This window comes from Rhizobium sp. SG570 (assembly GCF_012275345.1).
Lineage (GTDB): Bacteria > Pseudomonadota > Alphaproteobacteria > Rhizobiales > Rhizobiaceae > Rhizobium > Rhizobium lusitanum.
Map to the genome: position 1 here is coordinate 57,128 of NZ_JAAZQI010000021.1, position 42,024 is coordinate 99,151.

The window sequence follows — 42,024 nt, forward strand, 5'->3', positions numbered from 1 at the left end:
AAAACATCGACCAGATCGGTTGCCATGGCGAAATAGTTTTCGCTCAGAGTCTTGAGGCCTTGTACCCGATCCCGGTCGGCGTGCGACTTCAGCCCGTTGTTTGCCTCATCCAGAAATGAGATCACCGAATGATGGCGCGCGGATAGGTAATCGACTGCTTTGGCCACCTCTTCCGGGGAGGCTGCCAGTCTCAAATCGCGAACGCCAATCTGCATTCCGCGCAGAGATGCTTTCGCGTCGATGATGTCGCGAGAAACAATCAACTCGTTTTTGAGCAGGTTCGAGCGGTCACCAATCACCTGACCGCCATAGAGCACGATCAAAAGCATGATTGCGACCATCAGGATGCCGATGACAGAGAGAGCTGCGAGCTTTGCGCCGATGCGGGATGAAATAGCTGAAAACATTTCTGATCGCTCAAAATGATCCGCAAGTTGCCTTCATAGGACCGCAGAAATGAAAAATGGCGCCAAGCGTCATGCAATGCGTCAAGTGAGTATTGGGCGAGTATCGATGAAAAGGATTGTCGCGCCGTAACTGTCATAAAACTGTTGCAATGGTAAATAAGTGCTTTCGATTTACGAGTCACTGCCAACAATATTCGCAAAACGGCCTTCGCCTGCGCAAGTTGGTTGCCCCAGCGGATAGCTATTCAAGAATATGGCCTCACATAGGCGGGAGGTATCAGACGAACGGTGTGTGCCCACTCTAATCTCTCGCGCCCACCGGCTTCAATGCAGACAAGGCAAGGGCGAGTTTCCCAAAGAAGTTGATAACGGCCTAGCGACGTAGGCTGCGCCGGACCAAACCGTTGCCTTTAGCTTCTGTGCAGCGGACCTGAAAAATGTTCTTCACCAGGTCGAGCCCTATCTTCGTAATCTGCATTTGCGGACACTCCCAGTTTTAAGGCCGCAACCAGCCAATAACACAGTCGCTGTCTCTGGCATGGAGGCGTCCGCATCATCACTCCATGGTTAGTTCAGTTCTGGAAACTAACAGCCAGCCAGAACTTCGTGCTTCCCGAAATGGATGGGATGCGTCGAAGTCGAGCTCGTCATCCATCATTCTGAACGATTAGCTTGAAAACAAGAAGGATCCGGTAGGGAAAACCGGATCCTTCCGGTTTGATCGGAGGTCAACCGATCAATGTAAGAAGCCTGGCGGATTGGAAAACGTCAGGCTTCCTTTACCCGACACGAGCCGGGTAACTTTCAACTAGAAACTGCGCTGGAAGCGGAGGATGCCAGCCCACTGATCTTCGTTGGTCGAATCCCAGTTGGTGTATTCAACTTCCGGCTCGATCGTCAGATCCTTCACCGGATTGAACTTGACGTTCGCGGCGGCGGCAAAAATCTTCGAGTCGGTGTAGGCGAGCTGAAGATTAGCCTTCAACTTCTCATTGATCTGGTAGGAGCCTCCACCCCAGACAGCCCAGTCGCCCCAGCCGCAAAGCTCTTCCTTGTTGGCCGGGCACGCGCCGTCGGTGACATAGCCGGAAGCATATTTGTTCAGCTTATCGCCGTCGGTGTTCCAGCCGCCCATCAGGAATAGCGCCACAGGACCGAACGTAGCATCTACGCGAGCTTTGATCGCACCTTGCTCGACGATGGAATCATAACCCCCGACCAGGCCCACCTGCCAGTTGCCTAACTTGTAAAGGGCACCAGCGACAACGTCCGGAGCATAGTGATCTGCCTCGCCAGTGCGCCAACTGCGGCCGTTACTCTGAACGAAATCTTCATCGTAATACGTGTCGTTGCCTGAGACGGAGTCTTCCAGCGAGACCATGGCCTGGAAGCCGTTGCCAGCATCATAGGTGTAGGTCAACTGGTTGAGTTCGGTGTTCGTCGGACCGGGGCCGTAGGAAACCACATCGTCCTGAATAACGTCGCCAGCATAGCCGAGGAAGGACGAAAACTGTGAGTCGGCCTTACCGACCAGGAAACCGCCAAGGCTGATGTTCGCCCAGAGGAGCTTCGCAGTGGTCGAGTTGCCATCGTTCCAGTCCCAACGAAGAACCATGTTGGTCTTCAGTGGGCCGTATTCGGTGTCCGTCGCCGTGTCGAGATGCAACTCGGAACGGGTATGCCACAGCGTGCCGGTAACATGCTTCGGATCATAGGCATCGTACCATTCACCTTCGGTACGAACCATGCCGCCGACCTTGAGGCAAGTTTCGGTGCCGGGTATGAAGAAGTAGCCGGTGCCATAGGCGTCGCAAATGCGAATGTATTCAAGCGGCTCAGGCTGAGCAGCGATGGCGTCGGCTGCATGCGCGCCCGAAACTGCCACGAGCGCGGCTGCGGAGCTGAGAAGCAGGCTTTTGATTGTCACTATATTAACCTCCAGATCGACAGGCAGCGGCGACGCCGGCTCTCGCCGGAGTGGCGCACACTGCGCGGATTGATGATCGAAGCAATGTCGCCTCGATGTATATAAGATCGCAAAGAACGATTCAGTTCACGCGCAATCTGCTTTCAATCGATATTGGGAAGATCAGTTAGAGAATTGGTGTGATACATTGATATCATTTATGAAACATGCTTTATGGGAAGCGTTTCCAAAAGGCCGAGAACCTCGGCTCAGGTAAGTCGATGGAGGAGTCAATCAGAGCGCCCCTTGCTGAATACGCCATCAAGAAAAACGTCCACACGCTGTTTGACATGCGAAACATAGGCCTCGGAGCTCATTTCAAAGACATCCTTTCGGGTTACAAACGCGAGGACCATATCCAGCAGAATTGACGCCAACTGCTCCTGATCGCACCCTTTGAATAGGCCTTGTGATTCAAACCATTCCGCAAGGGACAGCACCGCCGGCCGTCGACCGACTTCCAACATGATGTCCTGGACTTCCGGATTGTAAGCGGCTTCATTAAAGGCGAGTCGAAAGATATCCAGGCGCCGCGTGGGTTTTCCTGATGATTGATCGGCGAGGAAGATTTTGTAGAGCGTTTCGTTCAGCGGGCTTTCGTCTCTCTCAATCCGCGAAACATTGATTATTCGAATTCGATGCTCGGCGATCACCGCTCGAAACAGCTCCCGCTTGTTCGGGAAATACTTGTAGATGGTTCGCTTCGATATTCTTGCCCTCGTGGCCACCTCATCCATGCTGGTTTGAGAATAACCTTGCTCCATGAATGCCTCCTCGGCACAGAGAACGATTGCGTCACGGCGAACAGCCGCATCGATGGGAGGACGGCCACGCTTGAGACGGTTTCTGGCAGGCGAGGACTCAATGGGAGGATTTTTCACAGCGTCTCCTGTGATGGGTTGACTGTCGCACGGCGAACTCCGCAACACCATTGGACAATTGGACTGCAGATTCCCGCGTTCACGGATGCTTTCGCGATGAAAATCCCAAACCGATGATCGATAAGCCAAGGAAAAGCATGGAGGCCGCGAGAACAATGTCGGGCTTGACGTGCGGGGCCGCATAACGACCGACGATCGCCCAGGCAATGCAATTGAAATTTGTCAGGCCGCCTGCCGCAAGCCAAACGCCACCATTAATATCCATCGTCTTGCCGATCCACGTCATCAGAGTTGCTACTATCGCCAGCAGGAGACAAAACAGGTCAAACGACCAGACTGTCGTCAGCAAGGGATCGTTTACGAGCAGAAACCCCAGCCCGACCTGCAATAGGCTCATCGCGATCCAATCGTGATAGAGGCGCGGGCTGCCTAATCTGATGATGATGATCGATAACAGAAGACCACCAAGGATCGCGTTTGTTCCGGGCCAGTAACCCAAGAGCCTTGCGCCGAGCAAGACTTTCGCAATAGTGAGAACGGCCAGATCGGTCAATATGACACCAAGGGCGCAGAGGCGGCGCCAATCATACGGCCCTCGAAAACGTCCGGAAACCCTGCGGCGACGCCTCTGAACAATCGCTTGCAAGACATATAGCAGGTCCAAGACACGCGCGGAGGCATGCGCGCGTCTTGGAGGATGTCCAATAGGGCGATGGGGGCCGGACATCCTTCTCCCTCAACGGGGGTTGCTTGAGGGAGCTTGGGAAGGGTTCTTCCGCGCGAAAGCCGCCTTCAGTTTCTCCCGCGCGGTCTGGAAGGTGGCGTAGAGCATGGGGATGACGATGATCCCCAGCGTGCTGGAGGCCAGCATGCCCATGAAGACCGGCGAACTGACGTTCTGACGAGCCAGCATCGAGGCGCCATTCGCCCAGACCAGCGGTACCAGACCGAGAATGAAAGCAATCGAAGTCATCATCACGGCGCGAAAGCGGAGCTTCGCGGCATTTTCGGCCGCATCGCGAATGCTGACGCCATGTTCGCGCTGTTCCTTGGCGAACTCAACGATCAGGATGCCGTTCTTCGCCGCCAGTGCAATGAGGACGACAAGGCCGATCTGGCCATAGAGGTCGAGGGTCAGCCCCCAGCCGACGACCGCGATAAAGGCGCCGGAGACACCGACGATCACCGAGAGCAGCACGGGGATCGGAATCGTCCAGCTCTCATAGAGCGCGACCAGGAAGAGATAGGCAAAGAGCAGTGCGAGGCCGAGAATGAGGGTCGTCTGCCCGCCCGCCTGGCGCTCCTGATAGGATGTGCCGGTCCATTCGAGCGCATAACCGGCGGGCAACGCCTTGCCGGCCAAGGTCTGGAATGCGTCCATTGCCGTTCCCGAGGAGACGCCGGGCGCCGGCGAGCCGTTGATGGTAACCGCGCGATAATTGTTATAGCGCGTGATCACGGAGGGGCCGACGATAGTCTTGAGTTCCGCAATGGACTGCAGAGGCACCATGGCGCCCGACGAACTGCGGACATAGATGTCCCACAGCGCCGGAATGTCTCGGCGATTGTCGACGTCGCCCTGAACCTTCACCTGCCAGGTGCGGCCGAACAGATTGAAGTTGTTGACATAGGAGCCACCGAGCGTCGACTGCAGCGCGGAGAAGATGTCTTTGATGCTGATGCCCAGCGCCTGCGCCTTTTCCCGATCGATATCGAGATAGAGCGATGGCGCATTGGCAGCATAGGTGGTGAAAACGCGGCTCAGCGCCGGGTCCTGATTTGCGGCCCCGACAATGCCGTTGGCGACGCTGCCCATGGTTGCGGGGTCTGCGCCCTCGAGGGATTCGACCATGACCTCGAACCCGCCGCTGGTGGAGAGGCCGATGACCGGCGGCAGGTTGAAGGGCAAGATCATCGCGGAGCGGATCTCCTGCGCGCCGCCGAAGACCTTGCCGATCATGACCTGGACCTTATCGGTGGCGGCCTTGCGGTCCGCGAACGGCTTCAGCTGTACGATTATGAAGGCGTTGTTGCTCGCCGAATAGCTGTCGAGAAGAGAGTAGCCGATGACCGAGGTGACGTCGGTCACCTGCGGTAGGCCGCGCAGCAGCTTTTCGACCTCCCGCACCGTGTCGCTGGTGCGGGCGACGGAAGCGCCCTCCGGAAGCTGCACGTTGATGAAGAAAGCACCCTGATCCTCTTCCGGCAGAAAACCGCTCGGCGTGATCTTTGAGAGGCCTAACACACCGAAGGCGCAAAGCCCAATAATGGCGAGCGAAAGGATCGAAAGCCGCAAGGTCTTGTGCACGATCCAACCATATCCGTCGCGTATGCCGTCGATGCGGCGGCTGATCCAGCCCATGACGCCACGCTTTTCGCCGCCATGGCGCAGGAAGACGGCGCAGAGGGCCGGCGAGAGCGTCAAGGCGTTCAGCGCCGAGATGAGCATCGCCACGCTGATGGTAACGGCGAACTGCCGGAACAACTCGCCGGAGATGCCCGGAATGAAGCCGATCGGAACGAAGACCGACAGCAGCACGAGCGTGATGGCGATGATCGGGGCGGTCACCTGCACCATCGCCTTCTTGGTGGCGGCGGCTGGCGATAGCTCTGGCTCCTCTTCCAGTACGCGCTCGACATTCTCCACCACGACGATCGCGTCATCGACCACGATGCCGATGGCGAGCACTAGGGCGAGAAGGGAGACGGTATTGGCGGAGTAGCCTAACACGAGCAGCACGGCGAAAGTGCCGATGACGGAAACCGGGACGGCGATGATCGGTATGAGTGTCGCGCGTATGTTGCCGAGAAAGATGAAGACGACGATGGCGACGAGCACGAAGGCTTCGATCAGCGTATGGACCACTGCTTCAATCGTGTCGTAGACGAAATCGGTGGAATCATACATGACTTGGGCCTTCAAACCCTCCGGCATGCGCGATTGCAGGGTTTCCAGCTTCTGGTTAACGGCCGCCGCCGTCTTCAGCGCATTGGCGCCCGGAGACAGATAGACGCCGATGGCGACGGACGGATTGCCATTGAATCTGTTCAGCGAGTCCTCGCTCTGGGCTCCGAGTTCGACCCTGGCGACATCCTTCACCTTTAGGACCGATCCATCCGAATTGGCGCGCAGGATGATGTTTCCGAATTCCTCCGGCGTGGCCAGGCGACCCTGGGTCTGCACGTTGAACTGGAACTGCTGATCATCGGGCACGGGCCGCGCGCCGATGCGGCCTACAGGAGCCTGAACATTCTGCGCATTAATAGCGTTGATCACGTCCGAGGGCACCATGCCGAGGCTCGACAAGCGCTCGATGTCGAACCAGATGCGCATGGAATAGTTCATCTGGCCAAAGAGCGAGGCGGAGCCGACACCTGGAATGCGCGACAATTCGTCGAGGACATTGATCGTCGCGTAGTTCGTCATGAATAGAGGGTCGAAGCGACTGTCCGGACTGCTGAGAGTGACGAACTGCAGGATGGAAGACGACTTCTTCTGCACGGTAACGCCGAGGGTCTGGACTTCCGTCGGCAATTGCGAAAGCGCGGTCTGCACGCGGTTGTTGACGTTGACCGTATCGATGTCCGGGTCGCTGCCGAGCGCAAAGCTAACCGTCAGAGTGTAGCTGCCATCATTGCCGCTGGTGCTCTTCATGTAGAGCGCCTTGTCGACGCCGATGACCTTTGATTCGATCGGTTGAGCGACGGTCGTTTCGAGGACTTCGGCCGAGGCGCCCGGATAGGTCGCGGTCACCGAGACCTGCGGCGGCACGATGTCGGGAAGCTGCGACACCGGAAGGCTCGTCAGCGCCAGCGCGCCGGCGAGCGAGATGACGATGGCAATGACGATTGCCAGACGCGGCCGGTCGATGAAAAGATTGGAGATCATCGGATCAGCCCTTCGTGGCGAGTTGAGTCGTCAGAAGCTGCGGTGTCACCGGCGCGTTGGGACGAACGCGCTGGACGCCTTCGGCGACTACCTTGTCGCCGACTGCGAGACCATCGAGGACTGTCGCGGTTTCGGCGGTCGATTGCCCTAGCTTTATCCGGCGAATCTCGACCACATTGTCGGCGCCTACAGTATAGACATAGTCGCCCTGCTGATCGGTCAGGACCGCGGCGCGCGGGATCGCAAGAACCTTTTGCGGCGTTACAGCCTCCACGATGACGCGGACGAATTCGTCGTTGAACAGTTCGCGCTGGCCATTGTGAATGACCGGGTTAGCAATGGCGCCGCGCACGGTGATGGAATCGGTGTCCGAGGCAACGCTGACATCGAGGAAATCGAGTATACCGGTCTGATCGTAAATGCGGCCGTCGGGCAGGCGAAGCCGCAGCCGCAAACCTTCGCTTCCTCCGCTCGTGCGCTTCTGCTGGAATTCGATGAGTTTGCGTGTTGGCACCGGGAAGGTAACATACATCGGGTCCTGGCTGACGACGGTGACGAGCGTCCCCGACGAAGCGGAAACGACGTTGCCAACAGTCACCGCTGCGCGACCGATCCGACCATCGATCGGCGAGCGGATCTCAGTATAGTCCAAATTGATCTGCGACGACCGCAACGCCGCCTGGGCGGAACGAAGCTGCGCGGCCGAGGTCCGTTGCGTGGCAAGCGCGTTATCCAGCGTGCTTTGCGAGCCCGAGCCGGATTTGTGCATCTGGTCGGCACGATCAAAGGCGATATTGGCGTTTTCGAGTGTCGCCTGCGCTTCGGCGACCGAGGCCGCCTTGGCCTCTAGGTCAGCCTCGTAAGGCGGCCGCTCCAGCCGGAAGAGAAGGTCTCCTTTCTTCACATCGGCGCCTTCGGTGAATAGCTGCTCTTCCAGAAAGGCCGAGACGCGCGCGACGATGTTGACCTTGTCGGTCGCTTCGATTCGGCCGTTGAATTCCGTGGTTTCGTTGATCGCCGTCTCGGCGACCGTCACGACGCCGACGGGTGGAGGCCCTCCGGCGCCCGGCATCTGGGCGGATGCGGAGGTGGCGAAGGACAGGAAAGTAAAGGCCAGGAGATAGCACGAGACATTACGCATGGCAGTCCTCAGTTCGAATTTCCGTTGTTTCAGTCCAGGCGGATAGAGGGTCGCAGGCGCGCGCTCAGCCGGTCGACCAGCCAGAGGAGGCCGCCGCGGTAGAAGCCGTGAAGTGACGACTGGTGGCTGCGATAGAGCAGGCTATGGCTGAGCCGAGCGAGGCGCCCGTGAATGGTCCCGCCTTTGAAAAGCCCGAGCTGGCCGAGAGATCCGTAGGCGTTGTAGTTCCTAAGCGAGACGAGGGAGCCGAAGTCCCGACAAATGAAGTCGGGAATCGGAATACTGTCGACGATGTCCTTCTTCAGATGGCGAATCAAGTGCTGCGCTTGCTGATGTGCAACCTGAGCCGTCGGCGGCAGCGGACGAGAGGCGCCGGGCGGGGTCAAGCTCGCGCAATCGCCGACGGCATAGATATTGGGGTCGAGGGTCGTGCACAGTGAAGGCAGAATCAGCAGTTGATTGCTTCCATTGGTCTCAAGCCCGTCGAGGCGAGTGAGGAAATCCGGCGCCTTGACGCCTGCGGCCCAGACCTTTAGCGACGCAGGAATTCTCCGGCCGTCATCGAGGGTGAACCCATCCGCGTGGGCCCCGTTAACGCGTGCATTTGTAATCACGCGTATACCCATGGCGCCGAGACGTACCTGGGTAGCGGAGGAAATATCCTTCGGAAAGGCGGAAAGCAGCCGTGGACCGCTTTCGATTAGGGTGATGGCGATGGTCCCGGCTAGTTGTCGCGCTCCATAGGCGGAGGAGGCCTCGATGAGCTGCACCAATTCGGCAGCAAGCTCCACACCGGTTGCACCACCGCCAACAATGGCAATCGATAACTCTTGCCCAAGCTTAACGCATTGGAGCATACGATCCCGGACCTCGCGATTAAATGCCTCCGCCTGCCGGCGGGAATCGATCGTGAGGCAATGTTCGTTCACGCCGGGCGTTGCATAATCATTGGTGCGGCTACCAACGGCCAGGATCAGCGTATCGTATTTCACGTGGCGCGCGGGCACGAGAAGACGCCCGTCGCGCTCGTACAAGGGAGCGATTGCCACTTCGCGAACGGCCCGGTCCAGTCCGCATAGCTCGCCGGGTTCGTAGATGAAACCGGCATCGCGCGCCTGGGCCAGATAGGTGGTCTGTTGCTGCGAGACATCACACGTTCCCGCCGCGATGGTGTGAAGCATCGGCTTCCAGACATGCGCGGAGTCGGCGTCGATCAGCGTCATGGACGGTGAGAAGGAGAACATGGGCTCGCGATGCTTCCACCGGCGTCCGAGCGTGGAGGCAATCGCCAGGCCAGCAACACCGCCGCCTACGACGACCACCCGATGTCGCTGCCATTCCTTCGGCTGCCTTATTATATTTCGGCTTTTCATCTGATGATTTATCTGCGCGCCTGGAGCCATTTGAGACCGTCTAAGCGAAGGCAGAAATCCACGTTATACTTTTTAAAACTGTACTGTACGGTTTATTTAATGTTGCCGAGTTGCGTTGTCAATCGAAAACACTACAAGTCGGTCCGTAAAAGACGATCGGAAGGGGAGGTCGAAATGCGTGTCAGAACCGATGCCCGTCGCCAGGCGATTCTCGAAACCGCGACGCAGGTGTTTCGCGAGGTGGGATATGAGCGCGCGAGCATTGCCATGATCTCCGCGAGGGTCGGCGGATCGAAGACCACGCTCTACGGATACTTCAAGTCAAAGGAGGAATTGTTTGCTGCGGCGATGACGGGGGCGATGGAAGAGCAAGGCCGACAGCTGACGGCGATGCTCGACCCGTCGCAGCCCGATCTCCGCCGTGTTCTCGAAAGCTTCGGTGAAGCCTATTTGCGATTGGTGACGTCGGACCACATATTGGCGATTGTTCGCACTGCCGTTGCGGAGGCGGCTAATTCCAAACTTGGACCCGAATTATACGTACGTGGCCCCAAAATGGGTTGGGAACATCTAACCACATATATGAGCCATTTGAAGGAGCGAAATATCATCAATAGCACCGATCCCCGCATCGCCGCCGCTCATTTCAAGGGGCTGCTCGAGGCGGGTATCGTCGAGCCACTGCAATATGGAGCCGAAGCGGAATTCGCGCCGAGGGAGGCTGTGGTCGCTGCTGTCGATGCATTCCTACGTGCCTACTCCCGTTCAGGTCTCGTCATTGGATAACATCGCGCCTTTTATCAATAAGCAGCGCCTTTAACGCCTCCCGGGGGCTGCATCTCCGGAACGATGATTATGGGATGGCGGTATTCCAAGGGCGTCGAGTATGATGATTCATCGTTGAAGCAGCAGCTGATCCATAACGATTTCAATGATAGGCATCTGCAACGTTGTTGGCGTCGACAACAAAGGTGCGGTGGCTGTCCGCCGAACGATGCGGCGGCAGACGCTTATTGAGATTGTCAGCAAGATCCCAACTTGCATCATTGCTATGCAGGCGCGCTGAGGTGCTCACCACCTGAGCCAGCGTTTCGCCTCCCGCGGTGACGAGGCGCTACTGATTTCGCCGGAGTATGTCCGCTTATGTGAAGGCGCAGAAGAGGCCTGACGAGGCGGACGGCTCTCCTCGTTGTGGCTCTTAACAACCGCATCATGGCACTTCACCGCCGCGCAGGAGGCCGTCCGCCATATCAAGCCCTTCTTAAAACATGCCGTTGGAATTGGCCGCCTGCTCGGGGATCGGCTGAAGAATGTCCCAGTGTTCAACTACCTTGCCGCTTTCAATGCGAAATATATCGACGCCGGCAGTTCCGCGGTCCTCTTTATTCAAATAGGCGCAAAAATGTATTGCAACGAGATCGCCGTCGGCAATCGTACGTTTGATTTCGATTTTGAAATCCGGAAACTGCTGGTGAAAACCATTGACAAAGCCGACAAAGCCTTCGGGACCGTCGGCCACCTGTGGATTGTGTTGTGTATAGGCCGAACCGACATGTGCGCTGATGGCCGAAGCCGCATCCTTTTCAACAAAGGCGCGGCGGTGAAAATCCAAGGCGATTTCCTTGTTGGACTGTATTTTCTCACTCATTTGAACACTCCCATTTAATGAGTTCATTGTTTGGCGCGTTTCAACGCGTCGCCTCACGTCGGTCTTGGAGTAAACATGCCTGCATACATGCCGTTATCGACAACCAAAACATGCCCGTTGATCGAGCGGGCCGCGCCAGATGACAGAAACAACAATGCGTGGGCGACATCTTGCGCCGTGGCAATACGGCCGGTCGGCGAAACCGCCTGGAAATCTTCGCGCGAAAGCCCGTAGGCATCGATTGCTTCCTGCAGCATTGGCGTGTCGACGGGGCCGGGGCTTACGCAATTGCAGTTGATGCCGTCGCGACTGACCTCCATCGCCATCGCCTTGCAAAGATTGATGACGGCGGCCTTGCTGGTCGAATAGGCGAGCGCGTTGGCCATGCCGTACATACCGGCAAGCGCGGTGGTGAAGAGGATTGCGCCGCCGCCATGCTCGCGCATGATGGGGATGGCGAGGCGCGACATGCGAAAGGCACCCAGGAAGTTCACGTCCCAGACCGCACGCAGCTGCTCTTCCTTCACAGTCTCGACACCGCCGGAAGTCCCGAAACCCGCGTTGTTGATCAGAATGTCGACAGTCCCGAACCGGCTGGTCGCCTCCGCTATAATCTTTCGGCTCAGTTCGGGGTTGCCAAGATCGCCGGATAGGCCGAAAGCTTCCGCGCCCAGCGTGCGGCATTGCGAGACGATGGGGTCTAGCGATGCGCGTCCACTCAGGATGAGCCGCGCCCCCTTCTCGGCAAAGGCGAGAGCGGTGGCGAAACCAATTCCTGACGTTGCGCCGGTGACAACAACCACCTTGCCGTCGAAATCGTCAGCCATTTTGGTCCTCCATACGGTTCGACGGCACCAGAATGATCTTGCCTTCGCTGTTTCGCTCCTCCATCAGGCGATGAGCCTCTTCTGCCCTGGCGAACGGCAGCACTTTCGCCGGCACAAGGTCGAGTTCGCCGCGTTTGACCAGAGTTTCTAGGCTTTTTAATGCGGCAACCACGATGTCTGGTCTTTTCACGTGGTAGTAGCCGAGAAAGAAGCCCGTGACGCGGAGATTGCCCTCCAGCAATCTGGTGACATTGACGGGATTGGAAGTCGTCGCGGCATGGCCGTAGACCACGGCACGACCGTTCGGTACCAGGCAATCGATCCCGCCTTCCAAAACGCGTCCCGAGGTCGCGTCCATGACGAGATCGACGCCAAGGCCACCACTGGCTGCGCGCAAGGCGTCAACCCAATCCGGCTGGGAATAATCGACCACCGCTTCTGCGCCGGCGGCTAGAGCCAGACGGGTCTTGCTTTCATGGCCGACGCCGGCGATGACGCGTTTGGCGCCCAGTGCCTTTGCAATCCGTACGATCAAGGAGCCGACGCCGCCTGTCGCGCCCTGCACGAAGACCGTATCGTTTTTCGTCAACATGCCTGCATCTGTGAGAGCCAGATATGCCGTCAGGCCCTGAATGGGAAGCATTGCCGCCTGTTCGGGTGAAAGACCCTCGAACCACGGCATGAGATTCGTGGCCTCGACGGCGATGTAATCCGCATAAGCACCGCCCACGATATTGGCACCGATGACCGACTCACCGATCCGCGACCTGTCCACGCCTTCGCCGCAATCTTCGATGATTCCGGCAAATTCACAGCCCGGATTGAAGGGCAGCGGAGTAGGGACCGGGTAATGGCCGCCGCGCCGCCTGACCAGATCGGCAAAATTGACACCTGCAGCGAGAACCCGGACAATCACCTCACCCTTTTTGGGTTCGGGACGGGCTAGGGTTTCCACGCGCAGAACCTCGGGGCCTCCGGTTTGGTGAAAGCGGACCGACAGCATCGTTCTCGACAGGCTCATTTCTTCTCTCCCTGGGTACGTTTGAACGGCAGCCGCAACAAGAACCAGATCAATCTGGGCGTCAGCAGCCGCAAAGCTAGTCTCGCCTGTTCAGGCGTAATGACGGCAGACATGGGCATCGCGCCAAATATCTTGCCTTTGATCAGCAAGTCGGCGTCCTTCGCCTCAATCGAGCTGATCGTCATGAGTTCGATCTTGTCTGTAGTGAAGACTTTCATGCCGCGCTTACCTTGTCGAAATCGAGTCCCATCGCCTCGAACGCCTTCATCGCGGCGGCTCTGCCTGCGCCGAATACGCCGCCCCCCGGATGCATGAACGGACCGACGAGGAACAGGCGTTCGATGCCCGGAACCGTCAGGCTGCCAAGGTCGGGCGTCGGTCGGTGCGAGCCGAATTGGTAGGAATAAGGCGCGATACCGTGAATATCGCCCTTTTGAAAACTTTCTGAATCGCGTTCCAAATCGAGCGGACTGTAGACCGAACGGGCGATGAAATTATCCCTGCCGAGATTGGTGATGAATTTTCCCGCTTTGTCACAAAGCCAATCGGCATAGTCTTCCTTGTAGCCGTCCCACCTGGCCGCGCCGCCGTCCCTGAGGTCATAGGGCGCATAGGAGAACATCAGAAATGTCGCGTTCCCCACAGGGGCTCTCGACGGATCGACATTGGATGGGCAATTCGCGCCGAAAAGCGGCCTTTCAGGCAGCACGCCATAGCGCAATTCATCAAAAGACCGCCGCAACTGTTCAAGCCTCGTCGGCAGCAACTCCGTGATAATCGTACCGTTCACATGGTCGCCAGCGGAAAATTTCGCGGGCTCTTTGAGCGCGCCATGAACGACAAACGCGCTAAATGCCGCCGGCCGGGTTTTGCGCGCGGCCTTGTCGACGTAGGGGTCGAGGTTGTCGATATAAGAATGCAGACGATGGGGGTGGAGCGCGCCGATCAGGCAATCTTTTGCGAAAAATTCGCCCTTCGAGGTCCGTACGCCAACAGCACGGTCGCCCTTGACCAGGACCTTTTCGACCCTGGTTTCCTTGAGGATGGTGCCGCCATGATCGCGAATCTGGGCAACGAGTGCCTCTGTCAGCGCACCGCTGCCGCCTTTGGCGACACCGATTCCGTAACGCTCGAGAAAGGCAACGAACATGAACAGCCCGATTCCCGTCCCCATCTCGTCAGGGAGTTGAAGGTTTTCCGTGACCAGTTTGAGAAAATGCACCCGGACATAGTCGCTTTCGAAATACTCCGTGATGATGTCGAGGGCACTTTTCTGCATGATCATCAAAATTTCGCGGCCCTCTCGACTCTGGTCGAGCATTGCACTCATGGCGCCGTTGGGTATCGGGGGTGAATAGAGACCAGACAGAAGCATGGGCAGGATGCGGTCGCCCAATTCAGCAAGCTTCAGAAACGATTCCGCATCCGCTTTTGAGAAGTATTCGATCGCCTTATAATTCTTTGAGCGGTCGGTATAAAGCGCCAGCGTCTCACCATCCTCGAAGACTGAAATATGCGGCGGATCGGGGTAGATATATTCAAGGCCGTAACGCGATTTCAAACCGAGTTCGTCCTTCGCAAGGACCGGATTGGCCTGGATAAAGATGTGAGCGGTGCTGTGCTGATCGTGCCAGAAACCCGGCGCGGTCAATTCGCGCGTGACAACACCGCCTCCGAGCCAGGGTTGGCTCTCGATGACGAGAACGCTCTTGCCGGCTTTGGCAAGATAGCCGGCGGCGATCAGTCCATTATGTCCCGAACCGATCGCGATGACATCGTATGTCGTTGATATATTCAAGATTTCCTCCCAGAGCACGTGTGACCGGCGCGAAGAGTTTCAGCCGGTTCACGTCATGAAATTTTTACTTGTGAAGATTGTATCGGGGCGCGAACCATTTGCAAAAGTGATTTCCTTTATGTATTTCCATAACTGGCGCGATTGGTTGATGGCCCAAGCGCCTGAGGCGCCGCGGTCGCGGTTGCAAAAGGGCTATCGGCCTTTTTTTGGGGGGGCGAAATGCATTTCAATGGCTTGGATCTCAACCTGATCGTCGCACTCGACGCAATACTCAGTGAACGCAACGTCACCCGCGCGGCCGAGAAGTTGAATATCAGCCAACCCGGCATGAGCGGTGCGCTGAACAGGTTGCGGCAATACTTTAACGACGATCTTCTAACGCAAAACGGTAAGCAGATGATACCAACTCCTCTGGGCGCGACGCTTTCCGTTCCGGCCAAGGAAATACTGGCAACCGTCCGTTCGCGTTTAGCCGTACAAACGCGTTTTTTGCCAGAGGAAGCGCGGCGGAGCTTCACCGTTATGGTGTCGGACTATGCGGCTACGATCTTTTTGGCGAATGTTTTGCGTGCGCTTGCAGTTGAGGCGCCGGGGATGACTTTCGATCTGCACCAGTACGCCGATATCCCGGGTGACGCATTGGACGCGGGGCGCATTGACGTGCTGCTCGGCCCCCAGCAGGCGCTCTCGCAAAACCATCCTTTCAAGCCGCTCTTCAAGGATGATTTCGTCGGGGTCGCCTGCGCCAACAACCATGCCGTGGATGACGTGGCGGACATCGACTCTTTCCTGGCGATGCGACATGTCCTTGTTAGACTGGGCGGTTCCGGCCTGCCGACCACTGACGCGACATTTCTCGAAAGGTCTTTTGCACCTCGAAGGATAGAGGTGATCGTTCCAGCGTGGAGTCTGGTGCCACACTATTTGATGGGGACACAAAGGGTTGCAATTTTTCATCGTCGGCTTGCCGGTGATTATGCGAGGCATTTTCCGCTTAGAATATTCGAAATCCCCACAGCCCTCCCAATCTTCGAAGAATGCGTCCAATGGCGCGCTTCGAGCCGGGGCGATCCCGCAATTCAGTGGCTTGTTGAACGAATGGAGGCGCACGCGCGAACGCTCAACGAAGTGTCTGCCTGATCGCGGACTGGGAAGTCTGCTATATCCCCATCGAATAAAGCCGGCCTTGCCACCGATAAGACCGCGAGGTCGCTTAGGATGGCACGTTCGATGATGACTGATAACTATTCGCCCGGGACCACAACAGGATTGTGGATCAACCGCGCCTTGGAGAAAGATATAACCGCAAGCGTTGCGCATACGCAGGCTGCGAAGCCGATCGAGGTATAGCCCGATATCTGGATCAGAGTTCCGCCAAGGATTGGGCCAACGGCCGCGCCGGTCATGAGCATCGCCGGCGTCGCGGCAACGGCCCGCCCGCTAGCGTCCAGCCGAGACAAAAGACCGAATGCAAATGTGTGGGTGAAAACCATGGTCGCCACAAATACAGGACCTGCTATCGCGTAAGGAAGGAAAGCAGAGCTCAAGGTTATGACGAGCGCGAGAATAGCCTGTGCAACCGGTCCGGCAAGAACCACCTTCTCCGGATTCAGCATCTTTTCAAGGAGGCCGGCGACAGGGCCAGGAAACAGGTTGACGATCCCAAGAGCGATCAGCACGCCGACAATCGCATCTGTGGAGAATCCGTGTCCGACGCCTATCTCCTGAAAGAATCCGAAAACCATCGACTGGGTGACCGCCATCAGGCTGACGCCGAAAATACCGGCCCAAACGGCCCGGCTGAGCTTTTGTGTGCCAGCAGTCGCTGCGGGATCGTGATCGGCGGCTAGTTGTGGAAACGCGAGCAGCGATGTCACGCTCGCTAATATCATGAGACCGCAGAAAACGAAAAACACCATTTCCCGACCCTGCGTGGCAACAAGCTTCGGAACCGTCCCGAGGAATATCGTGCCGAATACGCCGATCGCCCCGCCAGCCATCGCGAACAGCCTGTGAGGGTTCAGGCTTCGCCCGATCGTGCCATGAGTAAAAGAAAGCGCCGTTCCGGCAGTGAATCCGGCCATTGCATGGCAAATGGCCATTGGAATGAAATGGGTTTGTTTCGTTGCTGCGGCCCAGGCTATCGCTGCCAAGGCGAGAGATAGTGTGGCGACCATCCTGCCATTGAAGTCGTTAAACCGCGGTGCAAAGATTAGGCTCGCAGCGACAGTTCCAACCAGGAAAAGCGTAACCAAAGCTCCGGCTTGTTGCGGATCAAAATGATACTCCGTGATCAAGGTACTGATCCAAACCGGCAATGCCACCAGATCAATCATCCCCGCAACATGCGCGATGAGCAGCGCCAAGCGCGGGCACCAAGTTTCTTTCGTAGCCATTGTGGCCTCCTCCACCTATGTCTGGCTTTCGCTCGGCTCCCCCCGAGCGATACGCAGTCAAACGCCACAAATGTCGCCTACCTCCTCACTCAAGCAGAAATTCTGGCAGGGCGGGCGTGTTCAAAGTGTCGATTGAAGTTAGCTGAGCCTAGGCAGGCGCCGTTTATTTGCAAAGGTGATTTTCCTGATCCGAAATCATAATTCGTAGTGATGGTACGGCGCGCTCTTGGTGCAATGTCCGTCCTAGCGCGTCACCGCGCGAGAATTACAGCGCGTGTTTGAGGACTTCAGTCGTGAGAGCGGATGCTGCACCCTTCAGCTTTTCCCGCACCCAGGTCAAAGCCGGATCGCGTGAGCGATAACTGTGCCATTGCACCGACTGTTCGAGGAGCGGCAAGTCCACGGGTGGATCAACTATCGTAAGGCCACCAGTCTTGATCATTTCTCTGGCGAGACTTCGTTGAACCAGCGCGAGCCGATCGGTTCCTCTGACCAGCACGGAAAGCGTGGAAAAGGCAAACGTCGATACCTCCACTCGAATGGCCAAGCCAACGTCGCGGCATGCGCGCTCTGCAAAGCTTTCCCCGCCATTCGGCGGACGCATCACCACATGACCTGAGGTTTCGAACTGCTCACGGGTCATCCTCGTCTCCGTCGCAAAACGGCTGGAGGAATCCGTAACGCAACAGATTTTATCGGCGAACAGCGCATCCGAGGGATGGTGGGTGGAGCAAAACACTGACGGTGCGATCAGAAGATCGGCTTCTCCCTTTTCCAACAGCAGGTGCGGAAAATTCTGTTGCGGCTTGAAATCGAATTGCAGGCCGGGAGCCTCCGCAGCGACGACCGCCATAAAACGCGGGATCAGCGTGTGCAGCGAGTAGTCAGAAACCACCATGCCGATCACGCGGCGGGAATCCGTGGGATTAAAGGATGGCGTCGAGACGACGGCGCTGTCGATACGCACGATGATGTCGCGCAAAGGTTGTTCGAGAGAAGCGGCGAGCGGCGATAGTTCCATCGTACGCCCGACCTGGATCAGCAGTGGGTCGTCGAAATACTCCCTGAGACGCCCGAGCGCATTGCTCATCGCTGATTGGGTCATGAACATTTCATCCGCCGCGCGGCTGACATTACGGAGTCGGATCAGGGTGTCGAGCGCTACCAGCAGGTTGAGATCGAGATTTTTGAAACGCATGGCTCCTCCATGTATTCAGATTATCAATATCATGGATTGAAACAACCAATTTCATAAACGTTTTTCTTTTCGTTAGATCTTGGGCCGGGAGGAGTGATCGATCGGCCGAGCGCATGCGCCGTCATCGATTTCCGCCTGAAGCGTTGACGTGGCGACGCGAGAGAATTGAGGAGGCATTGTGTTCAAATATTTCCCCACTAATTACGTCTGGAACCTGTCGGTCAATCTGTCTATCGAGATGGGCGCCCGCATCGGGGAGATCGAGGAAATGTGCGCCGCCCTCCAGGAGGCCGCGAAGGCCCCTGATGCGGCCGGCGTCATGGCCTTTCGCCAGACATGGGCAAGCATGGGCGACAAGCTCATTTCACTCGCCGAGGAAGACGAAGCCAAGGGACGAAAGATATCCGCCGGCGACAAGCTCATCCGCGCCGCCAACTATTTGCTGACGGCCGAGCGGCTGCAGGCGCATGGATCGGAAGGGCGTCTGGCGCTTTACCGCCGCTTTCTCGACACGTTCGAAAAAGGTTTGCGACTGTCGGGCTCTTCCTGTCGTCGCGTCGAGATTCCCTATGAAGGAACGCATCTTTCGGCGCTCTATGTGCCGGCCGAGGGCGTCAGCGGGCCGCAGCCTTTGCTCGTTCAGGTCAACGGGCTCGACAGCACCAAGGAAATGAAATTTCTCGTCGGCCTTCCCCAATGGCTTGCCAAGCGCGGCGTCGCCTCGCTGGTGGTCGACCAGCCTGGAACCGGCGAAGCACTCCGGCTGGAGGGCCTCACGGCCCGTTTTGATAGCGAGCATTGGGCAAGCCGTGTGGTGGACTGGCTGGAAACCCGGCCGGAGATCGATTCGAAGCGCATCGGTTTGGAAGGCGTCTCTCTCGGCGGTTATTACTGCCCCCGCGCCGTGGCCTTTGAACCCCGTTTCGCCTGTGGCGTCGTGTGGGGCGCCAACCACGATTGGCGTGACGTGCAGAAGAAGCGCCTCGCCCGGGAAGGCAATTTTCCGGTGCCGCATTACTGGGAGCATGTCCGCTGGGTCTGGGGTGCCAAGGACATGGACGACTTCATGTGTATCGCTGAACATGTCCATCTCGACGGCGTGCTCGACCGGATTCACGTTCCCTTCCTCGTCACCCATGGCGAAAAGGACAGCCAGATCCCGCTGCATTGGGCCCAGGCCACCTATGACCAACTGGTCAACAGCCCGAAGCGCGAATTGAAGATCTTCGACGCCCGCACCGGCGGTGTTCAGCATTCAAGCTTCGACAATTCCGCCAATGCAGGCGCCTATATCGCCGATTGGGTGGCGGAGGTTCTTGGCGGACGCACGGCGGTAGGAGACGCGGCATGACGATCAAGCTTATGATGTTCGGACGCCGTTCTCCCGGTCAGACCCTCGCAGAGCATCGCCATCACATGAAGGATGTCCATGGCCGGATCGTGCTCGATTACATCGCCGCCGATCCGCAAAACGCGCCGCGCAAATATGCGCAAAATCATGGGCTGGACGGGGTCTTCGCCGCTGATGACGCCGCCCCCGTTGCTCTGTGCTTGGGGTTGGATTTCGTGACCCAGCTCTGGTTCGAGGATATCGGATCGGTGAAGGCGTCTCGGGAAACACCGTTCTACAATGAGCGCCTACGCCCCGACGAACCGCGCTTCGTCGACAACGCCAATGTTGTCGGGCAGCCCTTCGCGGAAGAGCGAGTGCGGGAGCCGGCTTCCGCATTGATCGATCTGAAATTGTTTGTCGTCAGGCCCGCAGGCGCGGCGGCGGTCGATCTTGTTGATCGTATCTCTTCGAGCGATGCCGCCTATTCCGGCTACTGTCGCAACACGGCCGTCACGCCAGGACCGATTGCCGTCGTCGACGAATTCTGGGCGCGCTACGAAGTGGAGGCTGCCCGACTTCTGCATCATTGCCGCCAGGCGCTCGAAACGGGCGAGACAGATGGTGGACGTTCCGCCGCCTATCTCATCGCCCGCGAATACAGATTATTTGCCGGCCGCTGAGGCGCCGGTCCAAGGGAGGATCATCATGAACATCATCGGACCCGACTATCTCGTGTTCGGCGTCGATAACGTCGCCGCCGCCACAGACTACCTCCGTGATTTCGGCCTGCAGCCCGTCAATGTCGATGAGACTGGCGGCCTGTTTGCCGCGCTCGACGGAACCGGAATCGTCATCCGGCATAAATCCGACCCGTCGCTACCCATGTCGCTTCCGACAGCCAATCTTCTGCGCCAGCAGGTTTATGGCGTGCGTTCGGCTGATGACCTTGACGTGATCGAAGCCGAGCTCTCCAAGGACCGGCGTGTCACCCGCCTTGCCGACGGTTCCATCGAGACCCGTGACACGCATGGCTTCGAGCTCAAATTTCAGGTGACGATCCGGCGCGAGCTTAACATGCCGACCGAGAAGATCAATGCGCCAGGCGCTCCCGCCCAACGCAAGCCGAACGAGATCGGCGTTTGGGAAGAAATGCCCGCCGCGCCGCGGACGCTCAGCCATGTCGTCCTCTTCGTGCCCGACCTCGAGGTGGCAACGGACTTCTACTGTAACCGGCTCGGTTTTGTGATTACCGACACGCTGAAGGGCGCCGGCCCCTTCCTGCGGCCAAAAGCGAATGACGATCATCATACGCTCTTCTTCATCCGCACACCGGAATACATGAAGGGCTGCGAACACCTTGCCTTCCATATGGGAGGGCCAACCGAATTGATGGTTGCCGGTACCCGCTTCGTCAAAAAGGGCTATCAAAGCTTCTGGGGGCCGGGCCGCCACAAGTTCGGCTCGAACTGGTTCTGGTATTTCAACAGTCCGCTCGGCTGTCATGTCGAATATGACGCCGATATGGACAAGCACGACGACAATTGGGTGGCGCGCGAAGCACCGGTGGGCGCGGAGGCATCGCAGATCGTGCTGTTCGAAATGCGCGAGAAATGGATGCCCGGAGGCCCGCCTCCCGGCGCGAAGGCCTGATCCGATGACGGCGCTGGACTCGCATCAGGTGGGTCTCTGTCGCACCGAGGACATCGGTGAGGGTGAAGCGCGAGGCTTCGGTCCGGTGGGAGGATATCGCCGGAAGATCATTGTTCTTCGCAAAGAGGGACGACTTCACGCCTGGCTAGACGCCTGCCCGCATTATCCGCAGGGCACGCCGATGGCCTGGCGGTCCAACGCCTATCTGAATGGCGACGGCACGCATATCGCCTGCCATTCGCATGGGGCGCTGTTCGACATGGAAACGGGAGAATGCGTCTTAGGTCCCTGCCTGGGGCAGGGGCTGACGCGCGTGGAGTTGACGGTTACCGAGGAGGGCGAGGTTTTCGCCGCTCTGGCCGAGGAGGAGAAAGCACTATGAATGCGGGCATCAACAAAGCCTTGATCATCGGGGGCGGCTTCGCCGGAATGACGGCAGCGGCGCGGCTAGCGCGCCAAGGCGTCGAGGTCGATCTTCTCGAGATCGATCCCGGCTGGCGATCCTATGGCGCGGGCATCAGCCTGCATGGCTCGACATTGCGCGTGTTGAAGGAACTCGGCCTTCTTGATCGCTTCATGGAGGAAGGATTTGCCTCTGACGGCGTCCAGATGCGTGGTCCCGACGATCGCATTCTGGTGACTTTACCGACACCGCGCGTTGCCGGTCCCGACGTCCCCGGTGGAGGCGGGATCATGCGTCCGGCGCTCGCCAAAATCCTGCAGGAAGAGGTTGTCGCGGCAGGTGTCAAAGTCCGACTTGGCGCGACATTTTCGACGATCGAGGATCGGGAAGACGGCGTTTGGGTCGACATCGGCGACGGCTCTCCCGAGCACTATGATCTCGCCATTGGCGCCGATGGTCTTTATTCCCGCGTTCGCGCTACGCTGTTTCCGGAAGCGCCTAAGCCGCGCTTTATTGGCCAGTCTGTCTGGCGCGCGGTGCTGCCGCGGTCCGCGGAGATCACCACGGTCACCATGTGGCTTGGCTCGAAGCTCAAGGTCGGTATCAACGGCGTGTCAACCGACAAGGCCTACCTCTTCCTGACCGAGGACAAGGAAGTCAACGATTTTGTGGCGCCGGACACGTTTGTGGAGACGCTTCGCGCGCTTCTGAGGCAGTTTCCCTCGCCGATCATCCAAACCATCGCCGATCAACTGTCCGAGGAAAATCACGTCATTTATCGCCCGCTCGAACAAATGCTGATGCCGCGTCCATGGCGGAAAGGACGCGTCGCGCTCATTGGCGATGCCGTACACGCGACCACGCCGCATTTGGCGGCAGGAGCTTGCATCGGCATCGAGGATGCCATGGTGCTGGCGCAGGAAGTAGGAAGTGCCGCAACCGTGCATGAGGCGCTGGCGGCCTTCGAGGCCCGGCGCTGGGAGCGGTGTCGGATGGTGGTCGAGAATTCAGGGCGTCTGGCCGACATCGAGATCCACGGCGGTAGCCGCGAGGAGCACGCGGCGATCATGGGCGCCTCTATGAAAACGCTCGCCGAAGTCATCTGAGCAGGCGAAACGACACCGGGGAACCAGGGGCCGGGCGCGTGATGTCGCTCCGGCTCGGGAGGATCATATATGACGGAACAAAAATACGGCATGGGCGGAACCGCAGCGCTGGTGGTGGCTCACTGCGCGGGCATGCTCGATCTCACTGCTTTGCCGGTCTGGGTCGGCGCGCTTGTCGAGCGGTTCGGATTCAGTCCGCAACAGGCAGGCGGCATCGTGACCTTATTTCTTTTGGGCGCGGTGGCGGCGAGCCTCTTCGTTGCGCCGCGCGTCAATCGGATCAATCAAAAACTGGCCGCTACCGTCGGTTATGGCGTCGCCGCGCTCGCCTTCTTCATCGCATCGACGCAAAGCGGCTTGGTGGAGTTGGCTGCGCTCCATCTGGTCGCGGGCCTGGCGGTCGGCACGGGGCTGTCGATGGTGCACGGCGCGATCGGCAAATCTAACAATCCTCATCGTCTCTTTGCTGTGGCCGGCATCGCAATCGGTCTTCTTGGCATTGTGCTGCTCGGCGTACTGCCGCAGCTGTTGATCGCCTTTGGCCGCGAGGCTCTGTTCCAGGCTTTCGGCCTCTTCATGGCCATAGCTTGTCTGTTCTGCGCCGTCCTATTCGAGAATCCTGATCGTGGTGAGTTGCATGCATCGGCGCCGTTCGGTCGCGCGATCTGGTTCACTGTCTTCGGCATCAGTATCATGACCTTCAATCAGGCGATGGTGTTTTCTTTCGTGGAAGTGATTGGAAAGCTGCGGGGCTTTCCCGCTGACGCCGTGTTGGGTGTGCTGATCGCCCTCGGCATTGTCAATTTTCTGATTCCCTCGCCGCTGGCGGCGATCCTGCAGAGACGACTGGTCGCCGAGACCGTGGTCCAGATCGGCCCCGCGGTGCAGGCTGTCTTCGCGGTGATTGTAACGAGCGCCACGGTCTTTGCGCTATGGGCGCCGGTGGCCGCCTTCTTCGTCGCGATCCAGATTTTCACCCACACCTTCGCCTTCGGTCTGCTCGCCCGTCTCGATCGAACGGGCAGGGCCGTGGCGGCCACGCCAGCGATGCTGATGATCGGCGCGGCGCTCGGCCCGATTGTCGGCGGCGCTCTCGGCCAGAATTTCGGCTTCGGCGCACTCGGGGCAGCGGGGGTGGCCGTCGCGATCCTTTCGATCGTTTTCTTCACCAAAGCGAGGACCGCATGACCGAGTTTCCCGCGATCACCCGGGTGGTGACAGGCCATGACAACGCGGGCCGTTCATTCGTGGCCCATGTCGGCCCACTGCCGACCGTTGTGGAGCTGGACGCCATTCCCGGCACGGTGTTTCACGAGGTGTGGGCTACGTCAGGTGCGCCGGTTCTCGTTGAAAATGGCGCGGATCCCACCATCGGCCCGCTTGTGCTGCCGCCCCCAAGCCGCGGCACCCGTTTTCGCTTCGTCGATATTCCCCCCGACACTGAGGAATTTCTGGCCCATGGTGCGTCGAAAATGGGCGCGGCATTCTCGGAAATCGGCGATGAAGCCGCATCGACCGTAACTGAACAATCCCCCCATCCGCTAATGCACCGGACCCAATCGATCGACTACGGCGTGGTGATCGAAGGTGAAATGACGCTGGTGCTCGACAAGGGCGAGGCGCTTCTGAAGCCAGGTTCGGTTGTCATCCAGCGCGGCACGAACCATGCCTGGGCCAATCGCTCCGGTCGGATGTGCCGCATGTTGTTCGTTTTGATCGATGGCATCTACGAGCCTGCGATCGCCGAGACGCTTTCCGGTCCCGGTTACTGATCGGAACAAAACATCTTTCGGAGGTTGAAATGAAACTCGCGACCTATAAAGACGGCAGCCGTGACGGCCAGCTATGGGTGGTCTCGAAAGACCTGGCGGTGGCCGCGCCAGCGGTCGGAATAGCTTCGACGATGCTGGAAGCGGTCGAAAACTGGGACGCAGTTGCACCACGCCTCAAGGCGCTTGACGAGCGCTTGAATGCCCGCGAGGAAGCCTTCGCCACGCGTTTTGAACTGGAGCGTTGCATGGCGCCCTTGCCGCGTGCGCCGCAATGGCTCGACGCCTCCGCCTTTCTCAACCACGGCCGGTTGATGGACAAGGCTTTCGACAATCCGGTGAATCCGGATTTCGAGACCATTCCCTTGGTCTATCAGGGGGCGAGCGATGATCTGCGCGGCCCCGTCGATGACGTCGAGTTTGCTGACGACAGCCTGTCGATCGACATGGAGGGCGAATTCGGGGTGATCGTATCTGACGTTCCTATGGGGGCAAGTGCCGAACAGGCCGTCTCGCATATCCGGCTTCTGGTGCAGATCAATGACTGGTCGTTGCGCAAACTTGGTCCACGTGAGATGCGCGCCGGTTTCGGCTGGCTGCAGGCCAAGCCCTCCACGGCTTTCGCTCCACTCGCGATCACACTCGACGAAATCGCACCCTTCTGGGAAGACGCGCGGGTGAAAATGCCGCTCCATGTGGCGATTAACGGGCGCGAGGTCGGACGTGCGAACGGCGCGGAGATGCATTTTTCCTTCAGCGACATCATTGCCCATTGCGCCCGTACCCGAAAGCTGACTGCCGGCACTATCCTCGGATCAGGCACCGTCTCGAACGCGGATCGCGGTGCCGGCTCCTCATGCATTTCGGAAATCCGGGTGATCGAGCTCCTCGATCAGGGCGCGTCCGTCACGCCATTCCTCACCTGGGACGACCGGGTCCGGATGGAGGCGCGGCTTCCCGATGGATCGACCCCGTTCGGCATCATCGATCAGCGGGTGGTGAAGGCCTGATGCGCGTTCTCGTCACTGGCGCGGATGGCTTTCTGGGCTCCGGTCTCGCCCGGCGGCTTGCCAATACGGCTGCGGGCCTGAGCCGGTTAACGCTGACGGACCGCCGATTCGTCGGCAAGTCCGCCCAGATCGCGGGCGCCGATTTGATGCCCGGCGATCTGACGCAATCGGATTTTCTCGACACCCTGTTCGAACCCGGCTTTGATATTGTCTATCATCTCGCCAGTATGCCAGGCAGCCAGGCGGAGGCCGAGCAGGCGCGTGGTCACAAGATCAATTTGGTCGCGCCCTTGGATCTCGCATGGCGAACGGCAGCGAGCCGGCGCGGGGCGCGCTTCGTTTTCGCCTCCTCGATCGCCGTCTACGGCGATGTCGCTGCGGAGGTCATATCGGAGGCGACGCCGACCTCGCCGGGGTTGTCCTATGGTGCCCATAAGCTGATGACCGAGATCCTTCTAACCGACCTCGCCCGTCGGGGAGAGCTATCGGCAATCAGCCTACGCTTTCCGGGGCTTGTGGCGCGCCCACGGGCCGAAAGCGGACATGGCTCCGCCTTCATGAGCCAGATTTTTCACAAAATCAGTGCAGGCGAGAATTTCTCAAGCCCGGTTCCGGCGTTGGCGCGGTGCTGGTGGATGTCCCGCGCTGCCGCGGTGGAAGCGCTTCTGCAAGCCTCCCACCTTCAATCCGATGCGCCGACCGTGCTGTTGCCCCCGGCGCTCTGCGCTTCGATGGCGGAAATGGTTCAGGCCATCGAAGCTGTCGAGGGACGACCGGCGTCGATCCAATGGGGCGACGACACACGGCTGACCCGTCTGTTCGGGGCGATGCCTGATATCGACGCTTCGCTGGCGCGCAGCCTCGGCATTGCCGGAGACGCCGATCTTCAATCGCTGGCCCGCGCGGCCATATCTGGAGACTAACCATGAAAATCGTCGATCTGTCCGTCGCCATCGACAACGAGACGCCCGCCGATCCGCCCGGGCTCGGACCAAAAATTGTCTATTCCGATCATCAGGCCGGCACAGAAGAGGTGATGCGCTTCTTTCCGGGCCTTGACCGGGCAGACTTGCCGGGAGCGGAAGGTTGGGCGGTGGAGCAACTGACGCTGACGGCGCATGCAGGCACGCATCTCGACGCGCCCTGGCACTTCGCCTCGACCATGAATGGTGGCGAGCGCGCCTGGACGATCGACGAAGTTCCGCTGGATTGGTGCATCCGCCCCGGCGTCAAGCTCGATCTTCGTCATCTGCCGGATGGTCATGTCGCCACCGCCGACGAAATCCGCGCCGCCGTCGAAGCAACTGGCGCTCCCCTAAAAGCCTCTGACATCGTCCTCGTCAACACCTCCGCCGGCGCAGCCTACGGGCGGCCGGATTATATCGGCCGGGGCTGCGGCATCGGCCGTGAAGCGACCCTCTGGCTTTTGTCGCAAGGCGTGCATATCACCGGCACCGACGCGTGGTCCTGGGATGCACCGTTTCCCATCACCGCCAAGCGCTTCGCTGCCACCGGAAACGCCGGTCTGATCTGGGAAGGCCACAAGGCAGGGCGAGACGGCGTCTTTCTGCATATGGAAAAGCTAACTTGTCTCGATCAACTGCCGGCGCGCGGCTTCACAATCTCGTGCCTGCCGGTCAAGATTCGTGGCGGCTCGGCCGGATGGTGCCGGGCGGTGGCAATGTTGACAGAAAATGGAAGCTGATGATCGACGTTAAAGCATCGCAGCCAGATCCTGTCTTTTGGGAACGTCCCATTGGAGCGCGATCTTACGGAGGAAAAATGAAGAAGACGTGCGTCAATGCGACAGAAGCTCTGGCCGGCAAGCTACACGACGGAATGACAATAATGTCCGGGGGCTTTGGGTTATGCGGCATACCCGTCACACTCATTGAGGCTGTCCGCCTGTCCGGCGCCAGGAACCTCACGGTCATTTCGAATAATGCCGGGGTCGACGGTTACGGTTTGGGTACCCTCCTTGAAACGCGACAGGTACGGAAGATGATCTCCTCCTACGTTGGCGAGAACAAGCTCTTTGCCCAGCAGTATCTGGCTGGCGAACTTGAGATCGAGTTCAATCCCCAAGGAACCCTTGCCGAAAGAATCCGCGCTGGCGGTGCGGGGATCCCGGCTTTCTATACGAAAACAGGTGTAGGCACCCTTGTCGCGGAGGGGAAGGAGTGCCGACGTTTTGGCGATGACGATTACATTCTGGAGACCGGGCTTGTGGCTGACGTCGCCCTGATCCACGCATGGAAGTCGGATCACGAAGGCAATTTGATTTACCGCAAGACAGCCCGCAACTTCAATCCGATGATGGCGACTGCGGCCCGCATGACAGTTGCAGAGGTGGAACTTCTGGTGCCCGACGGCAGCTTGGACCCAGACGCTGTCCATACCTCGGGTATTTTCGTGAACAAGATCGTTCATGTGATGGATTTGGAGAAGCGGATCGAGCAGCGCACGGTGCGTTCCCGCGAGATGGAGATCGGTTGACATGCCCTGGACACGTGAACAGATGGCGGCGCGGGCCGCGAAAGAATTGCAAGATGGCTTCTATGCTAACCTTGGCATCGGCATTCCCACATTGGTGGCCAACTTCATTCCCGACGGACTGGAGGTCACCCTCCAGAGCGAAAACGGCATGCTGGGGATGGGGCCTTTTCCTTTTGAGGGAGAGGAAGATGCAGACCTCATCAATGCCGGCAAGCAAACCATTACGGCTCTGCCAAAGACAAGCTTTTTTTCCTCAGCGGATAGCTTCGCCATGATCAGAGGTGGACATATTGACCTTTCGATTCTGGGTGCGATGCAAGTGTCTCAAAGTGGCGATCTCGCCAATTGGATGATTCCGGGCAAAATGGTGAAAGGTATGGGCGGAGCCATGGACCTGGTTGCTGGGGTCAAGCGTGTTGTCGTCGTCATGGAACATGAAGCCAAGGGAAAGTCTAAGCTTCTCAAGGAATGCACTCTTCCGTTGACCGGCCACCGGGTTATCGATCTCGTCATCACTGACCTCGCCGTTTTCGAAGTCGCGAGGAGGGGGCCGCCCAAGATGGCGCTCGTCGAGATTGCCGAAGGGGTCACCCTTGCGGAAATCAGAAGCAAGACCGAGGCAGAGTTCGAGGTCCAGTTGCATACGGACCGGCCGGTGCCCTGCGCCGAGCCTTCGTGGGTTGCGTAACGTTCGTCGGCAAGCTTAGAACGGCGCATTTGCGAACCTCGCTGCCGGTAATCTCGGGCAACTGCTATCGTCAGCGCGGTGGATCGTGCCGGTGTCATCTCCGCCGATGTGCACGAACTTCTCCTTGGCCAGGTCCTGGCGGCAGGGGAGGGACGGAACCCAGTGCGCCGCGCGGCAAAAGATGTCCGAATGCCAGACGAGGCCAACGGCGAGCCGGATGCCACGATCGTCACCCATTCTCTTGCTGAAACTGAACAGGCGCTCAGCGGCCACGCTTGGCGGGACGACCGGGAGTATTCCGCTTATGCCGAGTGCGTGTCGGCCATCAAGCACCATCTGCGCAACTGCACCAAGAGCTTCTATATGCAAGCGCAGCGGTGTCGATCTGAATCATTGTTTGAAACCGGCGAGGGCATCGGTGAGGTAGCCTTGCGGGAGCATGACGTCGATGACGATGGAAAGCTCGGGCTCAAGCCCGGCGGAAAAAGCTCCTGGCCTTCGCCTCCGATCGATCGGCGTCGTCGACCAGCTGCCGGGCATCTTTGAGCAGGTTGGCACCCTGGGGTGTCAACTGCGGGAAGCGACCGACACGCTCAAACAATGGCACGCCTAACTGTTCCTCCAGATTGGAGATCGACTGGCTGACCATCGACTGCGCTCACCCAGAACACGTCCTGCAGCTGTGCAGGCTGCCTTGACCGGCGGCGGCGATCAAGGTGCGCAAGTTCAAGCTATCGAGAGAAACGCCGTCAAACAATTTCTGGCTATCTAGCGCTAGACATTCGTGTAGCACAATTTCATCGCCAACTCGAAGAATGTCCCTCACATTCCTAAAAGCGATAATCCGAGATGCGTTAATATCGCTTTTTCTTGCGATTGGGTTTTGTCATTCTTTCCCCATAATTATAGACGGGGAACAAACCGATGCAAACCGCCACAGTCTCACAGCGTCTGGATAGGCTGCCAATTCTGCCCTTCCATAAAAGAATTCTGATGCTCGTCGGAGCCGGCCTCTTTTTCGATGCCTTCGACATCTATCTCGCGAACTCCGTCCTCGGCGCCCTCGTTCAGGATGGATGGTCGACGGTCGACAAGAACGCCGCATTTCTTTCGGCCACCGCATTCGGCATGCTCTTAGGCTCTGTCATGGCCGGCATCCTCGGTGACCGTTACGGTCGCAAGTTTACCTACCAGTTCAATCTTCTGGTTTTTGGTCTGTCGTCGATCGCCTGCGCATTCATGCCGACGATGGAATGGCTTATCGGAGCGCGCTTCGTGACCGGTATCGGTCTGGGTGCAGAGCTTGTTATCGGTTATGGACTGTTGAGCGAATTTGTACCGCCAAGCCATCGCGGTCGCTGGGCTGCATTGCTCTCCTGCATCGCTCAATTCGGCCTCTTTGCTGCGACGCTGACAAGCTGGATCGTCATCCCATCACTTGGCTGGCGGGCGATGTTCATCATCGCCGGCGTAGGTGGGCTCATCGTCTTCATTGCCCGCAAGAATATTCCCGAGTCTCCACGTTGGTTGGAACGGAACGGCAAGCAGGCGGAAGCCGATGCGATCGTCACCAAGATCGAATCCGAAACAAGTGTCGGAAAACTTGCCCCTATCGCTCCTTCCCAGGAAGCAGCCTCCCTCGGTAAGATCAATCCTCTCGCAGCCCGTTTCCACAAGCCGCTAGCGATTGGCGCCGTGACGCAAATCGTACAGAGCGCTGCCATCTATGGCTTCATCGCTCTTCTTCCCACCTTCCTTGCCAAGCAAGGCATTCCGATCAACAAGTCGCTCGGTCAGTCCGTTCTCATGACCTTTGGCGGTCCTGCCGGTGCGCTTGCCGCCTATTTCTTGACGGACCGCATTGGTCGCAAGCCCGCGATCATCGGAGCTTCGGTTCTTGGTGCCATCATCGGTCCATGCTTCGCCCTGGTACAATCGCAGGAGATCGCTACCGCACTCGGCTTCCTGATGTTCGGCTTGGTGTACTTCCTCGTCTCTGTCATCCAGGCTGGATATCTGCCGGAACTATTCCCGACAGAAGTGCGCATGCGCCTGACCAGCTGGGCAGTCATCGCGGGCCGCCTGACCTCGATCGGCATTCCCTTTGTGTCGGTCTATCTCGTCCAGTCTGGTGGTCTGTTGGCAGTCGTTGGCACGGTGGCGGTGCTGCTTGTCGTCCAAGCCGTAATGATCGCAACGCTTGCCGTGGAAACCAACCGTAAAAGCCTCGAAGAAATTGAGGCCGATACGCTGGATGGTTCGTCAACGGCGCCCGCTGCCCACCGTAAAGCCATCTGACAGATATTTAAATGAAGGCGTCGTTATGCACGCGGCGCCTTTTTGACAGGTGATGAAATGAACGTTGAACAGATTAGAGCCCTTATCAAGGCGTTGGACGAAGCTGCCGTTTCCGAATTGGAATACAGCGAGGGAAACGTTCGCCTGAGGATTGTGAAGCAGGCAGCTTCCAATACAAACGGATACGCGTCGGCAGAGAGTTACACGACCGCGGCCGCGCAAGAGGTAGAATCTGTTCCGCCCAACACCCCTTCTCGCAGCAACAATAACATGGTGGAAGCGCCGTTGCCTGGCGTATTCTATCGCTCTGCAAGCCCCGGCGAGCCGCCATTCGTGGAGGCGGGTGCCAAGGTTACCCAAGGTCAGACATTGGCGTTGATTGAGGCAATGAAGATGTTGACGCCCGTGAAGGCGACTGAAGACGGCGACGTTTCCGCTGTCCTTGTGGAAAATGGTGTCTCGGTTGAAGCTGGCGCCGCATTGTTTGAAATCGCATCGTGACCGTTCTTCCGGTTAGGGAATAAGGCTAATGCTGAAGAGGGTTCTTATCGCGAACCGAGGTGAGATTGCCGTTCGCATTCAACGCGCATGCCGGGTTCTGGGCATCGAGTCCGTCCAGATTTTTTCCGATGCGGATCGAGATGCGCCTTACGCGAAGAGCGCGAGTCTGAGCCTCTGCATCGGCCCGGCGCCGGCAAGGGATAGCTATCTCAACATCGCGAAAATACTACAGGCCGCCGAACTCATTGGGGCAGATGCTGTCCATCCCGGCTATGGGTTCCTTTCGGAGAACGCGGCCTTTTCGAAAGCCGTGGAGGAGGCTGGTCTGGCCTTCATCGGCCCCAAAGCTGCCTCGATCGAAACCATGGGCGATAAGATCGCGGCCAAGCGGGCGATGAAGGCGGCTGGTGTTCCTTGCGTCCCCGGCGGCGACGAAGCACTGCCGGACGATATGATCCGTTGTGCTCACATAGCAGATGAGATCGGGTATCCGGTTATAATCAAGGCAGCTGGTGGCGGTGGTGGACGCGGTATGCGGATCGTCCGATCCGCCAACGAACTCGCTGAAGCCATCGTCACCACGCGAGAAGAAGCGGGACGCGCATTCGGCAATCCCGCCGTCTACATGGAGAAATTTCTCCAAGCCCCGCGCCATGTGGAAATTCAGGTGCTGGCGGACAATCACGGCAATGCTGTCTGGCTTGGCGAGCGCGATTGCTCATTACAGCGCCGTCACCAGAAGGTCGTCGAAGAAGCTCCCGCACCGGGCATTTCGCGCAATTTGATCGCCGAAGTCGGCGAGCGCTGCGCAGCCGCCTGCCGTAGCATCGGCTACTCCGGGGCAGGGACCTTTGAGTTTCTTTACGAAAACGGAGCTTTCTACTTCATCGAGATGAACACCCGCGTTCAGGTGGAGCATCCGGTAACGGAAGCCGTCACGGGCATCGATATCGTCGCCTGGCAAATCCGTATCGCCGGCGGCGAGCGCCTCGGCTTCGAACAAAAGGACATCGCTCGGCAGGGACATGCGATCGAATGCAGGATCAATGCGGAAGATCCCTACACTTTCCGCCCCAGTCCCGGCCGTATCCAGCGCTGGCATGCGCCAGGCGGGCCAGGCATCCGTGTGGATACCCATGTGGAAAGCGGTTACGTCGTGCCGCCGCATTACGACAGCATGATCGGAAAGATCATTGCCCATGGTGAAAGTCGTGACGAGGCGATTGCGCGCATGAAGGCAGCACTCGGGGAGGCCGTTCTTGACGGCATCACGTGCAACATCCCGCTGCATCGTGATATCATGGCCAACCCGGATTTCGTCGCCGGCAATCTCGGTATCCATCACCTCGAACATTGGCTGGAGACGCGCCGCCATGACGATTGAGCCCCTCAAGCTGAGCTGGATGGGCGAGCAGGCCATTCTCTGCGACACTGGACACGCAGCGATCGATCTCAAACTGCAGGAACGGTTCTGGGCGCTTGCCGAGCAACTGAAGGGCCGCGCTTTCGTGCGGGAAGTCGTGCCCGGCATGAACAACCTGCTCGTCATGATCGATCCAGCCGCTATCGGTGAGGCTGAGGCGTTGAAGGATATCGAGACCTGCTGGAACGGGCTTCGTGTGTATAGCGTCGCTGGTCGGGAGATCGAGGTGCCGGTGTATTACGGCGGAGAGCATGGGATCGACCTTGGCCATGTTGCCGAGGTCGTCGGACTTTCGCCGGAGGACTATGTCCGCCGGCACAGCGAAGGCCGCTACACGGTATTCAACCTCGGCAGCCAACCGGGTTTCGGCTATTTGGCGGGCCTTGATCTGTCACTTGCCGTGCCGCGCCGCAAAATGCCGCGGACGCGGGTGGAAGCAGGGTCAGTCGTGATCGGCGGCGCGCAGGCGGGGGTCATTTCCAAGACGTCGCCTTCCGGCTGGCACATAATCGGCAAGACGGATCTGAGATTTTTCGATCCTGCCGCTTCGTCCCCGGCGCTTCTGGCACCGGGTGACGTCATCCGCTTTTGCATTGAGAGTTTGAAACCATGATCGAGATCGTCACACCCGGCCCGCTGGCGACGGTCCAGGACCTTGGTCGCCATGGTTATTATGATATCGGCGTCGGCTTTTGTGGCGCCATGGATCCGCTCGCGCTTATCATCGCCAATCGGCTGGTCGACAATGACGACGGAGCGGCTGCGATCGAATTCACGATCGGCTCATTCGAAATCCGCTTCGAGCATGATACCGTCTTCGCTTTGGCCGGCGCCGATTGTGCCGTAAAGCTGGACGCTGTCGAAATTCCACCCTTCTGGTCTGCTCACGCCAAGGCGGGTCAGGTCCTCAAGGCAACCGCTCCGCGGCATGGCATGCGAACCTACCTCGCGATCGCCGGCGGACTTGCCGTGGAGCCGGTTCTCGGCTCTCGCAGCACTGACATGAAGGGGGGATTTGGTGGTCTTGGCGGACGTGCCCTTCAAGCTGGAGACCGGCTACCGCTCACGACGCCGGCTACCTTGCCGATGGCTTCGGATTTCGGCCTCGATCCGCGCGCGCTCTCATCCTTCTACCAGGCCGGCTATCCTGACGAAGTTTCCGTGCGCTTTCTCGCTGCGGCCGAATACTCCTCCTTCGAGGACACGGCGCTCGATATGTTTAAAGACGAGGCCTGGACCATCCAACCGGATAGCAACCGTATCGGTTATCGTCTGGCTGGACCGGTCCTGGACCTGAAAGCCAAGCTGGAACTGCGCTCACACGGCATCATGCCTGGTACGATCCAGGTGCCACCGTCGGGCCAACCCGTCATCCAGCTCAGTGATGCCAATACCTGCGGCGGATACCCGAAGCTCGGCGTTGTGATTACGGCTGATCTCTGGCGCTTGGGCCAGGCAAGGCTGGGCGGCAGGCTGCGCTTTGTCGAGGTCTCCCGCCAAGAGGCAATCGGGGCACTTTACGACCGGAATGCGTGCATGTCGGCGGTGTTTTCACAAATCGGCAAGAGCAGGAAGGCATTGTAATGGCTAATGGCAAGGAATTGAAGTTGCTTCATAAGGCCGAGCTTGTTTCACTTGCTCGCTATGCGTCAGAACACGGCGTCTCCGAGCTGGAGTGGTGCGATGGTGAGGCGAGGATATTGCTGAAGCTCAAGCTTGGCCGCAGCAAGTTCAGAGCCGCTTCCGCTATCGAGGCTCAACCCGAGCAGCCCCGCCCGGAAGCAGTCCGAGCTCCGAGTTTCGGCGAATTTCACCAGCCGGAAAACCTGTTGATAGGCGATGGAACGGTGGTGAATGAGGGGCAAATTCTGGCCTTTGTGCGCCTCGGACCAGTTATGAAGGCCGTTCGTGCCCCACGGCGCGGAACTCTAAAAAGCTGCGGATACCGCGAGAAGGCACTGGTCGGTTATGGCGACGTGGTTTTTCAGATCACTCCACAACAAGGTAGTGCGCGATGAAGATCGATATCAATTCCGACCTCGGTGAAGGTTTCGGCATCTACAGCGCTGCCGACGACGAGAGCATTCTGTCTCTGGTGTCCTCCGCCAATGTGGCTTGTGGCTATCACGCTGGCGATCCGGTGGTCATGGATCGCACCGTGCAGTTGGCGCTAAAGAACAATGTCGATGTCGGCGCGCACGTCGGCTATCCCGATCGGCAGGGCTTCGGCCGCCGAAACATGGCGTTCTCGCCGCGCGAGCTTGAATTGATGACGCTCTATCAGCTCGGCGCGTTGACAGCCGTCGCGGATGCCGCCGGGCATCGGCTTACCCACGCCAATTTCCACGGTGCGCTCGGCAATCTTTCCTTCGTGGATGCCGATGTCGCAGATGCGTTGCTCAAAGCCGTCCGGACCTTCAATCGCGACCTCATTTTCGTGGCCTTGCCGAATACGGAAGCGGAAAAGGCAGCCCGAAACCACGGATTGAACGTTGTAAATTCGTTCTTGGCCGACCGGGCCTATGACGAGCGGGGCCTGCTTGTCTCTCGTGGGAAGCAGGGCTCGATCGTAAAAGACCCGGTGAAGATCCGCGAGCGGATCATCCGCCTGTTACAGGATGGGACGGTGGTGACCGTGGATGGGCAGGAGATCGAGATGTCTGTCCAGTCGATCCTCGTCCACAGCGATACGCCGGGCGCCGTACAGCTTGGCGAAACCATACGTTCAGCCGTTCTGGAAGCGGGTGCCGAGATCGTCTCCCTGTCCCGGCTTTGACTATGCGGGCAGGAAGAAGGTTTCGAAATTGCAGCATTGCTCGGCAAAACCGGCAACTGATTTCTTGAAGTCCGAGCTACGGTCTGTTCGATATAGCACGGCATACCGCACGTGCGGCAGCCGGGTCTTCATCGGCAGGCGTCGCAAGCGGCCGTCTTTGACAAGCTTTGCCGTGACTGGTACCGGCAGGTAACTCACCCCAAGGCCTGACACGGTGAAGCCAATCTGTGCCACGAGACTTTCACAGTGAATGGTCTTCGAGGGCGCGACCTCATGGCTCGACAGCCAACGGCCATACACAAGTCCGGTACCTGATCTACTGCCTTGGACAAGCATGGTAAAATTAACCAGCTCAGTCATCGAAAGCTCTTCTTCCCCCTTATAGAGGCTTGGTGCGGCCATCCATGCGTTTTCGACCGCCTTGAGAGGCACGGTGACGCAGCGAGAATCGTTGAAGACGTCGGGAATGACAATCATATCGATCGTGTCGTCCATCAACCGATCGAACAGCGTGGCACTGAGCTCGACTTCAGGCTCGATGCTGACGCGCGGGTATTCGGTCTTGATCATACCAACAAGGCCGGGAAGCCATGTCATTGCCGTGAGCTCGGTGACGCCAATGCGGAAACGCCTCAGGAGGACCTGACTGGAACTGACCCGTTCGACGAATTGATCGCGCTCTTCCAGGAGACGCTTGGCGTAATCGAGTACTTCGGCGCCCTTTTCCGTCAATCTGGCGGTACGCTTGGTACGGTCGAAAATCTCGACGTTGAACTGTTGCTCGAGTTCCTGAACCCTCTTCGAGACGGCGGATTGCGTCGTATTGAGCTTCGCGGCCGCTGCTGCGAAGCTCCCGAGATCGGCTATCCAGTAAATTGCTTCAAGCTGTTTGAAGGTAATCACGCGGGCTGCGTTCCAATCCAGTTAGATAAAGATCGTACACACCTTCACGTATCAGCAAAATCCGTCAATCGTCAAAAATCAAGGTGATGCTGGCGTTCCGTAAGCGCCGGTGTAAGTTCCTTGGCGAATGCTGCGCAGGATGTCTTCTTCTTTTTGCTCCTGCGCATGGACAGCCTTCAGAAGTTCGACAGCAACGGCCTGCGGAAAGGCAACAATGCCGTCCTCGTCTCCCACGACGATATCTCCCGGTTCGATCACAAAGCCGCCGATCGCAACTGGTACGTTGATCTCGCCTGGGCCGTTTTTGTAGGGTCCACGATGGATGGCGGCGCGGGCAAACACCGGAAATTCCGATTTCGCCAAAGCTCCGGCATCGCGGATCGCGCCGTCTATCACCATGCCGGCCGCGCCCCGTGTTTGCGCAATCGTTGCCATGATCTCGCCGATCAGAGCACGGTTGGTTTCGCCGTCACCGTCTACGACGACGACATCGCCAGGACGAACAAGATCGAGCGCCTTGTGGATCAAAAGGTTGTCGCCTGCGGCTACACGAACCGTCAAAGCAGTTCCGGCCATTGTGCCATTGACCTTATGGAAAGGTCGAACACCGATGGCGCCCGGAAGTCGAGCAAGGTTGTCGCTTATAATTGCAGTCGAGGACTTGGCATAGGCTGAGATGAGCTCGGCATCTGCCCGCGGCGCGCTTGGGAGTATCCGGTTTCCGATCATTGAAATTCTTTCTGGATTGAGTACGACACGATGCTGCTCAGCGAAGAGCCTTGACCGCTGCCACAATAGCCTGACTTCCGGACTCGACGACTTGCATGGAGGCTGCGAAGGAAAGCCGAAGATAGGGGGAAACGCCGTAGGCTGACCCGTCCAGAACGGCCACCTTGGCCTGCTCCAGAAGGTAGAGGGAGACATCAAGATCGGTGCGCAATTCCTTACCGGCAGGCGTGCTCCTGCCAATCAAGTTGGCGACAGAGATAAAAAGATAGAAAGCTCCCGAAGGCGCGCGGGGCGAAAGGCCCGGCGCATCCGACAGGATCTCGACCATTCGGTCACGACGGTTACGATACATTGCGGTCGCCTCACGCACGCAAGCCTGATTGCCTTTCAGCGCCGCGACAGCGGCGGCCTGACTGATCGAGCTTGCGCACGTCGTGCTCTGGCTTAACATTTTTACGACCACCTCGATCAGTGCCTTCGGGCCTGCCGCGTAGCCGATGCGCCATCCGGTCATGGCGTAGGCCTTGGACATACCGTTGATGATGATTGCTCGATCAAACAGTGACGGCACGATTTCAATGAGACTCGGCGCGCGTTCATCGTGATAGGAAAGATACTCGTAAATTTCGTCCGTCATCACCCAGACAGAGGGATGGCGCTGCAGCACCTCGCCCAAAGCCGAAAGCTCGTCACGGGAATATATGGCGCCGGACGGATTGTTCGGCGTGTTGAGAACGAGCCATCGGGTCTTTTCGCTAATCGCCGCTTCAAGCGCCTGTGGCGTTAGTTTGAAATCTACCTCTTCGCCACAAATTACGACCACAGGCTTGCCACCGTGCAGAGTCGCTAAGTCGGGGTAGGATACCCAGTAGGGAGCCGGCACTATCACTTCGTCACCTTCGTTGAGCGTCGCCGAAAAGACTTCGAAAATTAATTGTTTGGCGCCGCAGCCAACAGCAATGTTCTCGGGCTTGGCCGGTAACCCTTTTTCGCGGCTGATATGAGTGGCAATAGCGGCGCGGAGAGCTGGCGTCCCGGCAGATGAGGTATAGTGTGTGTCCCCTGCTTTCATCGCAGCAACTGCAGCCTCCACAATATGAGTAGGAGTTGGGATATCCGGCTCACCGATCGTCAGGTCAACGATCTTGTGTCCTTGTGCCTGCAGATCCGAGACCATCTTTTTGGCCGCGATACTGGCCGAAGGCTTCAGCGCAATCGCGCGATTTGATATTTGAAGAGACATTGTGTTTGCCCTGGCTGTCGATGTCTCAAAAAGCTATGGCTTAAGCAAGTTCAAGAAAAGCGATTAATAGTCATGCAATTTAGTTCCTGAAAGGAATATGAGTCGACCAGCCTGACCCTCGGGCGTAGAGCGGAAGTTCACGCCCTTGAAGGCGATGGCCCCTCTTGGCTTCGGCAGGCTGATTGCGACCGCAGGACGCGGTTCGGCCGGTGCATTCAAAATATCGGACAGCCGGTTGATCGAGACCTGCACCTGTTGGACATCCTGCCAGAGCTGCGACAGCCTCAGGATCGACTGAGAAACTTGGCCGGCGATCATGTTGAAGGCGACGCACTGACCGTCAGCTCGCCATCGATGACGGCCTGCGCGCCAAGGACGCGAAGTGCCGCCGAGGTGATCTTGTTGACATACTGGATGGCGTTCTGGCCCTTGGCGGCGAGCATGGTCGCGGCAAAGGAGGCCTGGACATATCGGCGAGCCGCTCCTCCCATTGCGCGGCCACGACCGGCTCGACGGCGGCCGCCTTCATCGTCTGGATGCCGACGACCGTTTCGACCAGCATCTGCTGGCTATAGGCACCGCGTTCGAACTTCTCGTCGATGCGGTCCTTCAAGAGCGGCCGGATCAGAACGCCGATCGCGATATAGACAGGGATCGAGGCAACGACGATCCAGGCAAGCTTCGACGATAGCAAACAGCACTGCGATGAAGACGATGGCGAAGATGAGGTCGAGGCCGGAGAACAGCCCTTGGCCGGTCAGGAAGCTGCGGATCGTTTCCAACTCTGTCCCGTCGCTCTCGTCTCGAAATAGCTGAGCGGCAGATTGAGGAGAGGTTCGATATCGTCGCGACCGCCCAGGGCAAGCTGCAGCCCACAGGGCGGGTGAAGTCATTCAGTTGCTGGAAACGGGCAAGACCGCCGCGATCCCCGACGCCAACGGATCGAAGGTCAAGGCCGGCGATGTCGTCGTTGAACTGGATCCGACGGAGACCAGGGCAGAAGTCGATGCGCTGCTTGCGAGCCTGAGGTCTCTGCGAGCCGAAGTCATCCGGCGAACCGCCGCGAGCGCGCAAGTCGCGGCGTGGCAGCGTGGCGGCCTCTGGACGAGTTCGTGGACGATCTCGACGCCTCTTGCTTTCGACAAGGATATCCCTCTGTCTATCAGAACACGGGAGGAAGCGCAGTTCCAGTCATCGCTGGAACAACTGGCCTCGTCGCTTGCCAATCTTTCCTCGCAAAGAGAACAGCAACTCGCACCGCTAATCGCATGGTCGCCGCCCGGAAAAACCTGATCGCGACGATGGATGATCGCGTGGCGATGCGATCCCAGCTGATGGAATCGAGCGCCGTCCTGCGCGTCGGCGCCATCGATGCGATGGAAGCCAAGCAGCCCGCAGAGGCGGATCTCGCCGAGCAGATCGGTCAGGCCGATGACGCGGCTGCTGCCCTTGCGGTTGCGACGAGCGAAGGCGAGAAGGCGATCAAGACCTTCATTGCGGAGAATGTCGAAAAGCAGACGGAGGCGGAGCGGAAGATCGACGAACAGGAGCAGCAGCTCATTCGGGCACAGAAGAAGCTGGACGCCATGACGATCAAAAGCCCATCAACGGGACGGTGCAGACATCTGCCATTACGACCGTTGGCCAGGTTGTGATGGCGGGCTCGGAGCTGATGCGGATCGTGCCGGAGAATGCAGTGCTGGAGATCGAGGCTTATCTGCCGAACCAGGACATCGGCTTCGTCGCGCCGGGTCAGCCAGCGGTGATCAAGGTTCAGGCTTTCCCGGCGGTGAGGCCTGACGTTTAAACGTTAAATCCCAGGATAGACGTACCTACCTTCAAATCCTCGGCGGCGGCGGACGCCGAACGACGGGTCTCCGGTTCCATTCCCTTCAAGAGTAGTGGATTATTTTCCGCCGTCGGCACACTGCTTTTCCCGAGTCCTACTCATAAACTCAACTCGTTTTGCCGCCGCGGATCTATGAAGTCGTCGTCGTCGAAAACTTATCGCGCGCGCTCTGGATGCAAGGTCCAAATGAAATTTGGCAATATTGGCTTCATAGTGAAGCTTGCTGCGAGCGGCGGGGTCTGATGGGCAGCCAACGATTGTTCGTACGACATTTCAGATTATTGGGAGAGCCTTGTGACGTAGGCTGCCAGCTCCGCTCTGTTTGAGCAGCCAATCTTCTCAAGACAACGACTTAAGTGCGTACGCACGGTCGCAAAGCCGATATTGAGAACGCGCCCGATATCCTTATCGGAGCAGCCGCGAGAGACGAGGAGTGCAACGTCGCGCTCGCGTTCGGTGAGCACGGACAGTGTTATGTCCGGCGATGCCGAGAGTGCGCGTGTGAGCAGTGGCGAGAGCACTTTTAGAAGGCCGATTTCCCGATCGGCGAAATCCGGCTGGCGTTTGGTTCGCCAGATGCGCAGATCCGCGAGTTCCCGACCACCGGCCTTGAGGAACAAATTGATTCCGTGGTCCAAGCCGTCCTTCATCAGGAAGTCGTTGAAGAACTCGGTCTTACGCAAATCCGATCTGCAAATGACCTCATCCACATATGCTGGGCGCCAGAGGCTGCGCAACTGGCGGGTCATCGGATCGCGATACTGATACCAGCTGCGATATGCCTTAATATTGTCGTGGGACTGATTGATGACAAAGGGATCATTATAGGAGTTTGACTTCGGGTTCCATATGAAGGAAGCCAGGACCTCCGACCGCATCAGGCGCAGTATGTCGGGAAAAATCGTTTCCCTGATCTCAACCGATCCAGGGCTGGTTAGCCTGCTGACAATATCGGCGAAGAGGCTTGTCTCTTCGAACGTCAAATCGTAGACGGTCCCGGTCATAATAAGCCCAGTTATTGGCGGGATCTTTGTCCCGACTTGTTCCCTTATGGGGAAGGGAAACAAATAAGATACCAAAAGCAAGAATATTCAGATGTCGCCCCTGAGATCGGGCGGCCGCTAAGCTTCCGCGGTATGTCCTTGGACGGCATTTGACCTGTGATCTTACCAACAAAATTGCTGATGGTGGCGAACGCGCATTCTGACTAGGGTCAGGACTCGTTGATCAGAGCCAGAAGATAACGGTTGCAGCGAGAGAGATGGCGGAAAGAAAAGCCATTGGGCACCTGTCATAGCGCGT

43 protein-coding genes and 3 pseudogenes (1 of these 46 running past the window's edge) are annotated in these 42,024 nt (G+C 58.3%); 26 read left to right on the plus strand and 20 right to left on the minus strand.

Annotation, left to right across the window (positions count from 1 at the left end; all coding sequences use genetic code 11):
- From FHT28_RS30040 to FHT28_RS30070, 7 genes are all read right to left on the minus strand, one after another.
- A protein-coding gene (locus FHT28_RS30040) for a methyl-accepting chemotaxis protein (protein ID WP_145646282.1) crosses the window boundary here: on the minus strand, nt 1-407 show its start. Its footprint begins 1,624 nt before the window's first position; 407 of the gene's 2,031 nt are visible here — the first part of the coding sequence; it begins with the start codon at nt 405-407; its stop codon lies off the left edge, out of view.
- Between the two features lie 808 nt (nt 408-1,215).
- Nucleotides 1,216-2,334: a porin gene (locus FHT28_RS30045; protein ID WP_145646283.1), complete on the minus strand. Its 1,119-nt coding sequence runs from the start codon at nt 2,332-2,334 to the stop codon at nt 1,216-1,218.
- Nucleotides 2,335-2,603: 269 nt separating this feature from the next.
- A complete protein-coding gene (locus FHT28_RS30050) occupies nt 2,604-3,254 on the minus strand; it encodes a TetR/AcrR family transcriptional regulator (RefSeq protein WP_168598189.1) in 651 nt (216 codons plus the stop codon).
- A gap of 79 nt (nt 3,255-3,333) precedes the next feature.
- A complete protein-coding gene (locus FHT28_RS30055; protein ID WP_168598190.1) occupies nt 3,334-3,807 on the minus strand; it encodes a hypothetical protein in 474 nt (157 codons plus the stop codon).
- Nucleotides 3,808-3,990: 183 nt separating this feature from the next.
- Nucleotides 3,991-7,143, minus strand: coding sequence for a multidrug efflux RND transporter permease subunit (locus FHT28_RS30060; protein WP_145646286.1), 3,153 nt, complete (start codon nt 7,141-7,143; stop codon nt 3,991-3,993).
- Between the two features lie 4 nt (nt 7,144-7,147).
- Nucleotides 7,148-8,284, minus strand: coding sequence for an efflux RND transporter periplasmic adaptor subunit (locus FHT28_RS30065; RefSeq protein ID WP_145646287.1), 1,137 nt, complete (start codon nt 8,282-8,284; stop codon nt 7,148-7,150).
- A 29-nt stretch (nt 8,285-8,313) separates the two neighbouring features.
- Nucleotides 8,314-9,657 (minus strand): FAD-dependent oxidoreductase, encoded by a 1,344-nt coding sequence (locus FHT28_RS30070; protein ID WP_145646288.1) that lies wholly within the window; start codon nt 9,655-9,657, stop codon nt 8,314-8,316.
- On the opposite strand from FHT28_RS30070, the gene FHT28_RS30075 reads away from it, so the two are divergent.
- Nucleotides 9,538-10,443, plus strand: coding sequence for a TetR/AcrR family transcriptional regulator (locus FHT28_RS30075; protein WP_145646289.1), 906 nt, complete (start codon nt 9,538-9,540; stop codon nt 10,441-10,443). The genes FHT28_RS30070 and FHT28_RS30075 overlap by 120 nt on opposite strands.
- 475 nt (nt 10,444-10,918) lie before the next feature.
- On the opposite strand, the gene FHT28_RS30080 is transcribed toward FHT28_RS30075, so the two are convergent.
- From FHT28_RS30080 to FHT28_RS30100, 5 genes are read right to left on the minus strand one after another with little or no spacing between them, the layout of a single operon-like run.
- The gene (locus tag FHT28_RS30080; RefSeq protein WP_210249877.1) at nt 10,919-11,305 is read right to left on the minus strand and encodes an ester cyclase; all 387 of its coding nucleotides are present in this window, start codon (nt 11,303-11,305) and stop codon (nt 10,919-10,921) included.
- Between the two features lie 53 nt (nt 11,306-11,358).
- Complete coding sequence (locus FHT28_RS30085; RefSeq protein WP_145646291.1) at nt 11,359-12,132, minus strand: SDR family oxidoreductase; 774 nt, start codon at nt 12,130-12,132, stop codon at nt 11,359-11,361.
- Entirely contained in the window at nt 12,125-13,153 is a 1,029-nt protein-coding gene (locus FHT28_RS30090; RefSeq protein ID WP_145646292.1) for an NADPH:quinone oxidoreductase family protein, read from the minus strand. The genes FHT28_RS30085 and FHT28_RS30090 overlap by 8 nt, the downstream gene beginning before the upstream one ends.
- Entirely contained in the window at nt 13,150-13,371 is a 222-nt protein-coding gene (locus FHT28_RS30095) for a hypothetical protein (protein ID WP_145646293.1), read from the minus strand. Before FHT28_RS30095 ends, FHT28_RS30090 begins: the two co-directional genes overlap by 4 nt.
- The gene (locus FHT28_RS30100) at nt 13,368-14,969 is read right to left on the minus strand and encodes an NAD(P)/FAD-dependent oxidoreductase (RefSeq protein ID WP_348645039.1); all 1,602 of its coding nucleotides are present in this window, start codon (nt 14,967-14,969) and stop codon (nt 13,368-13,370) included. Before FHT28_RS30100 ends, FHT28_RS30095 begins: the two co-directional genes overlap by 4 nt.
- Nucleotides 14,970-15,170: 201 nt before the next feature.
- Here FHT28_RS30100 and FHT28_RS30105 point away from each other — a divergent pair, with 201 nt between their 5' ends.
- Nucleotides 15,171-16,091: a LysR family transcriptional regulator gene (locus FHT28_RS30105; RefSeq protein ID WP_145646294.1), complete on the plus strand. Its 921-nt coding sequence runs from the start codon at nt 15,171-15,173 to the stop codon at nt 16,089-16,091.
- 104 nt (nt 16,092-16,195) lie between these two features.
- Here the strand turns inward: FHT28_RS30105 and FHT28_RS30110 are convergent, their stop codons facing one another.
- Both FHT28_RS30110 and FHT28_RS30115 read right to left on the minus strand, forming a co-directional pair.
- Nucleotides 16,196-17,317, minus strand: a complete 1,122-nt coding sequence (locus tag FHT28_RS30110) for an MFS transporter (RefSeq protein WP_246704985.1) — start codon at nt 17,315-17,317, stop codon at nt 16,196-16,198.
- A gap of 295 nt (nt 17,318-17,612) precedes the next feature.
- Nucleotides 17,613-18,545, minus strand: a complete 933-nt coding sequence (locus FHT28_RS30115) for a LysR substrate-binding domain-containing protein (protein WP_145646296.1) — start codon at nt 18,543-18,545, stop codon at nt 17,613-17,615.
- Between the two features lie 178 nt (nt 18,546-18,723).
- On the opposite strand from FHT28_RS30115, the gene FHT28_RS30120 reads away from it, so the two are divergent.
- The 21 genes and pseudogenes from FHT28_RS30120 (at nt 18,724) to FHT28_RS30220 (ending at nt 35,998) form a co-directional block, all read left to right on the plus strand.
- Nucleotides 18,724-19,896 (plus strand): prolyl oligopeptidase family serine peptidase, encoded by a 1,173-nt coding sequence (locus tag FHT28_RS30120; RefSeq protein ID WP_145646297.1) that lies wholly within the window; start codon nt 18,724-18,726, stop codon nt 19,894-19,896.
- Entirely contained in the window at nt 19,893-20,558 is a 666-nt protein-coding gene (locus FHT28_RS30125) for an EthD domain-containing protein (RefSeq protein WP_112342176.1), read from the plus strand. The genes FHT28_RS30120 and FHT28_RS30125 overlap by 4 nt, the downstream gene beginning before the upstream one ends.
- A gap of 25 nt (nt 20,559-20,583) precedes the next feature.
- Nucleotides 20,584-21,528, plus strand: coding sequence for a VOC family protein (locus FHT28_RS30130; RefSeq protein ID WP_145646298.1), 945 nt, complete (start codon nt 20,584-20,586; stop codon nt 21,526-21,528).
- A gap of 4 nt (nt 21,529-21,532) precedes the next feature.
- Nucleotides 21,533-21,910 carry a Rieske 2Fe-2S domain-containing protein gene (locus FHT28_RS30135; RefSeq protein WP_145646299.1) on the plus strand — a complete coding sequence of 126 codons (378 nt, stop codon included), beginning with the start codon at nt 21,533-21,535 and terminating at the stop codon, nt 21,908-21,910.
- On the plus strand, nt 21,907-23,037 hold the full coding sequence (locus FHT28_RS30140) for an FAD-dependent oxidoreductase (RefSeq protein WP_145646300.1): 1,131 nt from the start codon (nt 21,907-21,909) through the stop codon (nt 23,035-23,037). The genes FHT28_RS30135 and FHT28_RS30140 overlap by 4 nt, the downstream gene beginning before the upstream one ends.
- 69 nt (nt 23,038-23,106) lie before the next feature.
- The gene (locus FHT28_RS30145) at nt 23,107-24,225 is read left to right on the plus strand and encodes an MFS transporter (protein WP_112342173.1); all 1,119 of its coding nucleotides are present in this window, start codon (nt 23,107-23,109) and stop codon (nt 24,223-24,225) included.
- Nucleotides 24,222-24,809, plus strand: coding sequence for a cupin domain-containing protein (locus tag FHT28_RS30150; protein ID WP_112342172.1), 588 nt, complete (start codon nt 24,222-24,224; stop codon nt 24,807-24,809). Before FHT28_RS30145 ends, FHT28_RS30150 begins: the two co-directional genes overlap by 4 nt.
- 29 nt (nt 24,810-24,838) lie before the next feature.
- Nucleotides 24,839-25,816, plus strand: coding sequence for a fumarylacetoacetate hydrolase family protein (locus FHT28_RS30155; protein WP_112342171.1), 978 nt, complete (start codon nt 24,839-24,841; stop codon nt 25,814-25,816).
- Complete coding sequence (locus FHT28_RS30160) at nt 25,816-26,739, plus strand: NAD-dependent epimerase/dehydratase family protein (RefSeq protein ID WP_145646301.1); 924 nt, start codon at nt 25,816-25,818, stop codon at nt 26,737-26,739. The genes FHT28_RS30155 and FHT28_RS30160 overlap by 1 nt, the downstream gene beginning before the upstream one ends.
- A 2-nt stretch (nt 26,740-26,741) precedes the next feature.
- On the plus strand, nt 26,742-27,521 hold the full coding sequence (locus FHT28_RS30165; RefSeq protein ID WP_112342169.1) for a cyclase family protein: 780 nt from the start codon (nt 26,742-26,744) through the stop codon (nt 27,519-27,521).
- Between the two features lie 77 nt (nt 27,522-27,598).
- Nucleotides 27,599-28,312: a CoA transferase subunit A gene (locus FHT28_RS30170; RefSeq protein WP_145646302.1), complete on the plus strand. Its 714-nt coding sequence runs from the start codon at nt 27,599-27,601 to the stop codon at nt 28,310-28,312.
- A gap of 1 nt (nt 28,313) precedes the next feature.
- Complete coding sequence (locus tag FHT28_RS30175; RefSeq protein ID WP_112342167.1) at nt 28,314-29,000, plus strand: 3-oxoacid CoA-transferase subunit B; 687 nt, start codon at nt 28,314-28,316, stop codon at nt 28,998-29,000.
- Nucleotides 28,993-29,177 (plus strand): annotated as a pseudogene (locus FHT28_RS36470) (hypothetical protein); the annotation flags it as partial. The gene FHT28_RS30175 and the pseudogene FHT28_RS36470, both read left to right, overlap by 8 nt.
- A gap of 12 nt (nt 29,178-29,189) precedes the next feature.
- A complete protein-coding gene (locus FHT28_RS30180) occupies nt 29,190-29,546 on the plus strand; it encodes a hypothetical protein (protein WP_168598177.1) in 357 nt (118 codons plus the stop codon).
- Nucleotides 29,547-29,924: 378 nt separating this feature from the next.
- Nucleotides 29,925-31,298, plus strand: a complete 1,374-nt coding sequence (locus FHT28_RS30190; RefSeq protein ID WP_145646303.1) for an MFS transporter — start codon at nt 29,925-29,927, stop codon at nt 31,296-31,298.
- A gap of 57 nt (nt 31,299-31,355) precedes the next feature.
- Nucleotides 31,356-31,799 carry a biotin/lipoyl-containing protein gene (locus tag FHT28_RS30195; RefSeq protein ID WP_145646304.1) on the plus strand — a complete coding sequence of 148 codons (444 nt, stop codon included), beginning with the start codon at nt 31,356-31,358 and terminating at the stop codon, nt 31,797-31,799.
- Between the two features lie 28 nt (nt 31,800-31,827).
- Entirely contained in the window at nt 31,828-33,183 is a 1,356-nt protein-coding gene (gene accC / locus FHT28_RS30200; protein ID WP_145646305.1) for an acetyl-CoA carboxylase biotin carboxylase subunit, read from the plus strand.
- Nucleotides 33,173-33,835 carry a 5-oxoprolinase subunit PxpB gene (gene pxpB / locus FHT28_RS30205; RefSeq protein ID WP_145646306.1) on the plus strand — a complete coding sequence of 221 codons (663 nt, stop codon included), beginning with the start codon at nt 33,173-33,175 and terminating at the stop codon, nt 33,833-33,835. Before accC ends, pxpB begins: the two co-directional genes overlap by 11 nt.
- Nucleotides 33,832-34,806 (plus strand): biotin-dependent carboxyltransferase family protein, encoded by a 975-nt coding sequence (locus tag FHT28_RS30210; protein WP_145646307.1) that lies wholly within the window; start codon nt 33,832-33,834, stop codon nt 34,804-34,806. Before pxpB ends, FHT28_RS30210 begins: the two co-directional genes overlap by 4 nt.
- A complete protein-coding gene (locus FHT28_RS30215) occupies nt 34,806-35,240 on the plus strand; it encodes a biotin/lipoyl-containing protein (protein ID WP_145646308.1) in 435 nt (144 codons plus the stop codon). The genes FHT28_RS30210 and FHT28_RS30215 overlap by 1 nt, the downstream gene beginning before the upstream one ends.
- On the plus strand, nt 35,237-35,998 hold the full coding sequence (locus FHT28_RS30220; RefSeq protein WP_145646309.1) for a 5-oxoprolinase subunit PxpA: 762 nt from the start codon (nt 35,237-35,239) through the stop codon (nt 35,996-35,998). The genes FHT28_RS30215 and FHT28_RS30220 overlap by 4 nt, the downstream gene beginning before the upstream one ends.
- Here FHT28_RS30220 and FHT28_RS30225 read toward each other — a convergent pair whose 3' ends face one another.
- The 4 genes and pseudogenes from FHT28_RS30225 to FHT28_RS30240 all read right to left on the minus strand — a co-directional run.
- A complete protein-coding gene (locus FHT28_RS30225; RefSeq protein WP_112342157.1) occupies nt 35,999-36,901 on the minus strand; it encodes a LysR family transcriptional regulator in 903 nt (300 codons plus the stop codon).
- A gap of 78 nt (nt 36,902-36,979) precedes the next feature.
- Nucleotides 36,980-37,630, minus strand: a complete 651-nt coding sequence (locus FHT28_RS30230) for an RraA family protein (protein ID WP_145646310.1) — start codon at nt 37,628-37,630, stop codon at nt 36,980-36,982.
- Nucleotides 37,631-37,667: 37 nt separating this feature from the next.
- Nucleotides 37,668-38,873 carry an aminotransferase class I/II-fold pyridoxal phosphate-dependent enzyme gene (locus tag FHT28_RS30235; RefSeq protein WP_145646311.1) on the minus strand — a complete coding sequence of 402 codons (1,206 nt, stop codon included), beginning with the start codon at nt 38,871-38,873 and terminating at the stop codon, nt 37,668-37,670.
- A 129-nt stretch (nt 38,874-39,002) separates the two neighbouring features.
- Nucleotides 39,003-39,705 (minus strand): annotated as a pseudogene (locus tag FHT28_RS30240) (ABC transporter transmembrane domain-containing protein); the annotation flags it as partial.
- A gap of 65 nt (nt 39,706-39,770) precedes the next feature.
- Here FHT28_RS30240 and FHT28_RS36480 point away from each other — a divergent pair.
- From FHT28_RS36480 to FHT28_RS36490, 3 genes are read left to right on the plus strand one after another with little or no spacing between them, the layout of a single operon-like run.
- Complete coding sequence (locus FHT28_RS36480) at nt 39,771-40,166, plus strand: HlyD family secretion protein (RefSeq protein WP_246704986.1); 396 nt, start codon at nt 39,771-39,773, stop codon at nt 40,164-40,166.
- 20 nt (nt 40,167-40,186) lie between these two features.
- Nucleotides 40,187-40,528, plus strand: coding sequence for a hypothetical protein (locus FHT28_RS36485; RefSeq protein ID WP_246704987.1), 342 nt, complete (start codon nt 40,187-40,189; stop codon nt 40,526-40,528).
- Nucleotides 40,528-40,680, plus strand: a complete 153-nt coding sequence (locus tag FHT28_RS36490; protein ID WP_246704988.1) for an HlyD family efflux transporter periplasmic adaptor subunit — start codon at nt 40,528-40,530, stop codon at nt 40,678-40,680. The genes FHT28_RS36485 and FHT28_RS36490 overlap by 1 nt, the downstream gene beginning before the upstream one ends.
- A 320-nt stretch (nt 40,681-41,000) precedes the next feature.
- Here FHT28_RS36490 and FHT28_RS30250 read toward each other — a convergent pair whose 3' ends face one another.
- Both FHT28_RS30250 and FHT28_RS35940 read right to left on the minus strand, forming a co-directional pair.
- Nucleotides 41,001-41,726, minus strand: coding sequence for a LuxR C-terminal-related transcriptional regulator (locus tag FHT28_RS30250; RefSeq protein ID WP_168598193.1), 726 nt, complete (start codon nt 41,724-41,726; stop codon nt 41,001-41,003).
- A gap of 223 nt (nt 41,727-41,949) precedes the next feature.
- Nucleotides 41,950-42,024 (minus strand): annotated as a pseudogene (locus FHT28_RS35940) (transposase); the annotation flags it as partial.

What these genes read in the sequence shown, in the direction of transcription:
- FHT28_RS30060 (WP_145646286.1), bottom strand. Translation starts at nt 7,143, where the DNA reads ATGATCTCCAATCTTTTCATCGACCGGCCGCGTCTGGCAATCGTCATT.
- FHT28_RS30065 (WP_145646287.1), bottom strand. Translation starts at nt 8,284, where the DNA reads ATGCGTAATGTCTCGTGCTATCTCCTGGCCTTTACTTTCCTGTCCTTC.
- FHT28_RS30075 (WP_145646289.1), top strand. Translation starts at nt 9,538, where the DNA reads ATGCTTCCACCGGCGTCCGAGCGTGGAGGCAATCGCCAGGCCAGCAAC.
- FHT28_RS30070 (WP_145646288.1), bottom strand. Translation starts at nt 9,657, where the DNA reads ATGAAAAGCCGAAATATAATAAGGCAGCCGAAGGAATGGCAGCGACAT.
- FHT28_RS30080 (WP_210249877.1), bottom strand. Translation starts at nt 11,305, where the DNA reads ATGAGTGAGAAAATACAGTCCAACAAGGAAATCGCCTTGGATTTTCAC.
- FHT28_RS30085 (WP_145646291.1), bottom strand. Translation starts at nt 12,132, where the DNA reads ATGGCTGACGATTTCGACGGCAAGGTGGTTGTTGTCACCGGCGCAACG.
- FHT28_RS30090 (WP_145646292.1), bottom strand. Translation starts at nt 13,153, where the DNA reads ATGAGCCTGTCGAGAACGATGCTGTCGGTCCGCTTTCACCAAACCGGA.
- FHT28_RS30095 (WP_145646293.1), bottom strand. Translation starts at nt 13,371, where the DNA reads ATGAAAGTCTTCACTACAGACAAGATCGAACTCATGACGATCAGCTCG.
- FHT28_RS30105 (WP_145646294.1), top strand. Translation starts at nt 15,171, where the DNA reads ATGCATTTCAATGGCTTGGATCTCAACCTGATCGTCGCACTCGACGCA.
- FHT28_RS30115 (WP_145646296.1), bottom strand. Translation starts at nt 18,545, where the DNA reads ATGCGTTTCAAAAATCTCGATCTCAACCTGCTGGTAGCGCTCGACACC.
- FHT28_RS30125 (WP_112342176.1), top strand. Translation starts at nt 19,893, where the DNA reads ATGACGATCAAGCTTATGATGTTCGGACGCCGTTCTCCCGGTCAGACC.
- FHT28_RS30130 (WP_145646298.1), top strand. Translation starts at nt 20,584, where the DNA reads ATGAACATCATCGGACCCGACTATCTCGTGTTCGGCGTCGATAACGTC.
- FHT28_RS30135 (WP_145646299.1), top strand. Translation starts at nt 21,533, where the DNA reads ATGACGGCGCTGGACTCGCATCAGGTGGGTCTCTGTCGCACCGAGGAC.
- FHT28_RS30140 (WP_145646300.1), top strand. Translation starts at nt 21,907, where the DNA reads ATGAATGCGGGCATCAACAAAGCCTTGATCATCGGGGGCGGCTTCGCC.
- FHT28_RS30145 (WP_112342173.1), top strand. Translation starts at nt 23,107, where the DNA reads ATGACGGAACAAAAATACGGCATGGGCGGAACCGCAGCGCTGGTGGTG.
- FHT28_RS30150 (WP_112342172.1), top strand. Translation starts at nt 24,222, where the DNA reads ATGACCGAGTTTCCCGCGATCACCCGGGTGGTGACAGGCCATGACAAC.
- FHT28_RS30155 (WP_112342171.1), top strand. Translation starts at nt 24,839, where the DNA reads ATGAAACTCGCGACCTATAAAGACGGCAGCCGTGACGGCCAGCTATGG.
- FHT28_RS30160 (WP_145646301.1), top strand. Translation starts at nt 25,816, where the DNA reads ATGCGCGTTCTCGTCACTGGCGCGGATGGCTTTCTGGGCTCCGGTCTC.
- FHT28_RS30165 (WP_112342169.1), top strand. Translation starts at nt 26,742, where the DNA reads ATGAAAATCGTCGATCTGTCCGTCGCCATCGACAACGAGACGCCCGCC.
- FHT28_RS30170 (WP_145646302.1), top strand. Translation starts at nt 27,599, where the DNA reads ATGAAGAAGACGTGCGTCAATGCGACAGAAGCTCTGGCCGGCAAGCTA.
- FHT28_RS30175 (WP_112342167.1), top strand. Translation starts at nt 28,314, where the DNA reads ATGCCCTGGACACGTGAACAGATGGCGGCGCGGGCCGCGAAAGAATTG.
- FHT28_RS30180 (WP_168598177.1), top strand. Translation starts at nt 29,190, where the DNA reads ATGCCAGACGAGGCCAACGGCGAGCCGGATGCCACGATCGTCACCCAT.
- FHT28_RS30190 (WP_145646303.1), top strand. Translation starts at nt 29,925, where the DNA reads ATGCAAACCGCCACAGTCTCACAGCGTCTGGATAGGCTGCCAATTCTG.
- FHT28_RS30195 (WP_145646304.1), top strand. Translation starts at nt 31,356, where the DNA reads ATGAACGTTGAACAGATTAGAGCCCTTATCAAGGCGTTGGACGAAGCT.
- accC (WP_145646305.1), top strand. Translation starts at nt 31,828, where the DNA reads ATGCTGAAGAGGGTTCTTATCGCGAACCGAGGTGAGATTGCCGTTCGC.
- pxpB (WP_145646306.1), top strand. Translation starts at nt 33,173, where the DNA reads ATGACGATTGAGCCCCTCAAGCTGAGCTGGATGGGCGAGCAGGCCATT.
- FHT28_RS30210 (WP_145646307.1), top strand. Translation starts at nt 33,832, where the DNA reads ATGATCGAGATCGTCACACCCGGCCCGCTGGCGACGGTCCAGGACCTT.
- FHT28_RS30215 (WP_145646308.1), top strand. Translation starts at nt 34,806, where the DNA reads ATGGCTAATGGCAAGGAATTGAAGTTGCTTCATAAGGCCGAGCTTGTT.
- FHT28_RS30220 (WP_145646309.1), top strand. Translation starts at nt 35,237, where the DNA reads ATGAAGATCGATATCAATTCCGACCTCGGTGAAGGTTTCGGCATCTAC.
- FHT28_RS30230 (WP_145646310.1), bottom strand. Translation starts at nt 37,630, where the DNA reads ATGATCGGAAACCGGATACTCCCAAGCGCGCCGCGGGCAGATGCCGAG.
- FHT28_RS30235 (WP_145646311.1), bottom strand. Translation starts at nt 38,873, where the DNA reads ATGTCTCTTCAAATATCAAATCGCGCGATTGCGCTGAAGCCTTCGGCC.
- FHT28_RS36490 (WP_246704988.1), top strand. Translation starts at nt 40,528, where the DNA reads ATGGCGGGCTCGGAGCTGATGCGGATCGTGCCGGAGAATGCAGTGCTG.
- FHT28_RS30250 (WP_168598193.1), bottom strand. Translation starts at nt 41,726, where the DNA reads ATGACCGGGACCGTCTACGATTTGACGTTCGAAGAGACAAGCCTCTTC.